The 57,671-nt window shown below is 37.6% G+C and carries 55 protein-coding genes and 1 pseudogene (2 of these 56 running past the window's edge); 55 read left to right on the forward strand and 1 reads right to left on the reverse strand.

What is annotated here, in order from left to right; genetic code table 11:
- The 7 genes from rlmN to spoVM form a co-directional block, all read left to right on the forward strand.
- Positions 1-977 carry the 3' portion of a 23S rRNA (adenine(2503)-C(2))-methyltransferase RlmN gene (gene rlmN / locus MRBLBA3_RS02855; RefSeq protein WP_000450535.1) on the forward strand. The gene continues 112 nt to the left of window position 1, outside the view, so 977 of the gene's 1,089 nt are visible here — the last part of the coding sequence; its start codon lies off the left edge, out of view; its stop codon occupies positions 975-977.
- A 4-nt stretch (positions 978-981) separates the two neighbouring features.
- The gene (locus tag MRBLBA3_RS02860) at positions 982-1,734 is read left to right on the forward strand and encodes a Stp1/IreP family PP2C-type Ser/Thr phosphatase (protein ID WP_000648692.1); all 753 of its coding nucleotides are present in this window, start codon (positions 982-984) and stop codon (positions 1,732-1,734) included.
- A gap of 8 nt (positions 1,735-1,742) precedes the next feature.
- Positions 1,743-3,719: a Stk1 family PASTA domain-containing Ser/Thr kinase gene (gene pknB, locus MRBLBA3_RS02865; RefSeq protein WP_000904771.1), complete on the forward strand. Its 1,977-nt coding sequence runs from the start codon at positions 1,743-1,745 to the stop codon at positions 3,717-3,719.
- Between the two features lie 420 nt (positions 3,720-4,139).
- On the forward strand, positions 4,140-5,021 hold the full coding sequence (gene rsgA / locus MRBLBA3_RS02870) for a ribosome small subunit-dependent GTPase A (RefSeq protein WP_001113949.1): 882 nt from the start codon (positions 4,140-4,142) through the stop codon (positions 5,019-5,021).
- A gap of 2 nt (positions 5,022-5,023) precedes the next feature.
- Complete coding sequence (rpe, locus tag MRBLBA3_RS02875) at positions 5,024-5,668, forward strand: ribulose-phosphate 3-epimerase (protein ID WP_000589964.1); 645 nt, start codon at positions 5,024-5,026, stop codon at positions 5,666-5,668.
- A gap of 100 nt (positions 5,669-5,768) precedes the next feature.
- Positions 5,769-6,449 carry a thiamine diphosphokinase gene (locus tag MRBLBA3_RS02880; protein WP_000752660.1) on the forward strand — a complete coding sequence of 227 codons (681 nt, stop codon included), beginning with the start codon at positions 5,769-5,771 and terminating at the stop codon, positions 6,447-6,449.
- A 66-nt stretch (positions 6,450-6,515) separates the two neighbouring features.
- Positions 6,516-6,596 carry a stage V sporulation protein SpoVM gene (gene spoVM / locus MRBLBA3_RS02885; RefSeq protein WP_001213599.1) on the forward strand — a complete coding sequence of 27 codons (81 nt, stop codon included), beginning with the start codon at positions 6,516-6,518 and terminating at the stop codon, positions 6,594-6,596.
- Between the two features lie 73 nt (positions 6,597-6,669).
- Here the strand turns inward: spoVM and rpmB are convergent, their stop codons facing one another.
- Positions 6,670-6,858, reverse strand: coding sequence for a 50S ribosomal protein L28 (gene rpmB / locus MRBLBA3_RS02890; protein ID WP_000124776.1), 189 nt, complete (start codon positions 6,856-6,858; stop codon positions 6,670-6,672).
- Positions 6,859-7,234: 376 nt separating this feature from the next.
- On the opposite strand from rpmB, the gene MRBLBA3_RS02895 reads away from it, so the two are divergent.
- The 48 genes and pseudogenes from MRBLBA3_RS02895 to truB all read left to right on the forward strand — a co-directional run.
- Positions 7,235-7,597, forward strand: a complete 363-nt coding sequence (locus MRBLBA3_RS02895) for an Asp23/Gls24 family envelope stress response protein (protein WP_000021109.1) — start codon at positions 7,235-7,237, stop codon at positions 7,595-7,597.
- Positions 7,598-7,619: 22 nt separating this feature from the next.
- Positions 7,620-9,296: a DAK2 domain-containing protein gene (locus MRBLBA3_RS02900; RefSeq protein ID WP_000027116.1), complete on the forward strand. Its 1,677-nt coding sequence runs from the start codon at positions 7,620-7,622 to the stop codon at positions 9,294-9,296.
- 466 nt (positions 9,297-9,762) lie between these two features.
- Positions 9,763-11,811 carry an ATP-dependent DNA helicase RecG gene (recG, locus tag MRBLBA3_RS02905; protein WP_044737554.1) on the forward strand — a complete coding sequence of 683 codons (2,049 nt, stop codon included), beginning with the start codon at positions 9,763-9,765 and terminating at the stop codon, positions 11,809-11,811.
- An 88-nt stretch (positions 11,812-11,899) separates the two neighbouring features.
- Positions 11,900-12,493, forward strand: coding sequence for a transcription factor FapR (gene fapR / locus MRBLBA3_RS02910; protein ID WP_000747352.1), 594 nt, complete (start codon positions 11,900-11,902; stop codon positions 12,491-12,493).
- The gene (gene plsX, locus MRBLBA3_RS02915; RefSeq protein ID WP_000684105.1) at positions 12,490-13,482 is read left to right on the forward strand and encodes a phosphate acyltransferase PlsX; all 993 of its coding nucleotides are present in this window, start codon (positions 12,490-12,492) and stop codon (positions 13,480-13,482) included. Before fapR ends, plsX begins: the two co-directional genes overlap by 4 nt.
- A gap of 14 nt (positions 13,483-13,496) precedes the next feature.
- The gene (gene fabD / locus MRBLBA3_RS02920) at positions 13,497-14,441 is read left to right on the forward strand and encodes an ACP S-malonyltransferase (protein ID WP_000516964.1); all 945 of its coding nucleotides are present in this window, start codon (positions 13,497-13,499) and stop codon (positions 14,439-14,441) included.
- Positions 14,441-15,181, forward strand: coding sequence for a 3-oxoacyl-[acyl-carrier-protein] reductase (gene fabG, locus MRBLBA3_RS02925; RefSeq protein WP_000911778.1), 741 nt, complete (start codon positions 14,441-14,443; stop codon positions 15,179-15,181). Before fabD ends, fabG begins: the two co-directional genes overlap by 1 nt.
- A gap of 69 nt (positions 15,182-15,250) precedes the next feature.
- Positions 15,251-15,484, forward strand: coding sequence for an acyl carrier protein (gene acpP, locus MRBLBA3_RS02930; RefSeq protein WP_000786062.1), 234 nt, complete (start codon positions 15,251-15,253; stop codon positions 15,482-15,484).
- Between the two features lie 58 nt (positions 15,485-15,542).
- Entirely contained in the window at positions 15,543-16,280 is a 738-nt protein-coding gene (gene rncS / locus MRBLBA3_RS02935; protein ID WP_001146869.1) for a ribonuclease III, read from the forward strand.
- Positions 16,281-16,428: 148 nt separating this feature from the next.
- Positions 16,429-19,998, forward strand: coding sequence for a chromosome segregation protein SMC (gene smc / locus MRBLBA3_RS02940; protein WP_000478957.1), 3,570 nt, complete (start codon positions 16,429-16,431; stop codon positions 19,996-19,998).
- 14 nt (positions 19,999-20,012) lie between these two features.
- Positions 20,013-21,002: a signal recognition particle-docking protein FtsY gene (gene ftsY / locus MRBLBA3_RS02945; RefSeq protein WP_363379698.1), complete on the forward strand. Its 990-nt coding sequence runs from the start codon at positions 20,013-20,015 to the stop codon at positions 21,000-21,002.
- A gap of 133 nt (positions 21,003-21,135) precedes the next feature.
- On the forward strand, positions 21,136-21,468 hold the full coding sequence (locus MRBLBA3_RS02950) for a putative DNA-binding protein (protein WP_000891062.1): 333 nt from the start codon (positions 21,136-21,138) through the stop codon (positions 21,466-21,468).
- A 12-nt stretch (positions 21,469-21,480) separates the two neighbouring features.
- Positions 21,481-22,830: a signal recognition particle protein gene (gene ffh, locus MRBLBA3_RS02955; RefSeq protein WP_000863455.1), complete on the forward strand. Its 1,350-nt coding sequence runs from the start codon at positions 21,481-21,483 to the stop codon at positions 22,828-22,830.
- A 101-nt stretch (positions 22,831-22,931) separates the two neighbouring features.
- Positions 22,932-23,204, forward strand: coding sequence for a 30S ribosomal protein S16 (rpsP, locus tag MRBLBA3_RS02960; RefSeq protein WP_000268750.1), 273 nt, complete (start codon positions 22,932-22,934; stop codon positions 23,202-23,204).
- 14 nt (positions 23,205-23,218) lie between these two features.
- Positions 23,219-23,446, forward strand: coding sequence for a KH domain-containing protein (locus tag MRBLBA3_RS02965; RefSeq protein WP_000737392.1), 228 nt, complete (start codon positions 23,219-23,221; stop codon positions 23,444-23,446).
- Positions 23,447-23,567: 121 nt separating this feature from the next.
- Positions 23,568-24,083, forward strand: coding sequence for a ribosome maturation factor RimM (gene rimM, locus MRBLBA3_RS02970; protein WP_000170271.1), 516 nt, complete (start codon positions 23,568-23,570; stop codon positions 24,081-24,083).
- The gene (gene trmD / locus MRBLBA3_RS02975) at positions 24,083-24,817 is read left to right on the forward strand and encodes a tRNA (guanosine(37)-N1)-methyltransferase TrmD (protein ID WP_000686893.1); all 735 of its coding nucleotides are present in this window, start codon (positions 24,083-24,085) and stop codon (positions 24,815-24,817) included. Before rimM ends, trmD begins: the two co-directional genes overlap by 1 nt.
- Before the next feature lie 146 nt (positions 24,818-24,963).
- The gene (rplS, locus tag MRBLBA3_RS02980) at positions 24,964-25,308 is read left to right on the forward strand and encodes a 50S ribosomal protein L19 (RefSeq protein ID WP_001186517.1); all 345 of its coding nucleotides are present in this window, start codon (positions 24,964-24,966) and stop codon (positions 25,306-25,308) included.
- Between the two features lie 101 nt (positions 25,309-25,409).
- Positions 25,410-25,961 (forward strand): signal peptidase I, encoded by a 552-nt coding sequence (gene lepB / locus MRBLBA3_RS02985; RefSeq protein ID WP_000711850.1) that lies wholly within the window; start codon positions 25,410-25,412, stop codon positions 25,959-25,961.
- 20 nt (positions 25,962-25,981) lie between these two features.
- Positions 25,982-26,872, forward strand: a complete 891-nt coding sequence (gene ylqF, locus MRBLBA3_RS02990; protein ID WP_001007645.1) for a ribosome biogenesis GTPase YlqF — start codon at positions 25,982-25,984, stop codon at positions 26,870-26,872.
- Positions 26,873-26,928: 56 nt separating this feature from the next.
- Positions 26,929-27,696, forward strand: coding sequence for a ribonuclease HII (locus MRBLBA3_RS02995; RefSeq protein WP_001171125.1), 768 nt, complete (start codon positions 26,929-26,931; stop codon positions 27,694-27,696).
- Between the two features lie 200 nt (positions 27,697-27,896).
- Positions 27,897-29,057 carry an ADP-forming succinate--CoA ligase subunit beta gene (gene sucC / locus MRBLBA3_RS03000; RefSeq protein ID WP_001020797.1) on the forward strand — a complete coding sequence of 387 codons (1,161 nt, stop codon included), beginning with the start codon at positions 27,897-27,899 and terminating at the stop codon, positions 29,055-29,057.
- Between the two features lie 19 nt (positions 29,058-29,076).
- A complete protein-coding gene (sucD, locus tag MRBLBA3_RS03005) occupies positions 29,077-29,979 on the forward strand; it encodes a succinate--CoA ligase subunit alpha (protein ID WP_000115186.1) in 903 nt (300 codons plus the stop codon).
- Between the two features lie 88 nt (positions 29,980-30,067).
- Positions 30,068-30,917, forward strand: a pseudogene (gene dprA / locus MRBLBA3_RS03010) (DNA-processing protein DprA).
- A gap of 144 nt (positions 30,918-31,061) precedes the next feature.
- Positions 31,062-33,140 carry a type I DNA topoisomerase gene (gene topA / locus MRBLBA3_RS03015; RefSeq protein ID WP_001286970.1) on the forward strand — a complete coding sequence of 693 codons (2,079 nt, stop codon included), beginning with the start codon at positions 31,062-31,064 and terminating at the stop codon, positions 33,138-33,140.
- A gap of 50 nt (positions 33,141-33,190) precedes the next feature.
- Complete coding sequence (gene trmFO / locus MRBLBA3_RS03020; RefSeq protein ID WP_000213005.1) at positions 33,191-34,495, forward strand: FADH(2)-oxidizing methylenetetrahydrofolate--tRNA-(uracil(54)-C(5))-methyltransferase TrmFO; 1,305 nt, start codon at positions 33,191-33,193, stop codon at positions 34,493-34,495.
- Positions 34,496-34,560: 65 nt separating this feature from the next.
- Positions 34,561-35,460: a tyrosine recombinase XerC gene (xerC, locus tag MRBLBA3_RS03025; protein WP_001101233.1), complete on the forward strand. Its 900-nt coding sequence runs from the start codon at positions 34,561-34,563 to the stop codon at positions 35,458-35,460.
- Between the two features lie 42 nt (positions 35,461-35,502).
- A complete protein-coding gene (gene hslV, locus MRBLBA3_RS03030) occupies positions 35,503-36,045 on the forward strand; it encodes an ATP-dependent protease proteolytic subunit HslV (protein WP_000526270.1) in 543 nt (180 codons plus the stop codon).
- Between the two features lie 22 nt (positions 36,046-36,067).
- Positions 36,068-37,459, forward strand: coding sequence for an ATP-dependent protease ATPase subunit HslU (gene hslU, locus MRBLBA3_RS03035; protein WP_000550072.1), 1,392 nt, complete (start codon positions 36,068-36,070; stop codon positions 37,457-37,459).
- Positions 37,460-37,536: 77 nt separating this feature from the next.
- Complete coding sequence (gene codY / locus MRBLBA3_RS03040; RefSeq protein WP_000421290.1) at positions 37,537-38,316, forward strand: GTP-sensing pleiotropic transcriptional regulator CodY; 780 nt, start codon at positions 37,537-37,539, stop codon at positions 38,314-38,316.
- Positions 38,317-38,667: 351 nt separating this feature from the next.
- Positions 38,668-39,369, forward strand: a complete 702-nt coding sequence (gene rpsB / locus MRBLBA3_RS03045; RefSeq protein WP_000111485.1) for a 30S ribosomal protein S2 — start codon at positions 38,668-38,670, stop codon at positions 39,367-39,369.
- A gap of 104 nt (positions 39,370-39,473) precedes the next feature.
- The gene (gene tsf, locus MRBLBA3_RS03050; RefSeq protein WP_001018584.1) at positions 39,474-40,361 is read left to right on the forward strand and encodes a translation elongation factor Ts; all 888 of its coding nucleotides are present in this window, start codon (positions 39,474-39,476) and stop codon (positions 40,359-40,361) included.
- Positions 40,362-40,427: 66 nt separating this feature from the next.
- Positions 40,428-41,150, forward strand: a complete 723-nt coding sequence (pyrH, locus tag MRBLBA3_RS03055; protein WP_000042666.1) for a UMP kinase — start codon at positions 40,428-40,430, stop codon at positions 41,148-41,150.
- Positions 41,151-41,152: 2 nt separating this feature from the next.
- Positions 41,153-41,710: a ribosome recycling factor gene (gene frr, locus MRBLBA3_RS03060; RefSeq protein ID WP_000531505.1), complete on the forward strand. Its 558-nt coding sequence runs from the start codon at positions 41,153-41,155 to the stop codon at positions 41,708-41,710.
- 85 nt (positions 41,711-41,795) lie between these two features.
- Positions 41,796-42,572 (forward strand): isoprenyl transferase, encoded by a 777-nt coding sequence (uppS, locus tag MRBLBA3_RS03065; RefSeq protein ID WP_000971305.1) that lies wholly within the window; start codon positions 41,796-41,798, stop codon positions 42,570-42,572.
- A 17-nt stretch (positions 42,573-42,589) separates the two neighbouring features.
- Positions 42,590-43,381 (forward strand): phosphatidate cytidylyltransferase, encoded by a 792-nt coding sequence (gene cdsA / locus MRBLBA3_RS03070; RefSeq protein WP_000813576.1) that lies wholly within the window; start codon positions 42,590-42,592, stop codon positions 43,379-43,381.
- A 23-nt stretch (positions 43,382-43,404) separates the two neighbouring features.
- Positions 43,405-44,547, forward strand: a complete 1,143-nt coding sequence (gene dxr, locus MRBLBA3_RS03075) for a 1-deoxy-D-xylulose-5-phosphate reductoisomerase (protein WP_000790381.1) — start codon at positions 43,405-43,407, stop codon at positions 44,545-44,547.
- Positions 44,548-44,564: 17 nt separating this feature from the next.
- Positions 44,565-45,821: an RIP metalloprotease RseP gene (rseP, locus tag MRBLBA3_RS03080; RefSeq protein WP_001090225.1), complete on the forward strand. Its 1,257-nt coding sequence runs from the start codon at positions 44,565-44,567 to the stop codon at positions 45,819-45,821.
- A 109-nt stretch (positions 45,822-45,930) separates the two neighbouring features.
- Positions 45,931-47,631 (forward strand): proline--tRNA ligase, encoded by a 1,701-nt coding sequence (locus MRBLBA3_RS03085; RefSeq protein WP_000814329.1) that lies wholly within the window; start codon positions 45,931-45,933, stop codon positions 47,629-47,631.
- A gap of 124 nt (positions 47,632-47,755) precedes the next feature.
- Entirely contained in the window at positions 47,756-52,057 is a 4,302-nt protein-coding gene (locus MRBLBA3_RS03090) for a PolC-type DNA polymerase III (protein WP_098665219.1), read from the forward strand.
- A 333-nt stretch (positions 52,058-52,390) separates the two neighbouring features.
- A complete protein-coding gene (gene rimP, locus MRBLBA3_RS03095) occupies positions 52,391-52,861 on the forward strand; it encodes a ribosome maturation factor RimP (RefSeq protein ID WP_000359098.1) in 471 nt (156 codons plus the stop codon).
- Between the two features lie 17 nt (positions 52,862-52,878).
- The gene (gene nusA, locus MRBLBA3_RS03100; protein ID WP_000102601.1) at positions 52,879-53,985 is read left to right on the forward strand and encodes a transcription termination factor NusA; all 1,107 of its coding nucleotides are present in this window, start codon (positions 52,879-52,881) and stop codon (positions 53,983-53,985) included.
- 11 nt (positions 53,986-53,996) lie between these two features.
- Positions 53,997-54,269 (forward strand): RNase P modulator RnpM, encoded by a 273-nt coding sequence (gene rnpM / locus MRBLBA3_RS03105; protein WP_000071123.1) that lies wholly within the window; start codon positions 53,997-53,999, stop codon positions 54,267-54,269.
- Positions 54,270-54,581: a YlxQ family RNA-binding protein gene (locus MRBLBA3_RS03110; protein WP_001286519.1), complete on the forward strand. Its 312-nt coding sequence runs from the start codon at positions 54,270-54,272 to the stop codon at positions 54,579-54,581.
- A gap of 4 nt (positions 54,582-54,585) precedes the next feature.
- Entirely contained in the window at positions 54,586-56,655 is a 2,070-nt protein-coding gene (gene infB / locus MRBLBA3_RS03115; protein ID WP_000036350.1) for a translation initiation factor IF-2, read from the forward strand.
- The gene (locus MRBLBA3_RS03120) at positions 56,652-56,933 is read left to right on the forward strand and encodes a DUF503 domain-containing protein (RefSeq protein WP_000582364.1); all 282 of its coding nucleotides are present in this window, start codon (positions 56,652-56,654) and stop codon (positions 56,931-56,933) included. The genes infB and MRBLBA3_RS03120 overlap by 4 nt, the downstream gene beginning before the upstream one ends.
- Positions 56,934-56,948: 15 nt before the next feature.
- A complete protein-coding gene (rbfA, locus tag MRBLBA3_RS03125) occupies positions 56,949-57,305 on the forward strand; it encodes a 30S ribosome-binding factor RbfA (RefSeq protein WP_000776443.1) in 357 nt (118 codons plus the stop codon).
- An 86-nt stretch (positions 57,306-57,391) separates the two neighbouring features.
- Positions 57,392-57,671, forward strand: the beginning of a protein-coding gene (truB, locus tag MRBLBA3_RS03130) for a tRNA pseudouridine(55) synthase TruB (RefSeq protein ID WP_000399333.1). 644 nt of this gene lie beyond the right edge of the window; 280 of the gene's 924 nt are visible here — the first part of the coding sequence; it begins with the start codon at positions 57,392-57,394; its stop codon lies off the right edge, out of view.

Genomic DNA, 57,671 nt, shown 5'->3' on the forward strand with positions numbered 1-57,671 from the left:
AATTCCGTGCAGGGCAAATTTTTGATTGGTTATATAAAAAACGTGTAAAAAATTATGAGGATATGTCAAACCTTTCTAAAGGATTGCGCGATAAATTGTCGAATTCCTTTGATATTACTACTTTAAATACATTAGTAAAACAAACGTCTTCGGATGGAACAATTAAATTCTTATTCCAGTTATACGATGGATACTCTATTGAAACGGTATTAATGCGACATGAATATGGAAATTCGATTTGTGTAACAACACAGGTTGGTTGCCGAATTGGCTGTACGTTCTGTGCTTCTACACTTGGTGGGCTAAAACGAAACCTAGAAGCTGGAGAAATTGTAGCGCAAGTAGTGGAAGTTCAGCGTGCGCTTGATGAAACAGAAGAGCGTGTAAGTTCTCTTGTTGTTATGGGAATTGGAGAGCCGTTTGATAATTACGACAACTTAATGTCATTCTTACGCATTGTAAATCATGAAAAAGGAATTCATATTGGTGCAAGGCATATGACAGTTTCAACAAGTGGAATTGTTCCAAAAATTTATAAGTTCGCTGAAGAAGATATGCAAATCAATTTTGCGATTTCATTGCATTCTGCAAATACAGAGTTACGTTCAAAATTAATGCCGATTAACCGTGCTTATAAGCTACCAGATTTAATGGAAGCTGTTAAATACTATGTAAATAGAACAGGGCGTCGTATTACGTTTGAATATGGCTTATTTGGAGGAGAAAATGACCAAGTTGAGCAAGCTGAAGAACTTGCTGCGCTCTTAAAAGGTGTAAAATGTCATGTAAACTTAATTCCGGTAAACTACGTGCCAGAACGTGATTATGTACGTACGCCACGAGAGCAAATTTTCTTATTTGAAAAGACGCTAAAAGATCGTGGAGTGAATGTAACAATTCGCCGTGAACAAGGTCATGATATTGATGCAGCCTGCGGTCAGTTGCGTGCAAAGGAGCGCAAAGAAGAGACGAGGTGACGAGATGAAAGCCGTGTTTCTATCGGATAAAGGGAAAGTTCGTCAACATAATGAAGATAGTGCAGGAGTTTTTCACAATTTAGATGGAAATATTTTAGCGGTAGTAGCAGATGGAATGGGAGGTCATCGAGCTGGCGATGTAGCTAGCTCGATGGCTATTCAATTATTCCATGATTATTGGAAGCAAACGCATAATATGAATGAGCCTAAAAAGGTAGAAAAGTGGTTACATACTAACGTTGGAATTATTAATGAGCGTATATATGCTTACTCTAAGCAGCATGTTGAATGTAATGGCATGGGAACAACGGTTATCGTAGCGATTTGTACACCTAGTTTTGTAACAATCGGTCATATAGGAGATAGTCGTTGTTATATGGTATCAGAGGGAGAAATATCGCTTATAACGGAAGATCACTCACTTGTAAATGAACTTGTTAGGCACGGTGAAATTTCAAAAGAAGATGCAGAATATCATCCGAAAAAGAATGTTCTATTAAGAGCGTTAGGAACAGAAGAAACAGTCGGATTAGATGTTAAAACATTAGTTCTCGAAGAAGATGATCAATTGCTTCTTTGCTCTGATGGATTGTCTAACAAAGTCCCTATGGCTGATATGCAACAAATTTTACAATTGAATGAACAGCTCGAGGCGAAGGGAGAGCATTTCATTCAATTAGCAAATGATCGTGGTGGAGAAGATAATATCACTCTCGTTATTATTGATTATGCGGATTCGGCAAACGAAAGTAGGTGAAGTGCAACGTGCTGATTGGAAAACGCTTAAATGACCGTTATAAGCTGCTGAAAATGATTGGCGGTGGAGGAATGGCCAATGTATATTTAGCTCATGATGAAATACTTGGCCGAGATGTAGCGGTAAAAATATTAAGACTCGACTATTCGAATAACGAAGAGTTTATTAAACGTTTCCATCGAGAAGCGCAATCTGTTACAACGTTGTCGCATCCAAATATTGTGAATATGTATGATGTTGGGGAAGAGGATGGTATATATTATCTTGTAATGGAATATGTACCTGGACGAACATTGAAGCAATACATAATTGATCGAGGGATGTTACCGATAGGAGAAGCTCTTGATATAATGGAGCAGTTAACGTCCGCCATGGCACACGCCCATCACTTTGAGATTGTGCATCGTGATATAAAACCGCACAATATTTTGATTCGAGATGATGGAGTGATAAAAGTCACAGACTTTGGAATTGCGACAGCTACAAGTGCAACAACAATTACACATACAAATTCGGTGCTCGGTTCTGTACATTATTTATCACCGGAACAAGCACGTGGTGGTATAGCGAATAAACAATCAGATATTTATTCACTTGGGATTGTTATGTTTGAATTGTTAACAGGAAGACAACCGTTTTCGGGTGAATCTGCTGTTGCAATAGCTTTAAAACATCTACAAAATGAAATACCATCTCCAAAAAGATGGAATGAAAATATTCCACAAAGTGTTGAAAATATTATATTAAAGGCAACTGCGAAAGATCCATTCCATCGATATCAATCTGCTAACGCGATGAAACGGGATATTGAAACAGCGCTATATCCAGAAAGAATAAATGAACAACCATTTTACATACCAGAAGATATGGAAGCAACGAAAGCGATTCCAATCATTCAACAAGAACAATTATTCCAAAATGTGAGTGATGAAACAATTGTGCTAAAAGGAAGTAAAGTGGATGAACAAGCAAGAAAAGAAGATACCGAATCAGCTAAGAAGAAAAAGCGCAGTAACAAATGGCTGAAGGTTTTAATTACAACATTTTTACTTTTAGCGATAGGGATAACATTAGCGCTTACTGTTATTCCAGGCTTCTTTATTCCGAAAGATGTGAAGGTTCCTGATGTGGCTGGTATGAAGTATACGACAGCTGTAAATACATTAGTTGAAAAAGGCTTTGAAGTTACAGAACCTAACATTGTATATACAGATAATGTTGAAGTGGGAAAAGTGATAAAAACAGATCCAATAGCCGGAAGAGTAGTGAAAGAAAGCTCTAAAATTACTATCTATCAATCAGGTGGAAAAAAGAAAAGTAAAATGAGTGACTTCACAGGAAAAGATTTCGAGAGTATAAGAGCTGAGTTAGAAGAAAAATATAAACAGGTTACCATTAATTTTATTGAAAATGATAAGCCGAAAGGTGAAATCGTAGAGCAAATACCAACGCCTGATCAAATGGTTATAGAGGCAGAACAAGAACTGAAGATTTGGGTAAGTAAAGGACCTTATCAAATTAGGCCAGGTGATTTTTCAGGATGGACTGAAAATAGTGTAAAAGGTTACTTAAATGAAAGAAAGCTTGTTTCTGATATAAAAAGGGAGTATTCAGATACTGTTGAAAAGGGACTTGTTATTTCTCAATCTCCAAAACCTGGGACACCTTTAAAAGAAGGAGATAAAGTAACGATTGTTATCTCTGATGGTCCGAAGCCCAAAGTGACGAAAACAGTAAAAGTGGATAATATTTCCATCCCATATGAAGCTTCTGCAACAGGTGAGAAAAAACCGCAAACAATAGAAATTTATAAAGAAGATATGCAGCAAAAAATGGATAGACCAGTTGAAACGAGAACGATTACTGAGTCAGCGACTATTTCTTTAGAATTTGTAATTCAAGAAGGTTCAAAGGGACATTATAAAATTGTTCGAGATGGAGTAACGATTATAGAAAAAGAAGTACCATATCCAGCTCAACAATAATGGATTCCATTCTTGTTTTATAGAGGATGGAATTTGTCCTGCTATCTGTTGGTAGTAAGACTCCCGCCTCAAAATTCGGCTGTAAAACAAAGAAGGTAGGCAGGAATTGATTGCCCGTAAAAGCCCGATTGGTGAGGGTTTTTACTAATCAGAGTGGATCGATAAAACCCCAATGATTAAAGTTTCACTTTATTACTCTTGCCTGTTATCTGTCTATATAATGGATGGTATAGCAGGCAAAAATATATGATTCAAAAGCTATAAAGGTGATACTATTGTGAATAATATTTTGAATGTGATGGTAGTTTAAATATATTACCTGGGTATATATTTAGTTAGTTTTTAAATAATTGTTTAAAGAACTCTAGTCAATTCATTATTAATTAAAGTTTCACTTTATACAAAATAAAGGAGAATTATATGCCAGAAGGAAAAATTGTAAAAGCTCTAAGTGGGTTTTATTATGTGCAGAATGAAGAAGGAATTACACAATGTCGCGGGCGTGGTGTATTTAGAAAGAATAAAATTACACCACTTGTAGGAGACCACGTCGTTTTTCAAGCAGATAATCCGAGTGAAGGATACGTGTTAGAAGTATTTGATCGAAAAAACGAACTTGTTAGACCTCCTATTGCTAATGTTGATCAAGCGATTCTCGTTTTCTCTGCAGTAGAACCAGATTTTAATCCCGGACTGTTAGATCGATTTTTAGTACAGATTGAATATCATAATATTAAGCCGATTATTTGTATTAGTAAGATGGATTTAGTGGATGAAAAAATGAAGGAAACTGTTGAAGCTTTTGCAAATGATTATCGTGAAATAGGTTATGATGTATTATTTACTTCTATAAATACATCGGAAAGTATCGATATTTTGAAACCATTCTTAGAAGGCTGTGTTTCTGTCGTTGCAGGACAATCTGGTGTTGGAAAATCTTCAATGTTAAACGTTTTACGTCCAGATTTAGAATTGAAAACAAATGATATTTCTTCACATTTAGGGCGCGGGAAACATACGACAAGACACGTGGAATTAATTACAGTGGGGAGCGGGCTTGTTGCGGATACACCTGGTTTTAGTTCGCTTGATTTCATAGATATAGAGGTAGAAGATCTTACATATTGTTTTCCAGAGTTGAAAGAAGCGAGCCAATACTGTAAATTTAGAGGGTGTACACATCTTTCTGAGCCGAAATGTGCGGTGAAAGCTGCGGTTGAAGAAGGAAAGATAACTGAATATCGTTATAAGAATTACAAACAATTCGTAGAAGAAATTAGAGAGAGAAAGCCGAGGTATTAGTCATGATTAAAATTGCACCATCGATTTTATCAGCAGATTTTTCAAAATTAGGGGAAGAAATTAAAGATGTAGAAAAAGGTGGAGCTGATTACATTCACGTTGATGTAATGGATGGACATTTCGTACCAAATATTACGATTGGGCCATTAATTGTAGAAGCTATCCGTCCGATTACATCATTACCATTAGATGTACATTTAATGATTGAAAATCCTGATAACTATATCCCGACTTTCGCAAAAGCGGGAGCAGATATTATTACTGTTCATGTAGAGGCTTGTCCTCATCTACATCGTACAATTCAGTTAATTAAATCTCATGGCATTAAAGCAGGGGTTGTATTAAATCCGCATACGCCAGTATCGGTAATTGAACATGTATTAGAAGATATAGATATGGTATTACTAATGACAGTAAATCCTGGATTTGGTGGACAGAAGTTTATTCATTCTGTATTACCGAAGATTAAAGAAGTTGCAGAAATGGTTAAAGAGCGAAATCTAGAAGTAGAAATTGAAGTTGATGGTGGTGTAAACGCTGAAACGGCAAGACTTTGTGTTGAAGCAGGAGCGAATGTTCTTGTAGCAGGATCAGCAGTATACAATCAAAAAGACCGCGGTGAAGCAATTCGTATAATTCGTGGATAAAGAATGAATGGCCTTTATTCTAGTGAAGCATCTAGTTAATTAAGACTTCACTATTTTATACAGGATAGAGCGAAAAATAAGGAGAAAGGCAATCTACCGAATGGCAGATTGCCTTTTTACAATAGAAGGGGAAGAAAAAATGATTGTTCATATTTTGGCAGGAGGACCTGTAGAATACTGCGCAGATTTTTCTCGATATGAAAATGAAGAAGTAGTGTGGGCGGCGGTTGATAGGGGAGTGTACCGTTTATTAAAAAGTGGAATTACTCCGACTGTTGCGTTTGGGGATTACGATTCGGTTACTGAGGATGAGTTAGCATGGATGAGGCAGCAAACAAATGAGTTACATATTGTTCCGCGAGAAAAAGATCAAACAGATTTAGAAATTGCAATTAGCTGGGCTTTAGAACAAAACCCGAAATTCATTCGTATTTTTGGCGCGACTGGTGGAAGACTTGATCATGGTTTGGCAAATATACAAATGCTTTTAAAAGGTTTAGCGGCAGAGATAGAAATGTGTATTGTAGACAATAAAAATGAAATAACAGTAAAAAAAGTTGGTACACATATAATTGAAGAAAATGAAAATTTTCCTTATGTATCCTTTGTACCGGTTACTGAAACAGTTGAAGGTATTACATTACGTGGATTTAAGTACTCTCTTACTAACAAGACAATAGAGTGGGGATCGACACTTTGTATTAGTAATGAACTCATTGTGGAAAAAGGTACTTTTTCATTTACTTCTGGCATATTAATGATGATAAGAAGCACTGATTGAAGAAACAATTTTGCTCCTTGCATCATATAGTAAACAAGTGGAGTAATGGGGATTAGGAGGGAAACCATGAGATTTTATACAATTAAGTTACCTAAATTTCTTGGTGGAATTGTACGTGCGATGTTAAATACCTTCAAAAAAGACTAAAAAAAGCACCTATTACCGGTGCTTTTTCCATTGTTATAATAAAAAAAGAGCCTAGCGGCTCTTTTTTTTATTATTAAACACGTTCGATTTTGCCAGATTTTAATGCTCTAGCAGAAACGTAAACACGTTGAACTTTTCCGTCGATGCGTACGCGAACTTTTTGAAGGTTAGCGCCCCATTTACGTTTTGTAGCGTTCATTGCGTGAGAACGAGAGTTACCAGAACGAGCTTTTCTTCCAGTGATAGCACAAACACGAGCCATTTATATTTCCCTCCCTTGATACCTTACCATACGTAATTTTTCAATGTTAGTCTTTTTTGCGATGCTAAAAACACTACTATAATTTAACACAACTAAAAAGAGAATGCAACACCGTAGAAAAAAGAAATCAAGAAAAATTACTTGACACCATATACCAATGAAGAAAAGCTGAAATCAAGAAAAATTGCTTGACATATTATAGTGGTACATGTTGTATAATAACAATGGACTATTTTGCTCATCATAGAAAAGTGTAGTATAAAACATAAAATATGAGAGTGAAAAGAAAGAACGATGGAATTTTCTTTAAAAAGATTATATGATAGTAACTAAAGTAGTCTAGCTCACTTTCACCATTTATGAAGGGGGAAACGAGATGTCAATTGAAATTAAAACGAAGTACGGTCAAATTGATATTAGTACAGATGTAATTGCAACAATTGCTGGAGGTGCCGCAGTAGATTGCTACGGTATCGTAGGTATGGCATCAAAAAATCAGTTAAAAGATGGATTAACAGACATTTTACGAAAAGAAAACTTCACTAGAGGTGTTATTGTTCGTAAAGATGAAGATGAAGTACATATTGATATGTATATTATTGTGAGCTATGGTACGAAAATTTCAGAAGTAGCACATAACGTGCAGACTAAAGTGAAATATACATTAGATCAAACTGTAGGACTAGCAGTAGATTCTGTAAACATCTACGTACAAGGAGTTAAAGTAATAAACTTGTAATGTGCATTAAGGAGGAAAATCTGTGTCAATTCAAAAAATTGATGGAAAACGTTTATCACAAATGATCATTCAAGGAGCAAATAATTTAACAAATAATGTTCAGCTTGTTGATGCATTAAACGTATTTCCAGTTCCAGATGGCGATACCGGTACAAACATGAACTTATCAATGACTTCAGGCGCACGTGAAGTGAAAGAAAATCCTTCACAGCATGCTGGTAAAGTCGGCGTAAGTTTAGCCAAAGGATTATTAATGGGAGCTCGTGGTAACTCTGGGGTTATTTTATCTCAGTTATTCCGTGGTTTTTCTAAATCCATTGAACAAAAAGAAGAATTAACAACAGTTGATTTTGCTGCAGCTTTAGAGGCTGGAGTAGAGGCAGCGTATAAAGCGGTTATGAAACCAATTGAAGGAACGATTTTAACGGTTGCAAGAGAAACGGGTAAATATGCAGTGACGGTTGCGAAAAAACAGCGCGACTTTGTTTTGTTTATGGAAGACGTTGTAAAAGAAGCGAATGCATCGTTAAATCGTACGCCAGATTTATTACCTGTATTAAAACAAGTTGGCGTTGTAGATAGCGGTGGTAAAGGTCTAGTTGTTGTATATGAAGGATTTTTAGCTGACTTAAAAGGAGAAACGATTTCTTCTAATGTGCAGACGCAACCATCTATGAATGACATGGTACGCGCAGAACATCACCGTAGTGTACAAAGCCAATTGAGTACAGAAGATATTAAGTATGGATATTGTACGGAATTCATGGTGAAATTAGAGCCTGAAAAAATGAAGGAACATAATTTCTCTGAACAAAAATTCCGTGAAGATATTAGTGTGTACGGAGATTCACTACTTGTTGTATCAGATGATGAGGTTGTTAAGGTTCATATTCATGCGGAACATCCTGGAGATCCTATGAACTATGGACAACGCTACGGTAGTCTAATTAAGATTAAAGTAGAAAATATGCGTGAACAGCATACGGCTTTATTAGATGAACCTACTATGGTGCCTGAACAAACGAATCAACCAAAAGAGAAACAACCGTATGGTATTGTGACTGTAGCTATGGGATCTGGTATTAAAACTTTATTTGAGAGCATTGGCGCAACGAAAGTTATCGAAGGTGGCCAAACGATGAATCCAAGTACGGAGGATATCGTGAAGGCGATTGAAGAGGCGAATGCTGAAAAAATCATCATTTTACCAAATAACGGAAATATCGTAATGGCAGCAGAACAAGCAGCTTCAGTAGTAGATCAAGAAGTTATTGTTGTTCGTTCGAAAACAGTTCCTCAAGGTATGGCTGCAATGTTAGCATTTAATCCAGTTGGAACGTTAGAAGAGAATAAAGAAAACATGAACGAAGCTTTATCTCATGTGAAAACAGGTCAAATTACGTATGCTGTTCGTGATACGGAAATTGACGGTGTGGCAATTCAAAAAGATGATTTCATGTGTATTGCAGATGGAAAAATCGTATCAACAAACGCTGAAAAAGTAGGAGCTGCGAAGCAATTACTAGAAGCACTAATTGATGAAGATTCTGAAATCGTAACGATTCTACAAGGTGAAGATGCAACAGACGAAGAAGTGGCTGAATTAGTTGCGTTTGTTGAAGAGAACTTTGAAGATGCAGAAGTAGAAGTACATGCAGGGAACCAACCGGTGTATTCTTTCATCTTCTCTGTAGAATAAGAAAAGATTCGTTTTAAAAATAAATGGATTACTTACTTGCTAATGGATGAAAAGTAGTGATATGAAATTTATTACTAGTTTTTATTCAAAAGGCTAGCATATTGATGATAGAAAAGAGCCTTGCTGCTAATAGTGAGGCTCTTTTCTTGCGTGTTGTATATCTTTGTTTTGTCCCGCTATTTGTAGGCAGTAAAATTTCCACCCCTAAATTCGGCTAGAGCAAAGAAGTTAGTTGGGAGATTAACTGCCCGTAAAAGCCCGATTGGTGAGGGCTAATAATCAGTGGGGGATGAACAAAACCCCACTGATTATAGTTTCACTTTATATAGAGGGATTAGAGTAGTTTCTCTTAGAATGCCTATGATAGAATATATAGGGTGAAAGAGAGAGATTACAGATGTCGATGATGTTAATGGAGAATCAATAGAATGAATCGAAGAAAATAATGTGACGGAGCGTGAGAATCTTGAATGAAGTTGTACAAGTTCCTGTTACGGATGTAAAGGGAATCGGAGGAGAAACATCTGAGTTATTACACGAGATGGGAATTTATACAGTTTCTCATCTATTAGAACATTTTCCGTACCGTTATGAAGACTATGCGATGAAAGATCTTGCTGAAGTAAAGCATGATGAGCGTGTGACGGTTGAAGGGAAAGTACATAGTGCTCCTTTACTTCAATACTATGGAAAGAAAAAGTCGCGTCTTACAGTTCGTGTTCTTGTCGGGCGTTATTTAATTACAGCCGTATGTTTTAATAGACCATATTATAAACAAAAGTTAAAGCTAGATGAAACGGTAACGATTACTGGTAAATGGGATCAGCATCGCCAAACGATCGCTGTATCAGAACTTCATTTTGGACCGGTTGTGCGTCAACAAGAAGTAGAGCCAGTATATTCAGTGAAAGGGAAGTTGACAGTAAAGCAGGTGCGCCGTTTTATTGCCCAGGCTTTAAAGGAATATGGAGACTCTATAATTGAAGTGTTACCTGACGGTTTGTTAAGTAGGTATAAATTATTACCACGTTATGAAGCACTCAGAGCGTTACATTTTCCAGTGGGACAGGAAGACTTAAAGCAAGCACGGCGCCGTTTTGTATATGAGGAGTTTTTCTTGTTCCAGTTGAAAATGCAAACATTACGGAAAATGGAAAGGGAAAATTCAAAGGGCACGAAAAAAGAAATTTCATCAGTAGAATTGCAAGAGTTTACTGATGCACTTCCGTTTCCGTTAACTGGCGCACAAAGCCGGGTTGTAGATGAAATAATGAAAGATATGACATCTCCCTATCGCATGAATCGATTATTGCAAGGGGATGTAGGTTCTGGGAAAACAGTTGTTGCTGCGATTGCACTTTATGGAGCGAAATTAGCTCATTATCAAGGTGCTATGATGGTTCCTACGGAAATTTTAGCTGAACAACATTATCAGTCGCTCGCTGAGACGTTTTCACATTTCGGTATGAAGGTTGAACTGCTAACAAGTTCTGTTAAAGGTGCGAGACGTCGAGAGATTTTGGCGAGATTAGAGCAAGGAGAAGTAGATATCCTTGTTGGGACGCACGCTTTAATTCAAGATGAAGTTATATTTCATAGGTTAGGTCTCGTTATTACGGATGAACAGCATCGATTTGGTGTAGCGCAGCGCCGGGTTTTACGTGAGAAAGGCGAAAGTCCAGATGTGTTGTTTATGACGGCGACCCCAATCCCGCGTACGTTAGCTATCACTGCATTTGGAGAGATGGACGTTTCTATTATCGATGAAATGCCAGCTGGTAGAAAGGTGATCGAAACGTATTGGGCAAAACATGATATGTTAGATCGCGTTCTCGGTTTTGTGGAAAAAGAGATCAAAAAAGGAAGACAGGCATATGTTATTTGTCCTCTAATTGAAGAGTCTGAGAAGTTGGATGTACAAAATGCTATCGACTTACATAGTATGCTGACTCATCATTATCAAGGGAAATGCCAAGTTGGATTAATGCATGGAAGACTATCATCTCAAGAAAAAGAAGAGATAATGGGACAGTTTAGTGAAAATAAAGTGCAAATTCTTGTATCGACAACAGTTGTTGAAGTAGGTGTGAATGTACCGAATGCGACTGTTATGGTTATTTATGACGCGGAGCGTTTCGGTTTATCGCAGCTTCATCAGCTTAGGGGGCGCGTTGGGCGTGGTAGTGAACAATCGTATTGTTTATTAATTGCGGACCCGAAATCAGAAACGGGAAAAGAAAGAATGCGCATTATGACTGAAACAAATGATGGATTTGTATTGTCAGAAAAAGATTTAGAGTTACGAGGTCCTGGAGATTTCTTTGGAAGTAAGCAAAGTGGTCTACCAGAGTTTAAGGTAGCTGATATGGTACATGATTATCGAGCGTTAGAAACAGCGAGACAAGATGCGGCGATACTAGTTGATTCAGAAGCGTTTTGGCACAATGATCAGTATGCTTCGTTGCGTACTTATCTTGACGGAACAGGTGTGTTCCAGGGAGAGAAGCTCGACTAAGAGTAGTCTGCAAAAGTTTTTGTTGCATTCTACTTTTAATGATTATATACTACTGTTAGTACCTAGTCATAAAAATGGATGGTGCGGTATGAAAAAAAGAAGAAGTAAAAAAGAAAGACAAGAATTATTACAACAAACAATAGAAACGAATCCTTTTATAACGGATGAAGATTTAGCGGAAAAATTTCAAGTGAGCATACAAACTGTTCGTCTTGATCGTATGGAATTATCTATTCCTGAATTAAGAGAACGAATTAAGCATGTGGCTACAAAACAACATGAAGAAGATGTGAAATCTTTACCGTTAGAAGAGGTTGTCGGAGAAATTATCGATATAGAATTAGATAGACATGCGATTTCTATCTTTGAAGTAAAGGTAGAACATGTATTTAAAAGAAATCAAATTGCTCGTGGGCATCATTTGTTTGCGCAAGCAAACTCACTAGCTGTTGCAGTTATTGATGAAGAATTAGCTTTAACTGCAAAGTCTACCATTCGATACATTCGTCCTGTAAAATTAGGAGAACGTGTTGTTGCAAAAGCACGTGTTGAAGATGTAGAGAATGATAAAGGACGGACGGTTGTCAAAGTGCGTAGCTTTGTTGGAGAAGAACTTGTTTTTACAGGCACTTTTGAAATGTATCGATCTAGTAATTATAGTGAGGAAGGTAACAACTTATGAAAATCGCAATAGATGCAATGGGCGGCGATCATGCTCCAAAGGCTGTAGTATTAGGAGCAATGAAAGCTATTAAGGAATACTCAGATTTACATATTACGTTAGTAGGGAAAGAAGAGGAAATTCGTCAATACTTAACGAGTGAAGAGCGAATTACTATACTTCATACAGACGAAAAAATCGAATCGACAGATGAACCAGTAAGAGCGGTTCGCCGAAAAAAACAAGCTTCAATGGTACTAGCAGCAGAGCAAGTGAAGAACGGCGTAGCGGATGCTTGTATCTCAGCAGGAAGTACAGGAGCTTTAATGGCAGCTGGATTGTTTGTTGTTGGTCGTATGGAAGGAATTGAACGACCAGCTTTATCACCTACAATGCCAACTGTTGATGGAGAAGGTTTTGTGATGTTAGATGTTGGAGCAAACGTTGATGCAAAACCAATTCATTTATATCAATATGCAGTAATGGGCTCTGTTTATGCAGAGAAGGTAAGAGGAATTAAAAATCCTCGCGTTGGACTTTTAAACGTTGGGACAGAGGATGGCAAAGGAAACGAGCTTTCAAAACAAGTCTTTGCTATGCTCAAGGATGCACCAATTAATTTTGTTGGAAACGTTGAATCAAGAGACTTATTGCAAGGTGTAGCAGATGTTGTTGTATGTGATGGTTTTACAGGTAACGTAGCTCTAAAATCATTAGAAGGAACAGCACTTGCATTATTCTCTATGTTAAAAGAGCAATTAATGAGTTCGTTTACGAGCAAATTAGCAGCAGCGGTATTAAAACCAAAACTTATGGTATTAAAAGATAAAATGGATTATTCGGAGTATGGAGGAGCGGCATTGTTTGGCTTAAAAGCTCCTGTCATTAAGGCTCATGGTTCTTCAAATGACCAATCGATATTTAGTGCGATTCGTCAAACAAGAGAAATGGTAGCGAAAGAAGTAATTCCTACAATTTCAAGTGTAATGGAGAAAGAGCCGCTTCAATAAGAGGAGGATTTGAAATGGGAAAACTAGCATTTCTTTTTCCGGGCCAAGGTTCACAGGCAGTTGGAATGGGTAGACAGTTAGCGGAGAATAATAACGAGGTTGCGAAAGTGTTTGCAAAAGCGGATGAGGTGCTGCAAGATTCACTGTCAGAAGTGATTTTTGAAGGGCCACAGGAAAAGCTAACATTAACGACAAATGCGCAACCTGCTTTATTAACGACGAGTTTTGCAATTTTAACAGCTTTGAATGAGTATGATATTACACCAGATTTTGTCGCGGGACATAGTTTAGGTGAATATAGCGCACTTGTAGCAGCGGGTGCATTAACTTTTGAAGATGCTGTATATGCTGTAAGGAAACGTGGGGAATATATGGAAGAAGCAGTTCCGGGTGGGGAAGGTGCGATGGCAGCTATTTTAGGTGCTGATCCGGAAATGCTGAAACAAGTTACAGAAGAAGTAACAAGTGAAGGATATGCGGTGCAAATTGCTAATATGAATAGCACGAAGCAAATTGTTATTTCTGGAACAAATCAAGGAGTAGAACTTGCTTCTCAAAGAGCGAAAGAAAATGGTGCTAAAAGAGCAATTCCTCTTAAAGTAAGTGGACCATTTCATTCCTCACTTATGAAGCCAGCTGCTGAGAGATTCCAAAGTGTTTTAAATGAAATTACAATTCAAGACACAAATATTCCTGTTATTGCAAATGTTACAGCGGACGTTATTACACGTGGTACAGATATTAAAGAAAAGCTGATTGAACAGCTCTATTCGCCTGTATTATGGTATCCATCCATTGAGTATATGGTGAATCAAGGGGTAGATACATTTATTGAAATCGGCCCTGGAAAAGTACTTGCTGGTCTTATGAAGTCGATTGACTCTTCTGTGAAAGCATATGCGATATATGACGAAGAGACATTAAAAGATACCATTTCAAATTTGAGAGGAGAAAACTGATGTTAAAAGGGAAAGTAGCATTAGTAACTGGCGCTTCACGTGGGATTGGTCGTGCGATTGCGATTGATTTAGCAAAACAAGGGGCAAATGTGGTAGTAAATTATGCTGGTAATGAGCAAAAGGCGAATGAAGTAGTCGATGAAATAAAGAAATTAGGTTCAGATGCTATTGCAGTAAGAGCAGATGTTGCAAATGCTGAAGATGTTACGAATATGGTGAAACAAACTGTAGATACGTTTGGACAAGTAGATATTCTTGTAAATAACGCTGGTGTAACAAAAGATAATTTATTAATGCGTATGAAAGAAGAAGAATGGGATACAGTTATTAATACAAACTTAAAAGGTGTTTTCTTATGTACGAAGGCAGTATCTCGTTATATGATGCGTCAACGTCATGGACGTATTATTAATATCGCTTCTGTTGTTGGAGTAACAGGAAACCCAGGACAAGCAAACTATGTTGCTGCTAAAGCTGGTGTAATTGGATTAACAAAAACATCAGCAAAAGAATTAGCGAGCCGAAATATTACTGTAAATGCAATTGCTCCAGGGTTTATTGCGACTGATATGACGGATGTATTAGATGAAAATATAAAAGCCGAAATGTTAAAGCTAATTCCTGCAGCTCAGTTTGGTGAAGCGCAAGATATCGCAAATACTGTAACGTTTTTTGCTTCTGATCAAAGCAAATATATTACAGGACAAACGTTAAATGTTGATGGCGGAATGGTAATGTAATAAAAGAATCGATTTCACCTAGTTTTTTTGGACAATATTTTATATAATATTTGAGGGGAGGTGAATGGAATGGCAGATGTTTTAGAGCGTGTAACAAAAATCATCGTTGATCGTTTAGGTGTAGAAGAAACTGAAGTAGTACCAGCTGCGAGCTTTAAAGAAGATTTAGGCGCAGACTCCCTAGATGTAGTAGAACTTGTAATGCAATTGGAAGATGAATTCGAAATGGAAATTTCTGATGAAGATGCTGAAAAGATTGCTACTGTTGGCGATGCTGTGACTTACATAGAGAGTCATCTATAATGCTTAAGTGAAGTCCCGTTTTTTAGCGGGGCTTCTCGGCTTATATCTGGAGGGACCTATGCCGTACCGAAAACATAGAGAAAAAAAATACGAAACAAAATATCGTGAAGCGTTTAAAGTATTTCAAGAAGAGATAGGTATTACGTTTTCAGATGAAAAATTATTGATTCAAGCATTTACGCATTCATCGTATGTGAATGAGCATCGAAAAAAACCGCATGAGGACAATGAGCGTCTTGAATTTCTTGGTGATGCTGTATTGGAACTCACTGTATCACAGTATCTGTTTCAAAAATATCCGACAATGAGCGAAGGAGAGTTAACAAAACTACGTGCAGCTATTGTATGTGAGCCATCTCTTGTTCGTTTTGCAAACGAATTGTCATTTGGTAGCCTTGTTTTATTAGGGAAAGGTGAGGAAATGACGGGTGGACGTGAACGACCAGCTTTATTAGCGGATGTCTTTGAAGCGTTTATTGGTGCCCTTTATCTTGATCAAGGGCTTGAAACAGTTTGGGGATTCTTAAAAGAAGTTGTATATCCGAAAATTAATGAAGGTGCTTTTTCTCATGTGATGGATTATAAGAGTCAATTGCAAGAATTGATTCAGCGTGATGGTAGTGGTAACGTTGAGTATCAAATTTTGCAAGAAAAAGGACCGGCCCATAACCGAGAATTTGTGTCACGTGTTACGTTAAATAACGTGGCTTTAGGTCTTGGTAGTGGCAAGTCGAAAAAAGAAGCAGAGCAACAAGCTGCTGCAGAAGCATTGAAAAAATTAAAAGAACAACTATAAGGAATCCCCCTTTGAATGAGGGGGATTCCTTATGCATAGAATGAAACTTTCCTTTTGTTTATAAATAAAAGGAGTGGGAAATCCGTATAGTAGCTTGTTTTCGTACAGACAATGTTTACAACAACGGAGAATAGGAGGAAGGCCTTTCGTGTTTTTAAAAAGATTAGAAATAGCAGGATTTAAATCTTTTGCTGAGCGTGTATCTGTCGATTTTGTTCCAGGTGTAACTTCTGTAGTAGGACCTAACGGGAGCGGGAAAAGTAATATTACTGATGCGATTCGCTGGGTACTTGGTGAACAATCTGCAAAGTCATTACGCGGTGCAAAAATGGAGGATATTATTTTTGCAGGTAGTGATACGAGAAGAGCGGTTAATATTGCTGAAGTAACAATAACTTTAAATAATGAAGACCAACGATTACCGATTGAATATAACGAGGTGTGTGTAACACGTCGTGTATCTCGTTCGGGTGATAGTGATTTTTATATTAATAAACAATCTTGTAGATTGAAAGATATTATTGATTTATTTATGGACTCTGGTATGGGAAGAGAAGCTTTTTCAATTATTAGCCAGGGGAAAGTCGAAGAGATTTTAAGTAGTAAATCGGAAGAACGTCGAGGGGTATTTGAGGAAGCTGCGGGTGTGCTGAAATACAAACTTCGTAAAAAGAAAGCTGAAGGGAAATTAGCAGAAACACAAGAAAACTTAAATCGTGTGCAAGATATTATACATGAATTGAGTAGTCAAGTAGAACCACTAGAAAGACAAGCTTCTATAGCGAAAGATTTTCTTGAGAAAAAAGAAGAATTAGAAAAAGTAGAAGCGGCGCTTATTGTACATGAAATTGAAGAATTACATGAAAAGTGGGAAGCGCTTCGAAATCAATTTGGGCATAATAAAGATGAAGAAGTTAAGATGTCGACGAATTTACAAAAAAGTGAAGAAGAGCTTGAGGAATTACGTGGACAATTACAAGCGGTTGATGAATCTGTAAACTCCTTACAAGAAGTTCTCCTTCTTTCTAGTAAAGAACTAGAGAAACTAGAAGGGCAGCGTGAGTTGTTAAAGGAAAGAAAGCAAAATGCGACGACGCATTGTGCGCAGCTTGAAAAGCTAATTGTTGAATTGGTAGAGAAAGCTAAAAGTTATGATGGCGAAATTGAAACAAGTACCGAAGCGTTAATGCAATTTGTGAATCAAGTAAAAGAGTTGGAGAAGAAATTGCATGATAATGAGCAACTACTTGCAACTTTTGCCGTGAATCTAGAGGAACAGATTGAGAATTTAAAAGGTGATTATATTGAACTTTTAAATCAACAAGCAAGTCTTCGTAATGAATTATCTATGATTGAAGAACAATCTAAACAGCAAAATTCTAAAAATGAACGCCTTGATGAAGAAAATGAAAAATATGTACAGATGCGCATGGAAATTACAGCGAAAAAAGCGAAACTTGTAGAAAGTTATGAGCAAGTGAAGGAGAAAGTAGCTGGCATTATTTCTAACATACAGAAGACAGAAACGGCACTTGGGAAATGTAAGTCTCAGTATAGTGAAAATGAAACGAAACTGTATCAAGCGTATCAATTTGTGCAACAGGCGCGTTCTCGAAAAGAAATGCTAGAAGAAATGCAAGAGGACTATTCTGGTTTCTATCAAGGGGTACGTGAAGTATTAAAGGCTAGAGAAAATAGATTGCAAGGTATCGAGGGAGCTGTTGCAGAACTTCTGACTGTGCCGAAAGAATATGAAATTGCAATGGAGATCGCCCTTGGGGCAGCGATGCAACATATCGTAGTACAAACAGAAGAACATGCACGTAATGCAATTACATTTTTAAAGCAAAATAAACATGGTCGTGCAACGTTTTTACCTCAAGCTGTTATTAAAAGTAGATCGTTATCATTTGAACAATTACGCATTGTGAATCAACATCCAGCGTTTGTTGGTGTGGCGGCAGAACTTGTGCAGTACAACAATAAATATGAGAATGTAGTTTCAAGCCTATTAGGTACTGTTGTTGTTGCGAAAGATTTACGCGGTGCAAATGAATTAGCGAAACAATTACAATATCGCTATCGTATTGTAACGCTTGAAGGTGACGTAGTGAATCCTGGCGGTTCTATGACTGGTGGAGCTGTAAAACAGGCGAAATCTTCTTTATTAGGGCGCCAGCGTGAACTTGAAGAATGGACTAAAAAGCTAGCTGATATGGAAGAAAAAACAACGAAGCTAGAAAACTTTGTTAAAGCAGTAAAGCAAGAGATTCAAGAAAAAGAAGTGAAAATACGCGAACTACGCCAAGGCGTAGAAACTGAGCGTGTAGATGAACAAAAATTAAGAGAAGAAATTAATCGATTAGAATTAGAAGAGCATCGAATTAACGATCGTTTATCTATATACGATTTAGAGATAGAAGGATTTTTACAAGATCAAGTGAAAATGCAAGGGCGAAAAGGAGAGTTAGAAAAGATTTTAGCAACTCTTCAAGCGGAAATCTCGGAATTAGATGGCAAAATCGTCGCATTAACGAAACAAAAAAGTGAGCAACATTCTTCAAAAGAAAAAGTTCAGAAGGAAATGACTGAGCTAAAAGTACAAGCAGCTGAACAACAACAACGTTTATCTAATCAAAAAGAAAAAGTTGAACGATTGACGAAGGAAAAAGAAGAGACTGATACGACACTTGTAAAAACGAAAGAAGATTTAGCGTTCTTAAAACAAGAGATGACGTCTAATTCAAGTGGCGAAGACCAAATTACGAATATGATAGAGAAGAAAGCATATGATCGTAATCAAACTTCGGATTTAATTCGTTCGCGTCGTGAACAACGCGTATCATTGCAAGAGAGAGTGGAGCATTTAGAGCGCGGTGTGAAAGAAACAATAGGTAAACATAAATATATTCTTGAGATGTTGAAAGATCAAGAAGTGAAAATTAACCGACTTGATGTAGAGTTGGAAAATAGATTGCAGCATTTACGTGAAACATATACTATTTCATTTGAAGCAGCAAAACTGAAGTATACAATGACGATGCCTGCAGAAGATGCGCGTAAAAAGGTGAAATTAATTAAACTATCCATTGAAGAGCTAGGCGCAGTAAACTTAGGGGCAATTGATGAATACGAACGTGTAGCAGAACGTCACACATTCTTACTAGAGCAAAGAGATGACCTGGAAGAAGCGAAATCGACGTTACATCAACTTATTACGGAAATGGATGAAGAGATGAAAAAACGCTTTTCTACTACATTTGAAGGAATTCGAACGGAGTTTCAATCTGTATTCTCTGAATTATTCGGAGGCGGAAGAGCGGATTTAGTAATGACAAATCCAGAAGATTTATTAAATACTGGTATTGATATTGTGGCGCAACCGCCAGGGAAGAAACTACAAAATTTAGGTTTACTTTCAGGTGGAGAGCGTGCTTTGACGGCAATTGCGCTCTTATTTGGTATTTTAAAAGTACGCCCAGTCCCATTCTGTGTGCTAGATGAAGTAGAAGCGGCTCTTGATGAGGCTAATGTTGCTCGTTTTGCGCAGTATTTAAAGAAATTTAGTGATGAAACGCAGTTTATTGTAATTACACACCGAAAAGGTACAATGGAAGAGTCTGATGTATTGTACGGTGTAACAATGCAAGAATCAGGGGTATCTAAGCTTGTTTCTGTTCGTTTAGGTGATGGCGAAGAACTTGTAGCAAGTAAATAGGAAGGATGGGAAGTATGAGCTTTTTTAAAAAATTAAAAGAAAAAATTTCAAAACAAACGGATACAGTAACAGAGAAGTTTAAACAAGGATTGGAAAAAACAAGAAATTCATTTGCTGATAAAGTAAATGATTTAGTGTATCGTTATCGTAAAATAGACGAAGACTTCTTTGAGGAATTAGAAGAAATTTTAATTAGTGCAGATGTTGGAGTCTCGACAGTAATGGAATTAATTGATCAGTTGAAAGAAGAAGTGCAACGTCGTAACATTCAAGATCCAAAAGAAGTACAGGCTGTGATTTCTGAGAAGTTAGTGGGAATTTACAAAGGTGATAGCGACTTTAGGAATGAAGTTAATATACAAGAGGATCAATTAACAGTTGTTTTATTTGTTGGTGTTAATGGTGTAGGAAAAACGACGACAATTGGTAAGCTTGCACATAAATTTAAATCGGAAGGAAAGTCTGTCCTATTGGCGGCAGGAGATACATTCCGTGCTGGAGCGATTGAACAATTAGAAGTATGGGGCGATCGTGTTGGTGTAGAAGTAATTAAACAAGGATCAGGGTCTGACCCGGCGGCTGTTATGTACGATGCTGTACAGGCAGCGAAGGCTCGTAAAGTGGATGTATTGCTATGTGATACAGCAGGACGCCTGCAAAACAAAGTCAACTTAATGAAAGAGTTAGAGAAAGTGAAGCGTGTAATTGAGCGTGAAGTACCAGGAGCTCCTCATGAAGTATTACTTGTTATTGATGCAACAACAGGACAAAATGGATTAAGTCAAGCAAAAACATTCCGTGAAGCAACGAATGTTACTGGTATTGTTTTAACGAAGTTAGACGGAACTGCTAAAGGTGGTATCGTATTAGCAATTCGTAACGAAATGGATGTACCGGTGAAGTTTGTTGGACTAGGAGAGCAAATGGATGATCTGCAGCAATTTGATCCAGAACAATATGTGTATGGCTTATTCGCGAACTTGGTAGAAACTGAAGAAGTGTAAGTGAAAGAAGCGGTATTTCCGCTTCTTTTTCTATAAAAAATATGTGATGTTAAGAAAAAAACTTGACACTCTTTTATACTCCATGTAAACTAATTCATGTAAAGGGAAATCACTTAACAAAGGATGATCCAACATGCTCGAGAAAACAACGAGAATGAACTATTTATTTGATTTTTATCAATCGTTGTTAACGCAAAAACAAAGAAGTTATATGTCGCTTTATTATCTAGATGATTTATCTCTTGGTGAAATTGCGGAAGAATTTGATGTAAGCCGCCAAGCCGTGTATGATAACATTAAACGGACTGAAGCGATGCTTGAAGAATATGAAGAAAAATTAGTATTACTTCAAAAGTTTCAAGAGCGACAGCGACTTGTTGCAAAGCTAAAACAGCTAATCAGCGAAGAAGAGCATGTGAATGAAGAAATGAAACAAGTTGTTGAAGCTATCGAAAAATTAGATTAGGAGGGCGGCAATATGGCATTTGAAGGATTAGCCGACCGACTTCAACAGACAATGCAAAAAATCCGCGGCAAAGGAAAAGTTTCTGAAGCCGATGTGAAAGAAATGATGAGAGAAGTTCGTCTAGCTCTTTTAGAAGCAGATGTTAACTTTAAAGTAGTAAAAGATTTTATAAAGCGTGTGTCTGAGCGTGCTGTCGGACAAGATGTAATGAAAAGTTTGACACCTGGACAACAAGTAATTAAAATCGTACAGGAAGAACTTACAGAACTGATGGGCGGAGAGCAAAGCAAAATTGCTGTTGCTAATAAGCCACCGACTGTTATTATGATGGTTGGTCTGCAAGGTGCGGGTAAAACAACGACAACAGGTAAGCTTGCGAATTTACTTCGTAAAAAGTATAATCGTAAACCGATGCTTGTTGCAGCAGATATTTACCGTCCAGCAGCGATTAAACAGCTTGAAACATTAGGGAAGCAATTGGACATGCCTGTTTTCTCTTTAGGAGATCAAGTAAGTCCAGTTGAAATTGCGAAACAAGCGATTGCAAAAGCAAAAGAAGATCATCACGATTACGTTTTAATTGATACAGCGGGTCGCCTGCATATTGATGAAGAACTAATGGATGAATTAGCGAAAGTGAAAGAAGTTGCGAAACCGGATGAAATTTTCCTTGTTGTCGATGCGATGACAGGACAAGACGCGGTAAATGTAGCACAAAGTTTCCATGAGCAGTTAGGTTTAACAGGTGTTGTATTAACGAAATTAGATGGTGACACGCGCGGTGGTGCGGCATTATCTATTAAGGCTGTAACAAACACACCAATTAAATTTGCTGGTATGGGTGAAAAGCTAGATGCGATTGAAGCGTTCCATCCAGAACGTATGGCATCCCGTATTTTAGGGATGGGTGACGTCTTAACATTAATTGAAAAAGCGCAAGCTACAGTTGATGAAGAGAAAGCAAAAGAACTTGAGCAAAAAATGCGTACGCTTTCGTTTACGCTTGACGATTTCCTAGAACAACTTGGACAAGTGCGTCAACTTGGACCGCTTGACGAATTGTTAGGAATGCTTCCTGGTGCAAATAAAATTAAAGGGCTGAAAAATGCACAAGTTGATGAAAAACAAATTGGGCATATTGAGGCAATTATTCGTTCTATGACTAAATTAGAGCGAGAACAACCGGAAATAATCAATGCTAGTCGTAAAAAACGCATTGCCAAAGGTAGCGGTACAACCGTACAAGAAATTAATCGTCTAATCAAGCAGTTTGATGATATGAAAAAAATGATGAAGTCGATGACTGGAATGCAAAAAGGTAAGAAAAAAGGACTAGGTGGATTGAAGTTTCCATTCATGTAAGGAAAAAAAGATGGCTCTGTTAAGAAAAAATACTTTACAAAGCAATAGTCTTTTTGCTAATATAATTATCTGTGTGAAATAAATTCGGAGGTGCTTTATAAATGGCAGTTAAAATTCGTTTAAAACGTATGGGAGCTAAAAAAACTCCTTTCTATCGTGTAGTTGTTGCAGATTCTCGTTCTCCTCGTGACGGACGTTTCATTGAGGAAATCGGTACTTACAATCCGGTTGCTCAACCAGCTGAAGTTAAGATCAACGAAGAAGCAGCATTAAAATGGTTAGGAAACGGTGCTAAACCATCTGATACAGTTCGTAACCTATTCTCTAACCAAGGTATCATGGAGAAATTCCACTTATCTAAACAAGGTAAGTAATTGAGGCAATGACTATGAAGAAGTTAGTCGAGACGATTGTCAAGCCTCTTGTCGATCATCCTGAAGATGTAAAAGTTACACAGGAACTTTGCAACGGAGAGATAAAGTATCGATTAACTGTACATCCTGAGGATGTTGGAAAAGTCATTGGAAAGCAAGGGAAGGTTGCGAAAGCAATTCGAATGCTCTTGTATTCAGTGGGACATCATAATGATGAAAAAGTAACACTGGAAATTCAATAAACGTAAAAAGGGCGAGGAGTTAATTCCTCTCCCTTTTTTAACATTTAAAGAGAAGTTGCATGTTCCAGATATGAAATGGAGATGCTTAATTTATATAGAAACCAGGGGTGACATACTATTTATGACAAAATGGTTTAACGTAGGGAAAATTGTAAATACTCATGGCGTAAGAGGAGAAATTCGTGTAATTTCTCGTACTGATTTTCCGGAAGAGCGATATAAAGTAGGAAACACGTTATACATATGTAATGAGAAAGGTACAGACTATCTTCCAGTGAAGGTAACTTCTCATCGTCAACATAAGACATTTGATTTATTAACACTTGAAGGATACAACAATGTAGATGAAGTAGAGAAGTTGAAAGGTTCTTTAATAAAAGTACCAGAAGAGCAGTTAGGCGAACTAGCTGAAGGTGAATACTACTATCATGAAATTATTGGTTGCAGTGTTGTAACGGAAGAAGGAGAAGCGTTAGGAACGATCAAAGAGATCTTATCTCCTGGTGCGAATGATGTATGGGTGATTAAACGTCCAAAGGGTCAAGATCTTTTAATTCCTTATATTGATGACGTTGTGCTTCAAGTTAACATTGAGAATAAATTAGTAACCATTCATGTAATGGAAGGGTTGCTATAATGAAAATTGACATTTTAACATTGTTTCCAGATATGTTTACGGGTGTGTTTGGGTCTTCAATTTTAAAGAAAGCACAAGAAAAAGAAGCGGTAGAGCTTCGTGTTGTCAATTTCCGTGATTATACAACTAGCAAGCATAATAGTGTAGATGATTATCCGTATGGTGGGGGCGCTGGGATGGTATTAACCCCTCAGCCTATCTTTGATGCGGTGGAAGAGTTAACGAAGGAAACAGACCGTAAACCGAGAATCGTCTTAATGTGTCCACAAGGAGAGCGTTTTACGCAGAGGAAGGCAGAAGAGCTTGCTGAAGAAGAGCATGTTATTTTTGTATGTGGCCATTATGAAGGGTACGATGAACGAATTCGTGAACATCTTGTAACAGATGAGATTTCTATTGGTGATTACGTATTGACGGGTGGAGAACTAGCCTCAATGGTAATTACTGATAGTGTTGTACGTCTCCTGCCAGGAGTACTAGGGAATCAAACGTCACAAGTGGAAGACTCTTTTAGCACAGGTTTGTTAGAACACCCACACTATACACGTCCTGCTGATTTTCGTGGTATGAAGGTACCGGATGTATTAATGTCAGGAAATCATAAAAACATTGATGAATGGCGCCATAAAGAATCCTTGCGTCGTACGTATACGCGTAGACCAGATTTACTAGAAGAGCGAGAATTATCTAAGCAGGAAGAGAAATGGCTGGAGCAAATTAAAAAAGACCAATAAGGGCTTGATATATTTTCTATTGCAACAGTCCTAGCAATATGCTATTATAACATTTGTGCTACTGAAATCAGTAGCCGTATTAACGATGTTCCGCTGTAATTTATTAAGACTTTATAAGAGCATCTGTTTAAAGGAGAGAATTTAATATGCAACAATTAATCGCAGAAATTACAAAAGGCCAATTAAAAACTGACCTTCCTTCATTCCGTCCTGGAGACACTTTACGTGTACACGTAAAAGTAGTTGAGGGAACTCGTGAAAGAATTCAGCTTTTCGAAGGTGTTGTAATCAAACGTCGTGGTGGCGGAATCAGTGAAACATTCACAGTTCGTAAGATTTCTTACGGCGTAGGTGTTGAGCGTACATTCCCAGTTCACACGCCAAGAATCGCGAACATCGAAGTACTTCGCCGTGGTAAAGTACGTCGTGCTAAGTTATACTACTTACGTAACCTTCGCGGTAAAAAAGCACGTATTAAAGAAATTCGATAAGACATGTATGGGAGCTTGTAAATACACAAGCTCCCTTTTTCCAATCTATATAAAATTTTGATATAATACGAGCAGCTTACATAACTGTGGAGGGGAAATGCATGAAGAAAGAAAAGAGTTCACTTTGGGAATGGATCAAAGCAATTTTGATTGCTATTGTATTAGCGGGCGTTATTAGGCAGTTTTTCTTTGCGCCAATTCTCGTAGATGGTGTATCGATGTCACCAACTTTACATGACCGTGATCGAATGATTGTTAATAAAATAGGTTATCACATAGGTGATCCGAAGCGCTTTGATATTATTGTATTTCGGGCGACGGAAGAAAAAGATTATATTAAGCGTATTATCGGCCTACCAGGCGATGAAATCGAATATCGTAATGATAAACTATACGTTAATGGAAAAGCTTATGAGGAGCCGTACTTAGACAAACAGAAAAAACAAATTTCTGACGGACCGCTTACATATGATTTTACTCTTGAAGAAATGACTGGAAAGAAAACTGTTCCAGAAGGTCAATTATTTGTTTTAGGTGATAATCGCCGTTTTAGTAAAGATAGCCGGACGATTGGTACAATTTCAGTGGACCAAGTAATTGGTAATGCAAATATGTTATATTGGCCATTAAAAGATGCACGTATTGTGAAATAACAGAAAAAGAAGGTGGCAACATGGCAATTCAATGGTTCCCAGGACATATGGCAAAGGCTAGACGCCAAGTAACAGAAAAATTAAAGTTAATCGATGTTGTAATTGAGCTTGTAGATGCTCGATTACCTTTATCTTCTCGAAATCCGATGATTGATGAAATTATTACACATAAACCGAGGTTGGTTGTTTTAAATAAGGCGGATATGGCAGATGATCGTTTAACGAAACAATGGATCGCATATTTTAAAGAAAAGGGCCATAAGGCAATTTCAATTAATGCACAAGCTGGACAAGGTATGAAAGAAATTGCAGCAGCTTGTAAAATCCTTGTTAAAGAAAAATTCGATAAAATGGTTGCTAAAGGTATTAGACCGAGAGCGATTCGTGCTTTAATCGTAGGTATTCCAAATGTTGGTAAATCTACTTTGATTAATAAATTAGCGAAGAAAAATATCGCGAAAACAGGAGATCGTCCTGGAGTAACTACGGCTCAGCAGTGGATTAAAGTTGGAAAAGAAATGGAGTTACTTGATACACCAGGTATTTTGTGGCCTAAATTTGAAGATCAATTAGTTGGTTTACGTCTAGCTACGACTGGTGCAATTAAAGACTCTATTTTAAATCTACAAGATGTAGCTGTTTATGCATTACGTTTTATGGAGAAACATTATCCAGAACGATTAAAAGAGCGATATAATTTAAATGACATTCCAGAAGATATTGTGGAGTTATTTGATGCAATCGGAAAAAACAGAGGTTGCCTAATGGGCGGCGGCATGATTGACTATGATAAAACATCTGAACTTATACTTCGTGAGCTTCGTGGTGGTAAACTTGGGAAAATGACGTTTGAAACACCAGAAGAGTTTGCAGAGCAGGTAGAAGATGTGGAGAAAGTAGAAGAAGTATAAGACGTGCGTATGTGCGTCTTTTCTTTTTGGATACGTTTAAAAAGGAGTATAGATAGATGCAAAAAATGACTATACAAGAAGCCGAATGTTTGCTAAAAGAAATTATAAATGAAGAAGATGAACGTTTTCAAATGTTAGTGAAAGACGAGAGAAAAGGTGTTCAAAAATTAATTTTGAAGTGGTATAAACAAAAAGAGTTAGCACACAAGGAAAAAGAGAAATTTCTAGAAATGTCTAAGTATGAACATGCTTTGCGTGAAAAAGGAATCACGTATATTGCGGGCATTGATGAAGTGGGACGAGGACCGTTAGCTGGACCTGTTGTGACAGCTGCTGTTGTCCTTCCGGAAGAGTTTTATATTCCAGGGTTAAATGACTCGAAAAAGTTGAGTGAAGCGAAACGAGAGCGTTTTTATGATGAAATTAAAGAGCATGCGGTTGCAATTGGAGTTGGAATTGTATCACCACAAATTATTGATGAAATCAATATTTATCAAGCAACAAAGCAAGCGATGTTAGATGCAGTTGCCAATTTATCATGTACACCAGAATATTTATTAATCGATGCGATGAAGTTGCCTACATCAATTCCACAAACATCAATCATTAAAGGTGATGCGAAAAGTATATCTATTTCAGCTGCATCTATTATTGCGAAAGTGACAAGAGATCGTATGATGAAAGAGTTAGGTAAAAAGTATCCTGCATATGGATTTGAACAACATATGGGATATGGGACGAAACAGCATTTAGAAGCGATTGAATCACATGGAGTGTTAGAGGAACATCGGAAATCATTTGCGCCAATTAAAGATATGATTTAAAAATAAGCTGTGAATATACAGCTTATTTTTTTATTTTGGTATATGAACATTATTATTTTCAAAAAAGAATAAAGCGATTTCAGTTTTCTGACACTTTATTGTAGACAGCGTGCCAATCATCTTATACAATGGCAATGTGATGTTTTTTAAACATTAAAAAACTTTTCGAGTAAAACAGGAAAACAGGGGAGGATGGGACCATGAATATCCATGAGTACCAAGGTAAGGCAGTCCTTAGAAGCTATGGGGTTAGCGTTCCGAACGGGAAGGTTGCATTTACAGTAGAAGAAGCTGTAGAAGCAGCTAAAGAATTAGGAACAGAAGTATGTGTAGTTAAAGCGCAAATTCACGCTGGTGGACGCGGCAAAGCTGGCGGAGTAAAAGTTGCGAAAAATTTAGAAGAAGTTCGTACATATGCAGAAAGCATTTTAGGAACTACACTTGTGACGCATCAAACAGGTCCTGAAGGTAAGGAAGTAAAACGCTTACTTATCGAAGAAGGTTGCGATATTAAAAAAGAATATTATGTAGGTCTTGTGTTAGATCGTGCAACTTCTCAAGTTGTTTTAATGGCATCTGAAGAAGGTGGAACAGAAATTGAAGAAGTAGCAGAAAAAACACCTGAAAAAATCTTTAAAGAATATATTGATCCAGCAGTAGGTTTACAAGGTTTCCAAGCACGTCGAATCGCGTTTAACATCAATATTCCAAAAGAGCTGGTAGGACAAGCTGTGAAGTTTATGATGGGCTTATATAGTGCGTTTATCGAAAAAGATTGCTCTATCGCTGAGATTAATCCACTTGTTACAACAGGTGACGGTAAAGTTATGGCTTTAGATGCGAAATTAAACTTCGATTCTAATGCGTTATATCGCCATAAAGACATTTTAGAACTTCGTGATCTTGATGAAGAAGATTCAAAAGAAATTGAAGCTTCTAAATATGACTTAAACTACATTCCTTTAGATGGAAATATCGGTTGTATGGTTAATGGTGCAGGTTTAGCAATGGCTACAATGGATATCATTAAACATTACCATGGTGACCCAGCTAACTTCTTAGATGTTGGTGGCGGCGCAACAGCTGAAAAAGTTACAGAAGCATTCAAAATTATCCTTTCTGACAAAAATGTAAAAGGTATCTTCGTTAACATTTTTGGTGGCATTATGAAGTGTGATGTTATTGCAGAAGGTGTTATTGAAGCAACGAAGCAAGTAGGTCTTGAGTTACCTTTAGTTGTACGTCTTGAAGGTACAAACGTAGAGTTAGGTAAGAAGATTTTAAATGAGTCTGGCTTAAATATTGTTGCAGCAGAATCTATGGCAGACGGTGCACAAAAAATTGTTTCACTAGTGGGCTAATAGAAAGCGGGGGAGAAAAATGAGCGTATTAGTTAATAAAGATACAAAAGTTATTGTTCAAGGTATTACAGGTTCTCAAGGATTATTCCACACAAAACAAATGATTGAATACGGTACGAAAATTGTCGGTGGTGTAACGCCAGGTAAAGGTGGCACTGATATTGAAGGTGTACCAGTATTTGATACTGTAGAAGATGCAGTGAAAGCAACAGGCGCAAATGCTTCAGTTGTATACGTTCCACCCGCTTTTGCGGCTGATGCAATTATGGAAGCAGTTGATGCAAAGATTGATTTAGTAGTATGTATTACTGAAGGAATCCCTGTATTAGATATGGTAAATGTAAAGAGATATATGGCAGGTAAACATACACGTTTACTTGGACCAAACTGTCCTGGTGTCATTACACCTGATGAATGTAAAATTGGTATTATGCCAGGATACATTCATAAAAAAGGTCATGTGGGTATCGTATCTCGCTCTGGTACATTAACGTATGAAGCTGTACATCAGTTAACACAAGAAGGTATTGGCCAATCTACTGCTGTAGGTATCGGTGGGGACCCTGTTAACGGTACAGACTTTATTGATGCGTTAAAAGCATTTAATGAAGATGAAGAAACACATGCTGTAATTATGATTGGTGAAATCGGCGGTACGGCAGAAGAAGAAGCAGCTGAGTGGGTACAAGCTAATATGACAAAACCAGTTGTCGGCTTCATTGGTGGCCAAACTGCGCCTGAAGGCAAACGTATGGGCCATGCCGGTGCAATCATTTCTGGCGGTAAAGGAACTGCTGCGGAAAAGATTAAAACAATGGAAGCTTGTGGTATTAAAGTAGCTGAAACGCCAGCTGTTATGGGTGAAACATTAATCTCTGTTTTAAAAGAAAAGGGATTATTTGAAACTTGTAAAAACTATTAATCTTTTTGAAAGACACCTTCTTGTTTGAGGGTGTCTTTTTATACTTTTCCTGTTTACATAATAAAAATTATGGGTAAGGAGAATTAAGATGAAAAGAGAACGATTATTGCACCTACATTACGTGTTGGCGGATCATTGGAAAGTGATGGAGAGGATACTATATGTTGATCCGGAATTGAATGGGATGTACACTTTTAGTGCAAAGCAATTTGAATATTACGCTGGAATATCCTCGAAAAAATCTTCAGAATGCAAGTCTCCAGCGATATATCTCCTATTTAGAAAAAAATCGAATATTTTATATGACTATATGGGATGAGGATTATCCAAAATTATTGCGAGAAATACAAGATCCCCCTTTTGTTTTATATGGAAAAGGGGAGAAGGATTTTCTTAGTAAAGTAAATAAATTAGCGATTGTTGGGACGAGAGATCCGTCTTTATACGGAAAGAAGAGTATGAAATTTATTTTACACCCTTTACTTGAAAAGGAATGGCTTATTGTTAGTGGGTTTGCAAGAGGGATAGATACAATCGCTCACGAAGTTACAGTAAGTAAGCATTGCCCGACTATTGCTATCTTAGGACATGGATTATCTTATATGTATCCGAAAGAGAATAGACGTTTATATGACACGTGGAAAGACTATATATTGTTATTGACAGAGTATCCTCCGCATTATGCACCGAAAAAATGGTATTTTCCAAAAAGAAATCGAATTATTAGTGGAATAAGTAAAGGGGTTTTAGTTGTAGAAGCAAAATCGAGAAGTGGATCACTTATTACTGCAGACCTCGCATTAGAGCAAAATAGAGAGGTATTTGCCCTTCCTGGACCAATATTTATAGATAGTGCATCAGGAACGAATTATCTTATTCAACAAGGTGCAAAATTAGTACGAAATGCAGAGGATATCCTGGAGGAAATTATAAATTAACCTTATATTTTTATGTTTTTATTAAACAATTATTGACAAATGGTAGATTGTCACTGTATGGTATATTCATTCTTGATTGACAAAAACAAGAGAAATCAATAAGATTGATGAAGACTTGAATCCACCTCTTAAGGAGGCACTAGCATGTCAGATTACCTCGTAATCGTGGAGTCGCCTTCTAAGGCGAAGACCATTGAGAAATATTTAGGGAAAAAATACAAAGTCGTTGCGTCCATGGGACATGTTCGCGATTTACCTAAAAGCCAAATGGGGATAGAAGTAAAGAATAACTTCACCCCGAAGTATATTACCATTCGTGGTAAAGGTCCCGTTTTAAAAGATTTAAAATCAGCGGCAAAAAAAGCAAAGAAAGTCTATCTCGCGGCCGATCCAGACCGCGAAGGGGAAGCAATTGCTTGGCATTTAGCGAATACGTTAAATGTGGACGTTGAATCAGATTGCCGAGTGGTATTTAATGAGATTACAAAAGATGCAATAAAAGAATCATTTAAACATCCTCGGGCAATTAATATGGATTTAGTAGATGCGCAACAAGCAAGGCGTATACTCGATCGTCTTGTTGGTTACAATATTAGTCCTTTATTATGGAAGAAAGTAAAAAAGGGATTAAGTGCAGGACGCGTACAATCTGTAGCAGTTCGTCTAATTATCGAACGTGAAACAGAAATTCAAAACTTTGAACCTGAAGAATTCTGGACAATTAAAACAGAATTTGTGAAAGGTAAAGACACATTTGAAGCAAGCTTTTACGGTGTAGATGGTGAAAAAGTTCAATTAACGAACGAAGAACAAGTGAACGAAATAATCGAAAAGATGAAAGATAATGCGTTTTCGGTTGAAAATGTAACGCGAAAAGAGCGAAAGCGTAATCCGGCATTACCGTTTACAACATCTTCCTTGCAACAAGAAGCTGCACGTAAATTAAATATGCGAGCAAAGAAAACAATGATGCTTGCGCAGCAATTGTATGAAGGGATAGATCTTGGAAAGCAAGGGACTGTAGGTCTTATTACGTATATGAGAACCGATTCAACAAGGATCTCAGAAACAGCTCAAACAGAGGCTCGTACTTATATTACAGAGTCGTTCGGTGCGGAATACATAGGGACAGAGAAGAAGAAAGAAACGAAAAAGTCGAATGCACAAGATGCGCATGAGGCGATTCGTCCTACTTCGGTAATGAGAAAGCCAGAGGAACTAAAAAGTTTCTTAGGTCGTGATCAACTACGTTTGTATAAACTGATTTGGGAGCGATTTGTTGCAAGTCAAATGGCATCTGCTATAATGGATACTGTTACAGCGAGACTCATTAATAACAATGTTCAGTTCCGTGCAAGTGGATCGGTTGTAAAGTTCCCAGGATTTATGAAAGTGTATGTAGAGTCGAAAGATGATGGTGCGGAAGAAAAAGATAAAATGTTGCCACCTTTAGAAGTAGGGGAAACTGTATTTTCAAAAGATATAGAACCGAAGCAACATTACACACAACCTCCGCCACGTTATACAGAGGCTCGTCTAGTAAGAACACTTGAGGAACTTGGAATTGGGAGACCATCTACATATGTACCGACACTTGAAACGATTCAAAAACGTGGATACGTTGGTTTAGATAATAAACGCTTCGTTCCGACTGAACTTGGTGGAATAGTAATCGAACTTATTTTAGAGTTTTTCCCGGAAATTATTAACATTGAATTTACTGCCAATATGGAGCAAAGCCTTGATGAAGTAGAAGAAGGAAATGCGAATTGGGTGAAAATTGTTGATGATTTCTACGTAGGATTTGAACCGCGCTTAGAGAAAGCGGAAAAAGAAATGCGTGAAGTGGAAATTAAAGATGAACCAGCTGGGGAAGACTGTGAATTATGTGAGCACCCAATGGTCTTTAAAATGGGTAAATACGGGAAGTTTATGGCATGTTCGAATTTCCCTGATTGTCGTAATACAAAGCCGATTGTGAAAGAAATCGGTGTGACTTGTCCGAAGTGTGATAAAGGACAAATTATTGAACGTCGAAGTAATAAAAAGAAACGTCTTTTCTATGGATGCGGTACGTATCCAGAGTGTGACTTTGTATCTTGGGATAAGCCGATTGGCCGTAAATGTCCGAAGTGCGAAGGTATGCTTGTAGAGAAGAAGTTGAAAAAAGGCGTGCAAGTACAATGTATTTCGTGTGATTATGAAGAAGAACAACAAATGTGAGCGTAACTGCTCACATTTTTTTCGGGAAGAAAAGGAAAGGTGAGATATATATGACAACACAAGTAGTAAACGTCATTGGCGCAGGGCTTGCAGGAAGCGAAGCAGCTTACCAAATTGCAAAACGTGGTGTCCAAGTAAGATTATATGAAATGAGACCAGTAAGGCAAACGCCAGCTCATCACACAGATAAATTTGCAGAGCTAGTATGCAGTAACTCGCTTCGCGCAAACACATTAACAAATGCTGTTGGTGTTATTAAAGAAGAGATGCGCCTAATGGACTCTGTTATTATTCGTGCAGCTGATGAGTGCTCTGTACCAGCAGGAGGAGCTTTAGCTGTAGATCGTCATGAATTTGCGGCGAAGGTAACTGAGTATGTGAAAAATCATCCAAACGTAACTGTGATGAATGAAGAAATCACTGAAATTCCAGAAGGACCTACTGTTATCGCGACAGGTCCACTTACGTCTCCTGATCTTGCTGCACAATTAAAAGAATTAACAGGTGAAGATTATTTTTATTTCTATGATGCTGCAGCACCAATTGTTGAGAAAGACAGCATTGATATGAATAAAGTATATTTAAAATCTCGTTATGATAAAGGTGAAGCTGCATATTTAAACTGTCCAATGACAGAAGAAGAGTTTGATCGCTTTTATGAAGCGTTAATTGCTGCTGAGACAGTGCCTTTAAAAGAATTTGAAAAAGAAATTTTCTTTGAAGGTTGTATGCCAGTAGAAGTTATGGCAAGTAGAGGAAGACAGACGTTAGTATTTGGACCGATGAAACCTGTTGGATTAGAAGATCCGAAAACAGGAAAAACACCATATGCAGTTGTTCAGCTACGTCAAGATGATGCAGCAGGAACGTTATACAATATTGTAGGATTCCAAACACATTTAAAGTGGGGGCCACAAAAAGAAGTTTTACAGCTAATTCCCGGATTAGAAAACGCAGAAATTGTACGTTATGGTGTAATGCATCGTAATACGTTTATTAATTCGCCTAACTTACTTCGTCCAACATATCAATATAAACAACGCGATGATTTATTCTTCGCCGGTCAAATGACTGGAGTAGAGGGATATGTTGAATCAGCAGCATCAGGATTATTGGCAGGTATTAACGCTGCTCGACTTGTAAAAGGTGAAGAGCCAGTTGTACTACCATCTGTAACGGCAATGGGAAGTATGGCAAATTATATTACAGCGACTAATGCGAAAAACTTCCAACCAATGAATGCAAACTTCGGTCTATTTGCACCGTTAGAGAAGAAAATTAAAAGGAAACAAGAGCGAAATGAAGCGTATGCTACACGCGCTTTAGAAACAATTCAAAATTTTGTAAATATTTAGTTAAATTTCTTGCAAAGGCTACTGAGTTGTGATACGATTTAGTAGCCTTTATTGAGGTGAGTTATGTGAATGTGAAGAAATTGTTACAATTATTCGTAGGATATTTACAAATTGAAAGAAATTATTCAAAATATACAATTGCAAGTTATCAAAATGATTTAGAACATTTTGTGCAATTTATGGAGCGAGAAGGCATATCCTCTTTTTTAGATGTTACATACGCGGATGTTCGTTTATACTTGACGACGTTGCACGATGAAAAGTTAGCCCGTAAATCTGTCGCAAGAAAAGTATCAAGCTTACGAAGTTTATATCGTTTTTTGATGCGTGAAGGTTATCAAAAAGATAATCCGTTTGCACTTGCGTCACTCCCCAAGAAAGAATTGTCCATCCCAAAGTTTTTATATGCTGAAGAGTTAGAGGAATTATTTGAAGTTTCTGATACAGAGACGCCACTAGGTCAAAGGAATCAAGCTTTGTTAGAGCTAATGTATGCAACTGGGATTCGTGTAAGTGAATGCGTTAACCTACAGCTTACTGATATTGACTTTGCGGTAGGAACAATTTTAGTGATGGGAAAAGGGAAAAAACAAAGATATATTCCGTTCGGAAGCTATGCACAAGATGCTTTAATTACTTATATCGAGAACGGGAGAAAACAGTTAGTTCAAAAGACTGAAGAACATTCTCATATGGTATTTTTAAATGCGAAGGGTACGCCGTTAACAGATCGGGGTGTACGTTATGTTTTAAACGAGCTCATTAAGAAGGCTTCGCTTACAATGCGGATAAGTCCCCATATGTTAAGGCATACATTTGCTACACATATGTTGGATGAAGGAGCAGATTTACGTACTGTACAGGAGCTGTTAGGTCATGAAAATTTGTCTACGACACAAATTTATACGCATGTCTCTAAAGAAAGATTGCGTTCTGTTTACATGAAGCATCACCCACGGGCATAAATTGCTTTAAGAGCTATAAAAACATATAAAGGAGTTTTTTCTATGGGAAATTTCCACGCTACAACGATATTTGCAGTTCATCATAATGGAGAATGTGCAATGGCTGGAGATGGTCAGGTGACGATGGGAAATGCTGTTGTAATGAAGCATACAGCTCGCAAAGTTCGTAAACTTTTCCAAGGGAAAGTTTTAGCTGGTTTTGCAGGTTCAGTTGCAGATGCATTTACTCTTTTTGAAATGTTTGAAGGGAAATTAGAAGAGTACAATGGCAATTTGCAGCGTGCTGCAGTTGAGATGGCAAAACAATGGCGTGGCGACAAAATGTTACGTCAGCTAGAAGCGATGCTCATTGTCATGGATAAAACAACTATGCTTCTTGTTTCAGGTACAGGAGAAGTGATTGAACCGGATGATGGTATTTTAGCAATTGGATCTGGCGGGAATTATGCGCTTTCTGCAGGTCGTGCTTTAAAGCAATATGCAAGTGAACATTTAACAGCGAAGGAAATTGCGAAAGCGAGTTTAGACATTGCTGGCGATATTTGTGTTTATACGAACCACAATATAATTGTGGAAGAATTGTAGAATCGTAAGGGAGGCATTTTATATGCATTTACATTTTACTCCGCGTCAAATTGTGGAAAAATTAGATCAATACATTATCGGTCAAAAAGATGCGAAGAAAGCGGTTGCTGTAGCTTTAAGAAATCGATATCGTCGAAGTAAATTAGCTGAAAATCTACGTGATGAAATTGCGCCTAAAAATATTTTAATGATTGGACCGACAGGTGTTGGTAAAACAGAGGTAGCACGACGAATGGCGAAACTCGTTGGAGCACCTTTTATTAAGGTTGAAGCTACGAAATTTACAGAAGTTGGATATGTAGGTAGAGATGTAGAATCGATGGTACGTGACCTTGTGGAAACGTCAGTTCGTATCGTGAAAGAAGAAATGGTAATTAAAGTGCAAGACAAAGCAGAAGAACAAGCGAACCAACGTCTTGTTGAAATTTTAGTGCCAAGTCCGGAGAAACAATCTGGATTTAAAAACCCATTAGAAATGCTATTTGGCGGTGCTCAAAATTCGAATCAAACATCTGATGTACAGGAAGATGTTGAAATCGAAAAGAAACGTCAAGACGTGGAAAGAAAGCTTGCTGCAGGACTTCTTGAAGATGAAATTGTATCGATTGAAGTGACTGAGCAACAGTCTTCTATGTTCGATATGTTACAAGGAACTGGTATGGAACAAATGGGAATGAATTTCCAAGATGCATTAGGAAGTTTTATGCCGAAAAAAACAAAAAAACGTAAACTTTCTGTAAAAGAAGCAAGAAAACTCTTGACAAATGAGGAAGCACAGCGCTTAATTGATATGGATGAAGTTACACAAGAGGCTGTTTATCGTGCTGAACAGCTCGGGATTATTTTTATCGATGAAATTGACAAAATTGCTGGTAAGCAGTCGAATAGCGTAGATGTATCACGTGAAGGTGTGCAACGTGACATTCTGCCGATTGTAGAAGGGTCAAATGTCGCGACAAAATACGGATCAGTAAAAACGGATTATATTTTATTCGTTGCAGCTGGAGCGTTTCATATGTCTAAACCGTCGGATTTAATTCCGGAACTGCAAGGGAGATTTCCGATTCGAGTAGAATTAACAAAATTATCGACAGATGATTTTGTTAAAATATTAATCGAGCCTGACAATGCGTTAATTAAACAATATATGGCTTTATTAGCGACTGAAGGTATAGAAATTGAATTTTCAGACGAAGCTATTCGTAAGATTGCTGAGATTGCTTATCAAGTTAATCAGGATACAGATAATATTGGAGCAAGAAGACTTCATACGATTATGGAGAAGCTCCTTGAAGATTTATCGTTTGAAGCATCTGAAATTACGTTAGAGAAAATAACGATAACACCTCAATACGTTGAGGAGAAATTAGCAACGATTGCTAAAAATAAAGATGTGAGCCAGTTTATTTTGTAATTGTGTCATCAGGTGACTCGCCCTAGTTTCCAAGTGATGAAAAAATATGTGAGTAATATGTAGGAGGAACTTTTGAAATGGAATTATTAGCAAAAACGAGAAAATTAAATGCGTTATTACAGAGCGCAGCAGGAAAGCCTGTAAACTTTAGAGAAATGTCTGACACAATGTGTGAAGTAATCGAAGCGAACGTATTCGTAGTAAGCCGTCGTGGTAAATTACTAGGTTATGCAATTCACCAACAAATTGAGAATGAGCGTATGAAACAAATGCTTGCAGAGCGTCAATTCCCGGAAGAATACACACAAAGCTTATTCAACATTACAGAAACATCTTCTAACTTAGATGTAAACAGTGCTTACACAGCATTCCCAGTAGAAAATAGAGAATTATTCGGTCAAGGTTTAACTACAATCGTACCAATCGTTGGTGGCGGTGAGCGTCTAGGCACATTAGTGTTAGCTCGTCTTGGTCAAGAGTTCTTAGACGATGATTTAATCCTTGCTGAATACAGTTCAACTGTAGTAGGTATGGAAATCTTACGTGAAAAAGCAGAAGAAATCGAAGAGGAAGCACGTAGTAAAGCTGTTGTTCAAATGGCGATTAGCTCATTATCTTACAGTGAGTTAGAAGCAATCGAGCATATCTTCGAAGAATTAAATGGAACAGAAGGTTTACTTGTTGCAAGTAAAATTGCTGATCGCGTAGGAATTACTCGTTCTGTAATCGTAAATGCACTACGTAAATTAGAAAGTGCTGGTGTTATTGAGTCTCGTTCTTTAGGTATGAAAGGAACATACATTAAAGTACTAAACGACAAGTTTCTACAGGAACTTGCTAAATTAAAAACAAACTAATTTATATAAAAACTCTCCTCGGTTGAGGAGAGTTTTTTGTTTTTTAAGAGAATGATTTTGCTTACGTAAGGCGTCATGACAACGTTCATTAGAAAACTATTAATTAGCCTTCACCTCCTTGCTTAAAGGAAGTGAAGGTTGGGAATACTAGAATTTGAGCGTAAAAAAAAGAAAGTTTTACATTGTTCGCATTTTCGACTTGATTGTAATATTTCAGTATGATATAGTAAGCAGTGGTGTCAGTACAAAGTACACACGTTTACTGATTTAAGTGTTGGTGCTACGTTTGTAGTTTCGCTTAGAGATGAAGTAAACGGAGGATATCAAAAACCATTTAGGAGGAACTAAATTATGTCAGTAATTTCTATGAAGCAATTGCTTGAAGCTGGTGTTCATTTCGGACATCAAACTCGTCGTTGGAACCCAAAAATGAAGCGTTACATTTTCACAGAGCGTAACGGTATCTACATCATCGACTTACAAAAAACTGTGAAAAAAGTTGAGGAAGCTTACAGAACGATGCGTGACATCGCTGCTGAAGGTGGAGACATCTTATTCGTAGGTACTAAAAAACAAGCACAAGAAGCTATTAAAGAAGAAGCAACTCGTGCTGGTATGTACTTCGTTAACCAACGTTGGTTAGGTGGAACTTTAACAAACTTCCAAACAATCCAAAAGCGTATCAAGCGCCTTAAAGACATCGAAAGAATGCAAGAAGATGGTACTTTCGAAGTACTTCCTAAGAAAGAAGTTGTTCAACTTAAAAAAGAGTTAGAGCGTCTTGAGAAATTCTTAGGCGGTATTAAAGATATGAAAGGTCTTCCAAGTGCATTATTCGTAGTAGACCCTCGTAAAGAGCGTATTGCAGTTGCTGAAGCACGCAAATTACACATTCCAATCATCGGTATCGTTGATACAAACTGTGATCCAGACGAAATCGATCACGTTATCCCAGCAAACGATGATGCAATTCGTGCTGTAAAACTTCTTACATCTAAAATGGCAGACGCGATCCTTGAAGCAAAACAAGGTGAAGAAACTGTTACTGCGTAACAAATTTGGAAAGGTGATAAGGGGTTCGGCCTTTTATCACCTTTTTTAAGGTATAAACACCTTTTTAAAAAGGTATAAATACATATTTTAGGAGGATGAAAAATATGGCAATCACTGCACAAATGGTAAAAGAACTTCGTGAAAAAACAGGCGCAGGTATGATGGACTGCAAAAAAGCTTTAACTGAAACTAATGGCGACATGGAGAAAGCAATTGACTTCTTACGTGAAAAAGGTATTGCAAAAGCTGCTAAAAAAGCAGACCGCATCGCTGCTGAAGGTTTAACTTTCATCGAAACAAACGGTAACGAAGGTTTAATCTTAGAATTAAACTCTGAGACTGATTTCGTTGCGAAAAACGAAGGTTTCCAAGCGTTAATTAAAGAATTAGCTGCTCACTTATTAGCTAACAAACCAGCTAACATTGAAGAAGCTATGGCTCAAACAATCGAAGGCGGCAAAACAGTAGAAGAGCACATCAACGAAGCAATCGCTAAAATTGGTGAAAAACTTACACTTCGTCGTTTCGAAATCGTATCAAAAACTGATGCTGATGCATTCGGCGCTTACCTACACATGGGTGGACGTATTGGTGTATTAACAGTTCTTGAAGGTTCTACTGACGAAGCTGCTGCTAAAGATGTAGCAATGCACATCGCAGCAGTTAACCCAAAATACATCGACCGCGATGCTGTAACTGCTGAAGAAGTTGAGCATGAGCGTCAAGTATTAACACAACAAGCTTTAAACGAAGGCAAGCCTGAAAAAATCGTTGCAAAAATGGTTGAAGGCCGTCTAGGCAAATTCTTCGAAGAGATTTGCTTACTTGACCAAGCATTCGTTAAAAACCCTGATATGAAAGTTCGTCAGTTCGTTGAGTCTAAAGGCGGAACATTAAAAGGATTCGTTCGCTACGCTGTTGGTGAAGGTATCGAAAAACGCGAAGACAACTTTGCTGAAGAAGTAATGAACCAAGTAAAAGGTAGCAACTAATAAAGATTAGGGAACACATTGTGTTCCCTTTTTTAAAATAAAGATGTAAGCAATTGGAGGTTCATTATGAGTAAACCGAAATATAATCGTGTCGTATTAAAGCTAAGCGGAGAAGCGTTAGCTGGCGAACAAGGATTTGGAATTAACCCATCTGTTATAAAATCAGTTGCGGAACAAGTGAAAGAAATTGCAGAACTTGATGTAGAAGTTGCTGTTGTTGTTGGTGGCGGAAACATTTGGCGTGGAAAAATCGGAAGTGAAATGGGAATGGATCGTGCTGGAGCAGATTACATGGGTATGTTAGCAACAGTTATGAACTCATTAGCTCTTCAAGATAGCTTAGAGAACATTGGAATTCAAACTCGTGTTCAAACTTCAATCGAAATGCGTCAAGTAGCAGAGCCTTACATTCGTCGTAAAGCAATTCGTCACTTAGAGAAGAAACGTGTTGTTATCTTTGCAGCAGGTACAGGTAACCCTTACTTCTCTACAGATACGACGGCAGCATTACGTGCAGCGGAAATCGAAGCTGATGTTATCTTAATGGCGAAAAACAACGTAGATGGCGTATATAATGCAGATCCATCTCTTGACCCAACAGCTACGAAATACGAAACACTTACTTACTTAGACGTATTAAAAGAAGGTTTAGGTGTAATGGATTCAACAGCTTCTTCTTTATGTATGGACAATGATATTCCATTAATTGTATTCTCGGTTATGGAAAAAGGTAACATTAAACGTGCCGTTTTAGGCGAAAATATTGGAACAGTTGTAAGGGGGAAATAAATATGGGACAACAAGTATTAAAGTCTTCAAATGAAAAAATGGAAAAAGCAGTTGCTGCTTACTCTCGTGAATTAGCAACAGTTCGCGCAGGTCGTGCAAGCTCGTCTGTGTTAGATAAGGTACAAGTTGATTACTATGGTGCACCAACACCTGTTGTGCAATTAGCGAACATTACAGTTCCAGAAGCACGTTTACTTGTAATTCAACCTTATGATAAAACTTCTATCGGTGATATTGAAAAAGCAATCTTAAAAGCAGATTTAGGCTTAAATCCTTCTAATGATGGAACTGTAATTCGTATTGCATTCCCTGCATTAACAGAAGAGCGTCGTCGTGATCTTGTAAAAGTTGTGAAAAAATATGCTGAAGAAGCAAAAGTTGCGGTTCGTAACGTACGTCGTGACGGTAACGATGATCTTAAGAAGCTTGAAAAAGCTGGCGAGATTACGGAAGATGATTTAAGAGGATATACTGAAGATATCCAAAAAGAAACAGATAAATATATTGCAAAAGTTGACGAAATCGCAAAAAACAAAGAAAAAGAAATCATGGAAGTGTAATAGCGATACCTTCGCAAATATGACCCTCTTCTTAAGGGGGTCTTTTTACACTTTTAGGCATACGTCTGCTTGCTGGAGGGTATGAATGATGTTTAAAAACTTTCCTTTTTTTAAAAGTAAAAAGGACGCATCGTTTGATCATCTCATTGAAGAAGTGAAAAAAGGATATATCCCAGAACATATTGCTATTATTATGGATGGCAATGGAAGATGGGCAAAGAGAAGAGCGATGCCTCGCATTGCTGGACACCATGAAGGCATGCAAGTTGTAAAGAAAATAACAAAATTTGCAAGTAAGCTTGGTGTGAAAGTATTGACTCTTTATGCTTTTTCGACTGAGAACTGGAAAAGACCGAAAAAGGAAGTAGATTATTTGATGAAGCTTCCTGAAGAATTTCTAGGTACATTTTTACCAGAATTGATTGAAGAAAACGTACAAGTCCGAGTAATAGGGCAAAAAGATCGTCTTCCTACGCATACGCGCAGAGCGATGGAAAAGGCCATGGAAGATACGAAAGAGAATACGGGATTAATTCTTAATTTCGCGTTAAACTATGGAAGTCGAGATGAAATCGTTTCTGCTGTGCAACATATGATGAAAGATAGTGAGGAAGGGAAAATTCGTGCTGAAGAAGTAAGTGAAGAAATGATTTCTTCGTACTTAATGACGAGTTCTTTACCTGATCCAGAGTTGTTAATCCGTACAAGCGGAGAGCTACGTATTAGTAATTTCATGTTATGGCAAATTGCTTATTCGGAATTTTGGTTTACAGATGTGTATTGGCCAGATTTTACCGAGGAACATTTGCTAAATGCGATTACAGACTTTCAGCATAGAGGGCGCAGATTCGGAGGCGTGTAGAAAGAGAGGGTTTGGTAGTGAAACAGAGAATTATTACTGGAGTGATTGCTGCCGCGCTATTCATTCCCATCGTAATATACGGTGGCGTGCCTTTTACAGTTTTAGTGTATGCACTTGCTTCTATAGGTTTATATGAATTAATTCGTATGAACAAGCTTACGCTTATTTCGGTACCAACAGTTTTAGCTGCAGTATTATTATGGATTATATTAGTTCCGAGTAGTGCATCAGAGCTGTTTACATGGATTGGATTAGGTAAATTAGAAATTACATTTGTGATTGTTTTATTACTTTTATCATATACAGTCCTTTCTAAGAATACATTTACTTTTGACAATGCTTCATTTTTACTTATGGCAACGACATATGTTGGAATGGGATTCTTATATTTAAATGAAACGAGAATATTAGGAATTAAATATGTGTTCTGTGCATTATTTGTCATATGGGCAACTGATTCAGGGGCATATTTTATAGGAAAAGCATTTGGAAAAAGAAAATTGTGGCCAGAAATTAGTCCGAATAAAACGATTGAAGGTTCATTAGGCGGTATTGTTTGTGGAATTGTTGTTGCACTTGTTTACAATATGTTCTTCCCGGTTGAAGCGAATGTAGGAATTTTAATCGTTCTGACGATTATCATTTCTATTTTTGGACAAATTGGTGATTTAGTGCAATCTGCATTTAAACGCCATTATGGTGTAAAGGATTCAGGTACAATTTTACCTGGACATGGTGGTATATTAGATCGAACAGATAGTTGGTTATTTGTGTTACCAATTCTATACTTCTTATTACAATATAATTAATAAATGAACGAGGGGTTGGAGTCATGAAAAACATTAGTTTATTAGGTGCAAGCGGATCAATCGGTACACAAACATTAGATGTGTTACGCTCGCACCCAGACCAATTCCGTCTCGTTGCTTTTTCTGTAGGGAAAAATGTTGACTACGCAGTAAAGGTAATTCAAGAATTTTCTCCGCAAATTGTCTCTGTGCAAAGAGAGGAAGATGTTTTAAAATTACAAGCTGTTTCTGGTAATACAAAGGTCGTATATGGTAGTGAAGGCTTATTAGAAGTAGCATTACACCCAGATACAGAAGTTGTAGTAAATGCGGTTGTAGGTAGCGTAGGGTTATTGCCGACACTCCGTGCAATTGAGGCGAAAAAAACAATTGGAATTGCAAACAAAGAAACGTTAGTAACTGCAGGGCATCTTGTAATGGAAGCAGCACGAAAACATAATGTATCGTTACTTCCAGTTGATAGTGAACATTCAGCTATTTTTCAATGCTTGAATGGGGAAAATGAAAAAAGAATCTCTCGACTAATTATAACGGCTTCAGGCGGAAGTTTTCGTGATAAAACGAGAGATGAATTGCATCATGTGACCGTAGAAGATGCACTTCGTCATCCAAACTGGTCAATGGGTTCGAAAATTACAATTGATTCTGCTACAATGATGAATAAGGGACTAGAAGTAATTGAAGCACACTGGCTTTTTGGTATCCCTTATGAGCAAATCGATGTTGTTCTACATAAAGAGAGTATTATTCATTCTATGGTTGAATTTGAAGATCGTAGTGTAATGGCGCAGCTTGGCTCACCTGATATGCGAGTACCAATTCAATACGCGCTTACATATCCTGATAGATTACCTCTTTCAGACACAAAACAGTTAAATCTATGGGAAATGGGAACATTGCATTTTGAGAAAATGAATCAAGATCGTTTCCGTTGCCTACGTTTTGCGTATGAAGCTGGGAAGACAGGTGGAAGCATGCCAGCTGTAATGAACGCGGCAAATGAAATAGCTGTTGAAGCCTTTTTACAAAAGAGAATTGGTTTCTTAACAGTGGAAGACCTCATTGAAAAAGCAATGCACCATCACAATGTCATTGCACGTCCGAGCTTAGAGGAAATTCAGGAAATTGATGCAGCCACAAGACGGTTTGTGATGGAACAAATTTAGCAAAGGTGGTTATGGAATTGAATACAGCGATTGCCTTTATATTAATTTTCGGTGCACTCGTATTTTTCCATGAGCTAGGGCATCTATATTTCGCAAAAAGAGCGGGTATTTTATGCCGCGAGTTTGCGATTGGTTTTGGTCCGAAAATATTCTCATTTGAAAAGAATGAAACAGTGTATACGATTCGCTTACTACCCCTTGGTGGCTATGTAAGAATGGCTGGCGAGGATGCGGACACTGTTGAGTTAAAGCCTGGGAAAAAGGTTGGACTTGTAATAAATGAAAAAGAAGAAGTTGTGAAATTAGTTTTTGACGGACATGAAAAATATCCAAATGTTCGCGTCATTGAAGTCGAACAAGCTGATTTGGAGCATAATCTTACAATTTCGGGATATGAAGAGTACGAGGAAGAGCTGCAAACATTCCGAGTGAATGAAAAAGCTCGTATCATATCTGCGGGAGAAGAAATCCAAATCGCTCCGTATAATAGACAGTTTGGCTCTAAAAAATTGGGTCAACGCGCGTTAACAATTTTTGCAGGTCCTGCAATGAACTTTATTCTAGCATTTGTTATTTTTGTGATTCTTGGATTTGTACAAGGTGTTCCTGTTGACAAGCCAATGGTCGGAAAAGTAATGGAGAATAGTGCAGCACAGCAAGCTGGATTAAAAGAAAATGATACAATTCAAGCGATTGATGGGAAGAACACTAGTACATGGAAAGATGTTGTAACAATTGTACGTGAAAACCCGAATAAAGAAATTACGTTACAGGTAAAGCGTGATAATGAACAGTTTAATGTAAAAGTAACACCAACGGTTGATAAAGAAGGAAAAGAAGAAGTTGGTAGAATTGGTGTTTACTCTCCTGTAGAGAAAACAGTGATGGGTTCTATTAAATCAGGGTTTGAACAAACGTACGAATGGACGAAACTAATTTTTGATTCTCTTGTGAAATTAGTAACTGGTCAATTTTCTATTAATGAGTTATCAGGTCCAGTAGGAATTTATAATTTAACAGATCAAGTTGTAGATTATGGATTTACGCGTGTACTAAGTTTAGCGGCAGTTTTAAGTATTAACCTTGGTTTATTTAATTTATTACCAGTTCCAGCTTTAGACGGTGGACGTTTGTTCTTCTTCTTAATTGAGGCATTAAGAGGGAAACCGATTGATCGTCAAAAAGAAGGAATGGTTCACTTTATTGGATTTGCATTATTAATGTTGCTTATGTTAGTTGTAACATGGAATGACATCCGTAAGTTTTTCTTGTAAAATAAGAAGAAGTTTATAATGAAATAGAGCTCGTACAATAAAATCCCTCACCTAACTCGAGGTGAGGGGTTTTGTTGCGTGTAAGAGTAAAATGAAGAGGTGCGAATAAATGAAACAAAGTATGGTATTCAGTCCTACATTACGTGAAGTTCCAGCTGATGCGGAAATTAAAAGTCATCAATTATTACTTCGCGCAGGGTTTATGCGTCAAAATGCTTCTGGTATTTATAGTTTTCTACCATTTGGTTTAAAAGTATTACACAAAGTAGAACGTATTGTTCGTGAAGAAATGGAGCGTGCAGGAGCTGTAGAATTATTAATGCCAGCTATGCAAGCTGCGGAATTATGGCAAGAGTCAGGGCGTTGGTATTCTTACGGATCTGAATTAATGCGTATGAAAGATCGTAACGCTCGTGAATTTGCATTAGGAGCTACACACGAAGAAGTAATTACTGATCTTGTACGTGATGAAGTGAAATCATATAAAAAATTACCGTTAACATTATACCAAATTCAAACAAAGTTCCGTGACGAACAAAGACCTCGTTTCGGTCTATTACGTGGAAGAGAGTTTCTAATGAAAGATGCATACTCTTTCCATGCTACGCAAGAGAGCTTAGATGAAGTGTATGATCGTTTATACAAAGCATACTCTAACATTTTTGCTCGTTGTGGCTTGAACTTCCGTGCAGTTATTGCTGACTCTGGAGCAATGGGCGGAAAAGATACGCATGAATTTATGGTATTATCTGAAGTTGGTGAAGATACAATTGCATACTCTGATACATCTAATTATGCAGCAAACATCGAAATGGCTCCTGTGGTAGCTACGTATACGAAGAGTGATGAAGCAGAAAAGGCACTTGAAAAGGTAGCAACACCAGATCAAAAAGCAATTGAAGAAGTATCTGCATTCTTAAACATTGAAGCTGACAAGTGCATTAAGTCTATGGTATTTAAAGTAGATGAGAAATTAGTAGTTGTACTTGTTCGTGGTGACCATGAAGTGAACGATGTAAAAGTGAAAAATGTATACGGCGCTTCAGTTGTTGAGCTTGCTTCTCATGAAGAAGTGAAAGAATTATTAAACTGTGAAGTTGGTTCTTTAGGACCGATTGGTGTTACAGGTGATATCGAAATTATCGCTGACCATGCTGTAGCATCAATTGTCAACGGATGTTCGGGAGCGAACGAAGAAGGATTCCATTATGTAAATGTAAATCCAGAACGTGACTTTAAAGTGAGTCAATATACAGATTTACGCTTCATTCAAGAAGGAGACCAATCTCCAGATGGAAATGGAACAATTCTTTTCGCGCGCGGAATTGAAGTAGGTCACGTATTCAAATTAGGAACTCGTTATAGTGAAGCAATGAACGCAACGTTCCTAGACGAAAACGGAAAAACAAAACCACTTATTATGGGTTGTTACGGTATCGGTGTATCTCGTACAGTGGCAGCAATTGCAGAACAGTTTAACGATGAGAACGGGTTAGTTTGGCCAAAGGCTGTTGCACCGTTCCATGTGCATGTAATTCCAGTAAATATGAAATCTGATGCACAACGTGAAATGGGTGAAAACATCTACAACTCATTGCAAGAGCAAGGATACGAAGTATTACTAGATGATCGTGCAGAACGTGCAGGTGTTAAATTTGCAGATGCAGATTTATTCGGCCTTCCAGTTCGTGTTACAGTTGGTAAAAAAGCGGATGAAGGTATTGTAGAAGTGAAAGTACGTGCTACAGGCGAGTCTGAAGAAGTGAAAGTAGAAGAACTTCAAACATATATTGCTAATATTTTAAAATAAGAAGAGGTACCTCGTTATGAGGTACCTTCTCTTTCTTTGTAAACGTATTTTGTAAAAGAAGAAGGGAGAAATCTTTCTTTGTAGTACGATTCAATTTATAATAGCAAATGGAAGGAGAGTGCATATGTCATTAACAAATGAACAACAAGAGCGATTTCAAATTTTGCTCCAGCAGTTGCAAATACCAGAAGACCTTATAAATCAATATTTACAAGGCGGTGGTATTGAAAGGCTAGTTATTGATAAAGCGAATAAAAGTTGGCATTTTGCTTTACAAGTGCCACGTATTTTGCCGACAGAATTATATGAATTGCTAGAAACGAAGCTTAAGCAATCATTTTCTCATATTGCAAGAACAACATTTGCATTAGAAACAGAGAATAAACAATTTACAGAAGAAGAAGTGAGGGCGTATTGGCCGCTTTGTACGGAACGAATTACATTTTCACCTATGTTTGCGTACTTAAAGAAGCAGCTTCCGCAGGTGAATGGAGTGAAGCTGCTAATAAATGTGAATAATGATCTTGAATCTACTGCTTTAAAGAAAAATGTTGCGAAACCAGTGGGTGATCAATATGAAGCTTTTGGATTCCCACGTTTTCAGTTAGACACACATATAAAGCAAAATACAGAAGAAATGCAAAAGTTTCGCGAGCAAACGCAGCAAGAAGATCGTGAACGTGTTATACAAGCTATGGAAGAAATGGCGAAGAAGCAAGCTGAAGAAAGCAGCGTTGTGCATGAAGGACCGATTGTACTCGGGTATCTTATTAAGCCAGACGAAGAGATTACACCGATGCGAGAAATTCAAGATGAAGAAAGAAGAAAAACAGTTCAAGGGTATGTCTTCCATGTAGAAACGAAAGAGCTTCGTAGTGGCCGTACGTTATTAACTTTAAAAATAACAGACTATACGGATTCCATTATGATAAAAATGTTCTCACGTGATAAAGAAGATATTCCAATGCTGCAATCCTTGAAAAAAGGAATGTGGGTGAAAGCGCGTGGTTCTGTTCAAAATGATACATTCGTTCGAGATTTAGTAATGATTGCAAATGATATAAATGAAATAACAGGACCGTCTCGTAAAGATAAAGCGCCAGAAGGTGAAAAACGTGTAGAGCTGCATCTTCACACACCGATGAGCCAAATGGACGCTGTTACTCCTGTTTCTAGACTTGTTGCCCAAGCAGGTAAATGGGGACATGAGGCAATTGCTGTTACAGACCATGCTGTTGCGCAGTCTTTCCCAGAGGCATATTCTGCGGGTAAAAAGGCTGGGGTTAAAGTTATATATGGTGTAGAAGCGAATTTAGTTAATGATGGTGTACCGATTGCATATAACGAAGCGCATCGTTTACTTGCAGAGGAAACGTATGTTGTTTTCGACGTTGAGACGACAGGTTTATCAGCTGTGTATGACACAGTCATTGAGTTAGCTGCCGTAAAGATAAAAGGCGGCGAAATCATTGATCGCTTTGAATCTTTCGCAAATCCACATCAACCATTATCTGCAACAATTATTGAATTAACAGGTATTACAGATGATATGTTAACTGATGCTCCAGAAGTGGACGAAGTGTTCAAAAAGTTTGAGGAATGGATGGGTGACCATACACTTGTTGCCCATAACGCAAGCTTTGATATGGGCTTTATTAACGTAGGTTTTAAAAAGGCCGGGATAGAAAAAACGAAAAACCCAGTTATTGATACGTTAGAACTTGCACGGTTCTTATTCCCAGAAATGAAAAATCATCGATTAAATACAATGTGTAAAAAGCTTGATATTGAATTAACGCAACATCACCGTGCGATTTATGATACAGAAGCAACGGGATATTTACTTGTGAAAATGTTAAAAGATGTAATTGAAAAGGGATTTGAATATCACGATCAACTAAACGATAGTATGGGGCAAGGGGATGCATATAAACGTGGGCGTCCAAGTCATATGACATTACTTGCCACATCAGACGTTGGATTAAAAAATTTATATAAACTCGTTTCATATTCTCATCTGAATTACTTTTATCGTGTACCACGAGTGCCAAGGTCTCTATTAAAAAAATATCGTGAAGGCATTATAGTAGGAACGGCTTGTGATAAAGGTGAAGTGTTTGAAGCGATGATGCAAAAAGCACCTGAAGAAGTAGAAGAAATTGCACAGTTTTATGACTATATTGAGGTTATGCCTCCAGAGGTGTTACGTCATTTAGTAGAACGTGAACTCGTTAGAGATGAAGGGCAATTAAAAACAATTATTTCTAATTTAGTAAAACTAGGTGAGACGTTAGAAAAACCAGTTGTTGCTACAGGGAACGTGCATTATTTAGAGCCAGAGGATGCAATGTATCGTAAAATTTTAGTAAGTTCGCAGGGCGGAGCAAATCCTTTAAATCGCCATTCATTACCACCCGTACATTTCCGTACAACAGATGAGATGTTAGAGTGTTTTTCATTTTTAGGTGAAGACAAAGCGAAAGAAATTGTAGTAACGAATACACAAAAGGTTGCGTCATTAATTGGTGATGTTCATCCAGTAAAAGATGATCTATACACACCGAAAATTGAGGGTGCCGATGATGAAACGCGTGATATGAGTTATAAAATGGCACGCAGCATTTATGGGGAAGAGCTACCAGAAATTGTAGAGGCTCGTTTAGAAAAAGAATTGAAAAGTATTATTGGACATGGATTCGCCGTTATTTATTTAATTTCACATAAGCTTGTGAAAAAATCGTTAGTAGACGGATATCTAGTAGGTTCGCGTGGATCGGTAGGGTCATCATTTGTTGCAACAATGATGGAAATTACAGAAGTAAACCCATTACCACCGCATTACGTATGTCCAAAGTGTAAGCAATCAGAATTCTTTAATGACGGTTCTGTAGGTTCTGGTTTTGATTTACCGGATAAAGAATGTCCAACGTGTAATGTGTCATACGTAAAAGATGGACATGATATTCCGTTTGAAACGTTCCTTGGATTTAAAGGAGATAAGGTGCCCGATATCGATTTGAACTTCTCCGGGGAATATCAACCACGTGCCCATAACTATACGAAAATACTGTTCGGTGAAGATTATGTATACCGTGCGGGAACGATAGGTACAGTTGCGGAAAAAACCGCTTATGGGTATGTAAAAGGTTATGCCAATGATCATAATTTAACGATTCGAAATGCAGAGATAGATCGGTTAGTTGCAGGTTGTACAGGGGTAAAACGTACAACGGGACAGCATCCAGGCGGTATTATTGTAGTACCAGATTACATGGACATATTTGATTTCTCACCAATACAGTTTCCGGCGGATTCAATAGGGGCTGAGTGGAGAACAACGCACTTTGATTTCCACTCGATTCATGATAATTTATTAAAACTTGATATACTTGGACACGATGATCCGACTGTTATTCGTATGTTACAAGATTTAAGTGGTATTGATCCAAAAACAATACCAACGGATGATCCAGAAGTGATGAAAATTTTCTCTGGTCCAGAATCGTTAGGGGTAACGGAAGAACAAATCAACTGTAAAACAGGTACACTTGGTATACCAGAGTTTGGTACGAAATTCGTAAGACAAATGTTAGAAGAGACAAAACCAACGACATTCTCAGAGTTAGTCCAAATCTCTGGACTATCACATGGTACTGACGTATGGCTCGGTAATGCAAACGAGTTAATTTATAATGGTACATGTACACTGAGTGAGGTTATTGGTTGTCGTGATGACATCATGGTATATTTAATTTATCAAGGTTTAGATCCATCATTAGCCTTCAAAATCATGGAGTCAGTTCGTAAAGGTAAAGGTGTACCGGAAGAATGGGAAGAGGACATGAAAAATAATAATGTACCAGGTTGGTATATTGATTCATGTAAGAAGATTAAATACATGTTCCCTAAAGCCCATGCGGCTGCTTACGTACTTATGGCTGTACGTATCGCGTACTTTAAAGTGCATTTTGCACTTTTATTCTATGCGGCATATTTTACAGTTCGTGCAGATGATTTTGATGTAGAAGCGATGGCGAAAGGTTCAGCATCCATACGCGTAAAAATTGACGAAATTGCTCAAAAAGGATTGGATGCAGCGCCGAAAGAGAAGAGTTTATTAACTGTACTAGAAATGACACTTGAAATGTGTGAGCGTGGATACTCATTCCAAAAGGTTGATTTATACCGCTCGCATGCAACAGAATTTATTATTGATGGAGACTCATTAATTCCTCCATTTAATGCAGTGCCTGGTCTTGGTACAAACGCAGCTTTAAGTATTGTAGAAGCACGTAAAAATGGAGAATTCCTATCAAAAGAAGACTTACAGCAGCGCAGTAAGGTTTCAAAAACAATTATTGAGTATTTAGATAGTCAAGGTTGTCTAGGAGATTTACCGGATCAAAACCAATTATCACTGTTCTAACAGGAAGGAAAAGTCTTTGCAAATCAATATTTGCTATGGTATACTATAAACCGAGATAACCATGTCATGTATATTTTGTGAAAAAGAGAGTGGGGAAACCCACTCTTTCGTGTTACTATCTACATTTTATCTATGTGGATAGTAAAGATATTTCTGTCGTATATACATATTTTGTTACAAGTTTTACTTCTTAAATTTGGTAATACTAAGACAGATATTCCCTGCTTAACGGCAGGGGCTTTTGTTAGCTAACGAAAAAGAATAAGATAGACCGTCTGAATGAACGGGATCTTTTCTTGTAAATGGTACATGACGGCAGGAAGGAGGCTGTTTATGGATAAGAAAGTCACAGAAGTTGTAGAAGCATTTGCGCAGCCGATCGTTGAGGAGTTAAATCTTGAACTTGTAGATGTAGAGTATGTGCAAGAAGGACAAGACTGGTTCTTACGCGTATTCATCGATTCTGAAAAGGGAGTCGACATTGAAGAATGCGGTGCGGTAAGTGAACGTTTAAGCGAAGCTTTAGATAAAGAGGATCCAATTCCTCATCTTTACTTTTTGGATGTATCATCTCCTGGAGCGGAACGCCCATTAAAGAAAGAGAAAGACTTCCAGCAAGCGGTAGGGAAACAAGTGGCAATTAAAACATATGAGCCGATTGATGGTGAAAAGATGTTTGAAGGAAAGCTACTTTCCTACGACGGTACTACAATTACACTACTATTAACAATTAAAACACGTAAAAAAGAAATCCAAATTCCAATGGATAAAGTTGCCAATGCGCGACTTGCTGTTACGTTTTAGTAAGAAGGGGGATCTTCATGAGCACTGAGTTGTTAGATGCTTTGCTCGTTTTAGAGTCAGAAAAAGGTATTAGCAAAGATATTATTATTGATGCGATTGAAGCAGCATTAATCTCTGCTTATAAACGCAATTTTAACCAAGCACAAAACGTTCGTGTGAGCTTTAACCCAGAAGTGGGAACAATTCAAGTTTTAGCACGTAAAGACGTTGTTGATAATGTGTTTGATCCACGTCTTGAAATCTCTGTAGAAGAGGCAAGACAAATTAATCCAAACTACCAAGATGGCGACGTACTAGAAATTGAAGTAACGCCAAAAGATTTTGGTCGTATTGCAGCTCAAACTGCAAAACAAGTTGTAACACAACGAGTTCGTGAGGCGGAACGTGGTGTTATTTATTCAGAATTTAGTGATCGTGAAGAAGACATTATGGTTGGTATTGTACAGCGCCAAGATGCTCGTTTCATCTATGTAAGCTTAGGGAAAGTAGAAGCTTTATTACCTGTAAGTGAGCAAATGCCAAATGAGCAATATAAACCACATGATCGTATTCGCGTATTTATTACAAAAGTAGAAAAAACAACGAAAGGACCACAAATTTACGTATCACGTACACATCCTGGTCTTTTAAAACGTTTATTCGAAATGGAAGTTCCAGAAATTTATGATGGAACTGTAGAAATTCGCTCTGTAGCGCGTGAAGCAGGCGATCGTTCGAAAATTTCTGTGTATGCAGAGAATATCGATGTTGATCCAGTAGGTTCTTGTGTAGGACCGAAAGGGCAACGTGTACAACGCATTGTAGATGAACTAAAAGGTGAAAAAATTGACATCGTTCGCTGGTCAAATGATCCAGTTGAATATGTTGCAAATGCTTTAAGTCCATCACAAGTTGTTAAAGTACTTGTAGATGAAGAAGAAAAAGCAACAACTGTTGTTGTTCCAGACCACCAGCTTTCATTAGCAATTGGTAAGCGTGGACAAAATGCACGTCTTGCAGCTAAATTAACAGGCTGGAAAATTGATATTAAAAGTGAGTCTGATGCGAAACAACTTGGTATTGTAACAGAAGAAGATAGCGTAATCGCATTCGGATTCGATTCAGTTGAAGACGAAATCGAATAGAGGTGATGAGTATGAGCAATCGAAAAGTTCCGTTACGAAAATGTATTGCGACGCAAGAGATGAAATCAAAACGAGAGCTCGTTCGCATTGTTCGTTCCAAAGAGGGCGAAGTGTCTATTGATTTATCAGGAAAAAAATCAGGACGAGGTGCATATTTGTCAAAAGATAAAGAATGCATTATTCAAGCCCAAAAGAAAAATATTTTGGAACATCATCTAAAAGCGAAAATCGACAGTTCTCTGTACGAAGAGCTTCTTGAGCTTGTTGAGAAGGAGTCGAAGTAAGTGTCCGATTGGAAATCGTTTTTAGGACTAGCAAACCGCGCTCGAAAAATTATTTCGGGTGAAGAACTCGTTTTAAAAGAAGTACGAAGTGGCAAAGCAAAGCTAGTATTGCTTTCTGAAGATGCGTCAGCGAACACTACAAAACGTATCATTGATAAAACCACGTACTACAACATACCAATGAGAAAAGTCGAAAATCGACAACAATTAGGGCATGCGATTGGGAGAGACGAGCGAGTCGTTGTAGCTGTGTTAGATGAAGGCTTTGCGAAAAAGCTACGTAGCATGCTCGATACAAATTACCGGGGGTGAAGGTATGAGTAAAATTCGAGTACATGAATATGCAAAAAAAAATAATATCTCAAGTAAAGATCTTATGACAAAACTAAAAGAGATGAATATCGAGGTTTCGAATCATATGACAATGTTAGAAGATGAAGTAGTAAACAAATTAGATAATCAATATAACACTGGAGCAGAAAAACCTTCTGTTGCAGATGAGTTTGAAGTAGAAGAGAAAGTTGTTCGCAGTAAAAAGAACAGTAATAATAAGAAGAAGAAAAAAGGCAAAGGAAATGAAGACAAACGTCAAGATAACTTTGCTGGAAGACAACAAACACAAATAGTAGAAACACCAGATAAAATCACTTTCTCTGGAAGCCTTACAGTAGGTGACCTTGCTAAGAAGTTAAGCAAAGAGCCATCTGAAATTATTAAAAAGCTCTTCATGCTAGGAATTATGGCGACAATTAACCAAGACTTAGATAAAGATACAATTGAGTTAATTGCTACTGATTACGGTATTGAAGTAGAAGAAGAAGTAGTTGTAAGTGAAACTGAATTTGAAACATTCATCGATGAGCAAGATGATGAAGAAAACTTACAAGAACGTCCAGCTGTTGTTACAATTATGGGACACGTTGACCATGGTAAAACAACATTGCTTGACTCTATCCGTAATTCAAAAGTAACTGCTGGCGAAGCTGGTGGAATTACTCAGCATATCGGTGCATACCAAGTTGATGTAAATGATAAGAAAATTACGTTCTTAGATACACCAGGTCACGCGGCATTTACAACAATGCGTGCTCGTGGTGCACAAGTAACAGATATTACAATTCTTGTTGTTGCAGCTGATGACGGCGTTATGCCACAAACAGTTGAAGCAATTAGCCATGCGAAAGCAGCTGGAGTACCAATTATTGTTGCTGTGAATAAAATGGATAAACCAGCGGCAAATCCTGATCGTGTAATGCAAGAATTAACAGAATATGAATTAGTTCCAGAAGCTTGGGGCGGAGACACAATTTTCGTACCAATTTCTGCAATTCAAGGCGAGGGAATTGACAACTTGCTAGAAATGATTCTTCTTGTGAGTGAAGTAGAAGAATATAAAGCAAATCCAAATCGCTATGCAGCTGGTACTGTAATTGAAGCGCAGCTTGATAAAGGTAAAGGAACTATCGCGACATTACTTGTTCAAAACGGTACACTTCGAGTTGGAGATCCAATTGTTGTTGGAACATCATTCGGTCGTGTTCGTGCGATGGTAAGTGATATTGGTCGTCGTGTAAAAGTTGCTGGTCCATCAACTCCTGTTGAAATTACAGGTTTAAATGAAGTACCACAAGCGGGAGATCGTTTCATGGCATTCGCTGATGAGAAGAAAGCTCGTCAAATCGGTGAATCACGTGCACAAGAAGCGTTACTTGCTCAACGTGGTGAGAAATCTAAATTAAGCCTTGAAGATTTATTCCAACAAATCCAAGAGGGCGATGTAAAAGAAATTAACTTAATTGTGAAAGCAGACGTACAAGGTTCTGTTGAAGCAATGGCAGCATCACTTCGTAAAATTGATGTTGAAGGCGTGAAAGTGAAAATTATCCATACAGGCGTAGGTGCGATTACAGAATCTGATGTTATTTTAGCTTCTGCATCTAATGCAATTATAATTGGATTTAACGTACGCCCTGATGTGAATGCGAAGCGTACAGCTGAATTAGAGAACGTTGATGTTCGTTTACACCGTATTATCTATAAAGTAATCGAAGAAATCGAATCAGCAATGCAAGGTATGCTGGATCCAGAATTCGAAGAAAAAGTAATCGGTCAAGCGGAAGTACGTCAAACGTTCAAAGTAACAAAAGTGGGAACAATCGCAGGTTGTTATGTAATCGACGGTAAAATTACACGTGATAGTGGCGTTCGTATTATCCGTGATGGCGTAGTAGTCTTCGAAGGACAACTTGATACGTTAAAACGTTTCAAAGACGACGTAAAAGAAGTTGCACAAAACTATGAGTGTGGTATTACAATTGAGAGATATAATGATCTTAAAGAAGGGGACATCATTGAAGCGTACATTATGGAAGAAGTGAAGCGATGATTATCGCTTCACTCTCATTCGAGTGTATGATTTACGATGTGCATTCTTTAAAAGAGAAACGAGCAATTTTGCAAAGGGTGCTAACTCGTGTAAAGCAGCGTTATAACGTAGCTGTTTCAGAAGTAGGGCATCAAGATGTATGGCAACGTACAGAAATTGCAATTGTTTCCGTATCCTCAAATCGTGTTATCTGTGAAAAAGAAATGAATCGTGTACTCGAGTACATCGATTCATTTCCTGAAATTGAACGTACGATAACACAATTGGAATGGTACTGAATGAGGTGAAGAATTATGAAATTACGTGCAAACCGTGTAGGCGAGCAAATGAAAAAAGAATTAGGCGACATCATCAGTCGTAAAATTAAAGATCCACGTGTCGGATTTGTTACAGTAACAGATGTACAAGTGAGTGGAGATTTACAAATTGCTACAGTATATATTTCTGTTTTAGGTGATGAAGAACAGAAAGAAAGTACATTAAAAGGTTTAGCGAAGGCAAAAGGCTTCATTCGTTCAGAAATTGGCCAACGTATTCGTCTTCGTAAAACACCGGAAATTTCTTTTGAATTTGATGAGTCTATCGGATATGGTCATCGAATTGATACACTTTTACATGAAATTAATAAAGAAGGTAAACGTGAAGAATAATGGATAGACATATGTCTATCCATTTTTTCAATGCAAAATAAGTTTTGGATATTTATTATGAAAGAATTATGATGAGGTGAACATATATGGAAGGTGTAGTATTATTACATAAGCCGAAAGGCATGACGTCACATGATTGTGTATTTAAATTAAGAAAGATTTTACGTGAGAAACGAATTGGTCATACGGGAACATTAGATCCAGATGTAACGGGCGTATTACCGATTTGTGTTGGTAAAGCAACGAAAATTGCACAATTTTTAACAAGTGAGACGAAAACGTATGAAGGTGAAGTAACATTAGGATTTTCTACGACGACTGAAGATGCTTCGGGTGAAGTTGTAGAAACGAAAAATGTAGATCGTG

Origin of the sequence: Bacillus sp. LBA3-1-1.1 (assembly GCF_040676495.1) — a bacterium.
GTDB lineage: Bacteria > Bacillota > Bacilli > Bacillales > Bacillaceae_G > Bacillus_A > Bacillus_A nitratireducens.

Excerpts from the sequence above, each read along its gene's own strand:
- fabG (WP_000911778.1), top strand. The coding sequence starts at position 14,441 with ATGTTAAAAGGGAAAGTAGCATTAGTAACTGGCGCTTCACGTGGGATT.
- tsf (WP_001018584.1), top strand. The coding sequence starts at position 39,474 with ATGGCAATCACTGCACAAATGGTAAAAGAACTTCGTGAAAAAACAGGC.
- sucC (WP_001020797.1), top strand. The coding sequence starts at position 27,897 with ATGAATATCCATGAGTACCAAGGTAAGGCAGTCCTTAGAAGCTATGGG.
- ftsY (WP_363379698.1), top strand. The coding sequence starts at position 20,013 with ATGAGCTTTTTTAAAAAATTAAAAGAAAAAATTTCAAAACAAACGGAT.
- fapR (WP_000747352.1), top strand. The coding sequence starts at position 11,900 with ATGAAAAAAAGAAGAAGTAAAAAAGAAAGACAAGAATTATTACAACAA.
- MRBLBA3_RS03085 (WP_000814329.1), top strand. The coding sequence starts at position 45,931 with ATGAAACAAAGTATGGTATTCAGTCCTACATTACGTGAAGTTCCAGCT.
- rpsP (WP_000268750.1), top strand. The coding sequence starts at position 22,932 with ATGGCAGTTAAAATTCGTTTAAAACGTATGGGAGCTAAAAAAACTCCT.
- sucD (WP_000115186.1), top strand. The coding sequence starts at position 29,077 with ATGAGCGTATTAGTTAATAAAGATACAAAAGTTATTGTTCAAGGTATT.
- hslU (WP_000550072.1), top strand. The coding sequence starts at position 36,068 with ATGCATTTACATTTTACTCCGCGTCAAATTGTGGAAAAATTAGATCAA.
- trmD (WP_000686893.1), top strand. The coding sequence starts at position 24,083 with ATGAAAATTGACATTTTAACATTGTTTCCAGATATGTTTACGGGTGTG.
- frr (WP_000531505.1), top strand. The coding sequence starts at position 41,153 with ATGGGACAACAAGTATTAAAGTCTTCAAATGAAAAAATGGAAAAAGCA.
- nusA (WP_000102601.1), top strand. The coding sequence starts at position 52,879 with ATGAGCACTGAGTTGTTAGATGCTTTGCTCGTTTTAGAGTCAGAAAAA.
- ffh (WP_000863455.1), top strand. The coding sequence starts at position 21,481 with ATGGCATTTGAAGGATTAGCCGACCGACTTCAACAGACAATGCAAAAA.
- MRBLBA3_RS03090 (WP_098665219.1), top strand. The coding sequence starts at position 47,756 with ATGTCATTAACAAATGAACAACAAGAGCGATTTCAAATTTTGCTCCAG.
- MRBLBA3_RS02965 (WP_000737392.1), top strand. The coding sequence starts at position 23,219 with ATGAAGAAGTTAGTCGAGACGATTGTCAAGCCTCTTGTCGATCATCCT.
- MRBLBA3_RS02860 (WP_000648692.1), top strand. The coding sequence starts at position 982 with ATGAAAGCCGTGTTTCTATCGGATAAAGGGAAAGTTCGTCAACATAAT.
- rimM (WP_000170271.1), top strand. The coding sequence starts at position 23,568 with ATGACAAAATGGTTTAACGTAGGGAAAATTGTAAATACTCATGGCGTA.
- uppS (WP_000971305.1), top strand. The coding sequence starts at position 41,796 with ATGATGTTTAAAAACTTTCCTTTTTTTAAAAGTAAAAAGGACGCATCG.
- rpsB (WP_000111485.1), top strand. The coding sequence starts at position 38,668 with ATGTCAGTAATTTCTATGAAGCAATTGCTTGAAGCTGGTGTTCATTTC.
- rnpM (WP_000071123.1), top strand. The coding sequence starts at position 53,997 with ATGAGCAATCGAAAAGTTCCGTTACGAAAATGTATTGCGACGCAAGAG.
- MRBLBA3_RS02895 (WP_000021109.1), top strand. The coding sequence starts at position 7,235 with ATGTCAATTGAAATTAAAACGAAGTACGGTCAAATTGATATTAGTACA.
- acpP (WP_000786062.1), top strand. The coding sequence starts at position 15,251 with ATGGCAGATGTTTTAGAGCGTGTAACAAAAATCATCGTTGATCGTTTA.
- plsX (WP_000684105.1), top strand. The coding sequence starts at position 12,490 with ATGAAAATCGCAATAGATGCAATGGGCGGCGATCATGCTCCAAAGGCT.
- infB (WP_000036350.1), top strand. The coding sequence starts at position 54,586 with ATGAGTAAAATTCGAGTACATGAATATGCAAAAAAAAATAATATCTCA.
- rpe (WP_000589964.1), top strand. The coding sequence starts at position 5,024 with ATGATTAAAATTGCACCATCGATTTTATCAGCAGATTTTTCAAAATTA.
- rncS (WP_001146869.1), top strand. The coding sequence starts at position 15,543 with ATGCCGTACCGAAAACATAGAGAAAAAAAATACGAAACAAAATATCGT.
- rplS (WP_001186517.1), top strand. The coding sequence starts at position 24,964 with ATGCAACAATTAATCGCAGAAATTACAAAAGGCCAATTAAAAACTGAC.
- rimP (WP_000359098.1), top strand. The coding sequence starts at position 52,391 with ATGGATAAGAAAGTCACAGAAGTTGTAGAAGCATTTGCGCAGCCGATC.
- lepB (WP_000711850.1), top strand. The coding sequence starts at position 25,410 with ATGAAGAAAGAAAAGAGTTCACTTTGGGAATGGATCAAAGCAATTTTG.
- fabD (WP_000516964.1), top strand. The coding sequence starts at position 13,497 with ATGGGAAAACTAGCATTTCTTTTTCCGGGCCAAGGTTCACAGGCAGTT.
- rpmB (WP_000124776.1), bottom strand. The coding sequence starts at position 6,858 with ATGGCTCGTGTTTGTGCTATCACTGGAAGAAAAGCTCGTTCTGGTAAC.
- rsgA (WP_001113949.1), top strand. The coding sequence starts at position 4,140 with ATGCCAGAAGGAAAAATTGTAAAAGCTCTAAGTGGGTTTTATTATGTG.
- trmFO (WP_000213005.1), top strand. The coding sequence starts at position 33,191 with ATGACAACACAAGTAGTAAACGTCATTGGCGCAGGGCTTGCAGGAAGC.
- spoVM (WP_001213599.1), top strand. The coding sequence starts at position 6,516 with ATGAGATTTTATACAATTAAGTTACCTAAATTTCTTGGTGGAATTGTA.
- dxr (WP_000790381.1), top strand. The coding sequence starts at position 43,405 with ATGAAAAACATTAGTTTATTAGGTGCAAGCGGATCAATCGGTACACAA.
- MRBLBA3_RS03120 (WP_000582364.1), top strand. The coding sequence starts at position 56,652 with ATGATTATCGCTTCACTCTCATTCGAGTGTATGATTTACGATGTGCAT.
- rbfA (WP_000776443.1), top strand. The coding sequence starts at position 56,949 with ATGAAATTACGTGCAAACCGTGTAGGCGAGCAAATGAAAAAAGAATTA.
- MRBLBA3_RS02950 (WP_000891062.1), top strand. The coding sequence starts at position 21,136 with ATGCTCGAGAAAACAACGAGAATGAACTATTTATTTGATTTTTATCAA.
- MRBLBA3_RS02995 (WP_001171125.1), top strand. The coding sequence starts at position 26,929 with ATGCAAAAAATGACTATACAAGAAGCCGAATGTTTGCTAAAAGAAATT.
- pyrH (WP_000042666.1), top strand. The coding sequence starts at position 40,428 with ATGAGTAAACCGAAATATAATCGTGTCGTATTAAAGCTAAGCGGAGAA.
- ylqF (WP_001007645.1), top strand. The coding sequence starts at position 25,982 with ATGGCAATTCAATGGTTCCCAGGACATATGGCAAAGGCTAGACGCCAA.
- topA (WP_001286970.1), top strand. The coding sequence starts at position 31,062 with ATGTCAGATTACCTCGTAATCGTGGAGTCGCCTTCTAAGGCGAAGACC.
- hslV (WP_000526270.1), top strand. The coding sequence starts at position 35,503 with ATGGGAAATTTCCACGCTACAACGATATTTGCAGTTCATCATAATGGA.
- MRBLBA3_RS02880 (WP_000752660.1), top strand. The coding sequence starts at position 5,769 with ATGGCAGATTGCCTTTTTACAATAGAAGGGGAAGAAAAAATGATTGTT.
- codY (WP_000421290.1), top strand. The coding sequence starts at position 37,537 with ATGGAATTATTAGCAAAAACGAGAAAATTAAATGCGTTATTACAGAGC.